The 55,938-nt window shown below is 43.5% G+C and carries 64 protein-coding genes and 2 riboswitches (2 of these 66 only partly in view); of the genes, 37 read left to right on the top strand and 27 right to left on the bottom strand.

The genetic code is table 11. The annotated features are described in order from the left end of the window. On the top strand, window positions 1–576 hold the 3' portion of the coding sequence (locus tag M3197_RS10970) for an O-methyltransferase (RefSeq protein ID WP_251661662.1). It extends 54 nt beyond the left edge of the window; 576 of the gene's 630 nt are visible here — the last part of the coding sequence; its start codon lies off the left edge, out of view; its stop codon occupies window positions 574–576. Window positions 577–665: 89 nt separating this feature from the next. On the opposite strand, the gene M3197_RS10965 is transcribed toward M3197_RS10970, so the two are convergent. Beyond that, entirely contained in the window at window positions 666–995 is a 330-nt protein-coding gene (locus M3197_RS10965; protein ID WP_251661661.1) for a DUF3889 domain-containing protein, read from the bottom strand. A 134-nt stretch (window positions 996–1,129) separates the two neighbouring features. On the opposite strand from M3197_RS10965, the gene M3197_RS10960 reads away from it, so the two are divergent. From M3197_RS10960 to M3197_RS10925, 8 genes are all read left to right on the top strand, one after another. Next, window positions 1,130–1,639, top strand: coding sequence for a methylated-DNA--[protein]-cysteine S-methyltransferase (locus M3197_RS10960; protein WP_251661522.1), 510 nt, complete (start codon window positions 1,130–1,132; stop codon window positions 1,637–1,639). Window positions 1,640–1,761: 122 nt separating this feature from the next. After that, on the top strand, window positions 1,762–2,271 hold the full coding sequence (locus M3197_RS10955) for a YoqH family protein (protein ID WP_349774123.1): 510 nt from the start codon (window positions 1,762–1,764) through the stop codon (window positions 2,269–2,271). Between the two features lie 73 nt (window positions 2,272–2,344). Continuing rightward, window positions 2,345–3,058 (top strand): ribosomal eL19 family protein, encoded by a 714-nt coding sequence (locus tag M3197_RS10950; protein ID WP_251661520.1) that lies wholly within the window; start codon window positions 2,345–2,347, stop codon window positions 3,056–3,058. After that, window positions 3,031–3,825 carry an ABC transporter ATP-binding protein gene (locus tag M3197_RS10945; protein ID WP_251661518.1) on the top strand — a complete coding sequence of 265 codons (795 nt, stop codon included), beginning with the start codon at window positions 3,031–3,033 and terminating at the stop codon, window positions 3,823–3,825. Before M3197_RS10950 ends, M3197_RS10945 begins: the two co-directional genes overlap by 28 nt. Further along, window positions 3,818–5,446, top strand: a complete 1,629-nt coding sequence (locus M3197_RS10940; protein ID WP_251661515.1) for a hypothetical protein — start codon at window positions 3,818–3,820, stop codon at window positions 5,444–5,446. Before M3197_RS10945 ends, M3197_RS10940 begins: the two co-directional genes overlap by 8 nt. Before the next feature lie 206 nt (window positions 5,447–5,652). Next, window positions 5,653–7,305 carry a methyl-accepting chemotaxis protein gene (locus tag M3197_RS10935; protein WP_251661513.1) on the top strand — a complete coding sequence of 551 codons (1,653 nt, stop codon included), beginning with the start codon at window positions 5,653–5,655 and terminating at the stop codon, window positions 7,303–7,305. Window positions 7,306–7,445: 140 nt separating this feature from the next. Continuing rightward, the gene (locus M3197_RS10930; protein ID WP_251661511.1) at window positions 7,446–7,955 is read left to right on the top strand and encodes a hypothetical protein; all 510 of its coding nucleotides are present in this window, start codon (window positions 7,446–7,448) and stop codon (window positions 7,953–7,955) included. 29 nt (window positions 7,956–7,984) lie between these two features. Continuing rightward, the gene (locus M3197_RS10925; RefSeq protein WP_251661509.1) at window positions 7,985–8,212 is read left to right on the top strand and encodes an AAA family ATPase; all 228 of its coding nucleotides are present in this window, start codon (window positions 7,985–7,987) and stop codon (window positions 8,210–8,212) included. Between the two features lie 102 nt (window positions 8,213–8,314). On the opposite strand, the gene M3197_RS10920 is transcribed toward M3197_RS10925, so the two are convergent. Both M3197_RS10920 and M3197_RS10915 read right to left on the bottom strand, forming a co-directional pair. Beyond that, complete coding sequence (locus M3197_RS10920; RefSeq protein ID WP_251661507.1) at window positions 8,315–8,683, bottom strand: hypothetical protein; 369 nt, start codon at window positions 8,681–8,683, stop codon at window positions 8,315–8,317. A 214-nt stretch (window positions 8,684–8,897) separates the two neighbouring features. Then, window positions 8,898–9,104, bottom strand: coding sequence for a P-loop NTPase family protein (locus M3197_RS10915; protein ID WP_251661506.1), 207 nt, complete (start codon window positions 9,102–9,104; stop codon window positions 8,898–8,900). 227 nt (window positions 9,105–9,331) lie between these two features. On the opposite strand from M3197_RS10915, the gene M3197_RS10910 reads away from it, so the two are divergent. The 5 genes from M3197_RS10910 (at window position 9,332) to M3197_RS10890 (ending at window position 12,632) form a co-directional block, all read left to right on the top strand. Continuing rightward, window positions 9,332–9,949, top strand: coding sequence for an NUDIX hydrolase (locus M3197_RS10910; RefSeq protein ID WP_251661504.1), 618 nt, complete (start codon window positions 9,332–9,334; stop codon window positions 9,947–9,949). A 37-nt stretch (window positions 9,950–9,986) separates the two neighbouring features. Further along, window positions 9,987–10,709 (top strand): GNAT family N-acetyltransferase, encoded by a 723-nt coding sequence (locus M3197_RS10905; RefSeq protein WP_251661503.1) that lies wholly within the window; start codon window positions 9,987–9,989, stop codon window positions 10,707–10,709. Between the two features lie 130 nt (window positions 10,710–10,839). Beyond that, window positions 10,840–10,936, top strand: a riboswitch (guanidine-I (ykkC/yxkD leader). Window positions 10,937–10,995: 59 nt separating this feature from the next. Next, complete coding sequence (locus tag M3197_RS10900) at window positions 10,996–11,337, top strand: DMT family transporter (RefSeq protein WP_251661659.1); 342 nt, start codon at window positions 10,996–10,998, stop codon at window positions 11,335–11,337. Then, the gene (locus tag M3197_RS10895) at window positions 11,337–11,651 is read left to right on the top strand and encodes a DMT family transporter (protein ID WP_251661501.1); all 315 of its coding nucleotides are present in this window, start codon (window positions 11,337–11,339) and stop codon (window positions 11,649–11,651) included. The genes M3197_RS10900 and M3197_RS10895 overlap by 1 nt, the downstream gene beginning before the upstream one ends. Window positions 11,652–11,717: 66 nt before the next feature. Then, window positions 11,718–12,632, top strand: coding sequence for an aminoglycoside phosphotransferase family protein (locus tag M3197_RS10890; protein ID WP_251661499.1), 915 nt, complete (start codon window positions 11,718–11,720; stop codon window positions 12,630–12,632). 8 nt (window positions 12,633–12,640) lie between these two features. On the opposite strand, the gene M3197_RS10885 is transcribed toward M3197_RS10890, so the two are convergent. The 3 genes from M3197_RS10885 to M3197_RS10875 form a co-directional block, all read right to left on the bottom strand. Further along, on the bottom strand, window positions 12,641–13,480 hold the full coding sequence (locus M3197_RS10885; protein ID WP_251661498.1) for an alpha/beta fold hydrolase: 840 nt from the start codon (window positions 13,478–13,480) through the stop codon (window positions 12,641–12,643). An 84-nt stretch (window positions 13,481–13,564) separates the two neighbouring features. Then, window positions 13,565–13,855 (bottom strand): DUF2087 domain-containing protein, encoded by a 291-nt coding sequence (locus M3197_RS10880; RefSeq protein ID WP_251661496.1) that lies wholly within the window; start codon window positions 13,853–13,855, stop codon window positions 13,565–13,567. A gap of 1 nt (window position 13,856) precedes the next feature. After that, window positions 13,857–14,717 carry a GNAT family N-acetyltransferase gene (locus tag M3197_RS10875; RefSeq protein ID WP_251661494.1) on the bottom strand — a complete coding sequence of 287 codons (861 nt, stop codon included), beginning with the start codon at window positions 14,715–14,717 and terminating at the stop codon, window positions 13,857–13,859. 166 nt (window positions 14,718–14,883) lie between these two features. Between M3197_RS10875 and M3197_RS10870 the strand changes: the two genes are divergently transcribed. Next, window positions 14,884–16,332, top strand: a complete 1,449-nt coding sequence (locus tag M3197_RS10870; protein WP_251661492.1) for an NAD(P)H-binding protein — start codon at window positions 14,884–14,886, stop codon at window positions 16,330–16,332. Between the two features lie 303 nt (window positions 16,333–16,635). Here M3197_RS10870 and M3197_RS10865 read toward each other — a convergent pair whose 3' ends face one another. After that, window positions 16,636–17,262: a nitroreductase family protein gene (locus M3197_RS10865; RefSeq protein ID WP_251661490.1), complete on the bottom strand. Its 627-nt coding sequence runs from the start codon at window positions 17,260–17,262 to the stop codon at window positions 16,636–16,638. Window positions 17,263–17,399: 137 nt separating this feature from the next. On the opposite strand from M3197_RS10865, the gene M3197_RS10860 reads away from it, so the two are divergent. The 4 genes from M3197_RS10860 to M3197_RS10845 all read left to right on the top strand — a co-directional run bounded on the left by M3197_RS10860 (window position 17,400) and on the right by M3197_RS10845 (window position 19,487). Beyond that, window positions 17,400–17,774, top strand: coding sequence for a winged helix-turn-helix transcriptional regulator (locus tag M3197_RS10860; protein ID WP_251661488.1), 375 nt, complete (start codon window positions 17,400–17,402; stop codon window positions 17,772–17,774). A 21-nt stretch (window positions 17,775–17,795) separates the two neighbouring features. Then, a complete protein-coding gene (locus tag M3197_RS10855; RefSeq protein WP_251661658.1) occupies window positions 17,796–18,017 on the top strand; it encodes a DUF2829 domain-containing protein in 222 nt (73 codons plus the stop codon). Window positions 18,018–18,071: 54 nt separating this feature from the next. Continuing rightward, window positions 18,072–18,827, top strand: coding sequence for a 3-oxoacyl-ACP reductase (locus M3197_RS10850; protein WP_251661485.1), 756 nt, complete (start codon window positions 18,072–18,074; stop codon window positions 18,825–18,827). A 153-nt stretch (window positions 18,828–18,980) separates the two neighbouring features. Then, the gene (locus tag M3197_RS10845) at window positions 18,981–19,487 is read left to right on the top strand and encodes a QueT transporter family protein (protein WP_251661483.1); all 507 of its coding nucleotides are present in this window, start codon (window positions 18,981–18,983) and stop codon (window positions 19,485–19,487) included. Between the two features lie 57 nt (window positions 19,488–19,544). Here the strand turns inward: M3197_RS10845 and M3197_RS10840 are convergent, their stop codons facing one another. The 8 genes from M3197_RS10840 to M3197_RS10805 all read right to left on the bottom strand — a co-directional run bounded on the left by M3197_RS10840 (window position 19,545) and on the right by M3197_RS10805 (window position 26,010). Continuing rightward, a complete protein-coding gene (locus tag M3197_RS10840) occupies window positions 19,545–19,946 on the bottom strand; it encodes a GNAT family N-acetyltransferase (RefSeq protein ID WP_251661480.1) in 402 nt (133 codons plus the stop codon). Between the two features lie 129 nt (window positions 19,947–20,075). Further along, window positions 20,076–20,543: a 6,7-dimethyl-8-ribityllumazine synthase gene (gene ribH, locus M3197_RS10835; RefSeq protein WP_251661478.1), complete on the bottom strand. Its 468-nt coding sequence runs from the start codon at window positions 20,541–20,543 to the stop codon at window positions 20,076–20,078. 12 nt (window positions 20,544–20,555) lie between these two features. Beyond that, window positions 20,556–21,749 carry a bifunctional 3,4-dihydroxy-2-butanone-4-phosphate synthase/GTP cyclohydrolase II gene (locus tag M3197_RS10830; RefSeq protein ID WP_251661476.1) on the bottom strand — a complete coding sequence of 398 codons (1,194 nt, stop codon included), beginning with the start codon at window positions 21,747–21,749 and terminating at the stop codon, window positions 20,556–20,558. Between the two features lie 17 nt (window positions 21,750–21,766). After that, window positions 21,767–22,414 carry a riboflavin synthase gene (gene ribE / locus M3197_RS10825; protein ID WP_251661474.1) on the bottom strand — a complete coding sequence of 216 codons (648 nt, stop codon included), beginning with the start codon at window positions 22,412–22,414 and terminating at the stop codon, window positions 21,767–21,769. Then, entirely contained in the window at window positions 22,395–23,510 is a 1,116-nt protein-coding gene (gene ribD / locus M3197_RS10820; protein ID WP_251661472.1) for a bifunctional diaminohydroxyphosphoribosylaminopyrimidine deaminase/5-amino-6-(5-phosphoribosylamino)uracil reductase RibD, read from the bottom strand. The genes ribE and ribD overlap by 20 nt, the downstream gene beginning before the upstream one ends. A 122-nt stretch (window positions 23,511–23,632) precedes the next feature. After that, window positions 23,633–23,780, bottom strand: a riboswitch (FMN riboswitch). Between the two features lie 61 nt (window positions 23,781–23,841). Next, window positions 23,842–24,333 (bottom strand): hypothetical protein, encoded by a 492-nt coding sequence (locus M3197_RS10815; RefSeq protein ID WP_251661470.1) that lies wholly within the window; start codon window positions 24,331–24,333, stop codon window positions 23,842–23,844. A gap of 78 nt (window positions 24,334–24,411) precedes the next feature. Beyond that, window positions 24,412–25,182, bottom strand: a complete 771-nt coding sequence (gene ytvA, locus M3197_RS10810; RefSeq protein WP_251661468.1) for a YtvA family blue-light photoreceptor — start codon at window positions 25,180–25,182, stop codon at window positions 24,412–24,414. A gap of 78 nt (window positions 25,183–25,260) precedes the next feature. After that, window positions 25,261–26,010, bottom strand: coding sequence for a GNAT family N-acetyltransferase (locus tag M3197_RS10805; RefSeq protein WP_251661465.1), 750 nt, complete (start codon window positions 26,008–26,010; stop codon window positions 25,261–25,263). Window positions 26,011–26,193: 183 nt separating this feature from the next. Between M3197_RS10805 and M3197_RS10800 the strand changes: the two genes are divergently transcribed. From M3197_RS10800 to abc-f, 5 genes are all read left to right on the top strand, one after another. Next, entirely contained in the window at window positions 26,194–26,535 is a 342-nt protein-coding gene (locus M3197_RS10800; protein WP_251661463.1) for a PadR family transcriptional regulator, read from the top strand. After that, window positions 26,522–27,205 carry a DUF1129 family protein gene (locus M3197_RS10795; RefSeq protein WP_251661461.1) on the top strand — a complete coding sequence of 228 codons (684 nt, stop codon included), beginning with the start codon at window positions 26,522–26,524 and terminating at the stop codon, window positions 27,203–27,205. The genes M3197_RS10800 and M3197_RS10795 overlap by 14 nt, the downstream gene beginning before the upstream one ends. A gap of 73 nt (window positions 27,206–27,278) precedes the next feature. Next, window positions 27,279–27,434 (top strand): hypothetical protein, encoded by a 156-nt coding sequence (locus M3197_RS10790; RefSeq protein WP_251661459.1) that lies wholly within the window; start codon window positions 27,279–27,281, stop codon window positions 27,432–27,434. A 115-nt stretch (window positions 27,435–27,549) separates the two neighbouring features. Beyond that, window positions 27,550–27,900, top strand: coding sequence for a rhodanese-like domain-containing protein (locus M3197_RS10785; RefSeq protein ID WP_185736841.1), 351 nt, complete (start codon window positions 27,550–27,552; stop codon window positions 27,898–27,900). Between the two features lie 432 nt (window positions 27,901–28,332). Then, window positions 28,333–29,994, top strand: a complete 1,662-nt coding sequence (gene abc-f, locus M3197_RS10780; RefSeq protein ID WP_251661457.1) for a ribosomal protection-like ABC-F family protein — start codon at window positions 28,333–28,335, stop codon at window positions 29,992–29,994. 65 nt (window positions 29,995–30,059) lie between these two features. Here the strand turns inward: abc-f and M3197_RS10775 are convergent, their stop codons facing one another. Together M3197_RS10775 and M3197_RS10770 are read right to left on the bottom strand one after the other, a co-directional pair. Then, window positions 30,060–31,151 carry a helix-turn-helix domain-containing protein gene (locus M3197_RS10775; protein ID WP_251661455.1) on the bottom strand — a complete coding sequence of 364 codons (1,092 nt, stop codon included), beginning with the start codon at window positions 31,149–31,151 and terminating at the stop codon, window positions 30,060–30,062. Beyond that, the gene (locus tag M3197_RS10770; protein WP_251661452.1) at window positions 31,141–31,689 is read right to left on the bottom strand and encodes a sigma-70 family RNA polymerase sigma factor; all 549 of its coding nucleotides are present in this window, start codon (window positions 31,687–31,689) and stop codon (window positions 31,141–31,143) included. Before M3197_RS10770 ends, M3197_RS10775 begins: the two co-directional genes overlap by 11 nt. A 174-nt stretch (window positions 31,690–31,863) precedes the next feature. Here M3197_RS10770 and M3197_RS10765 point away from each other — a divergent pair, with 174 nt between their 5' ends. Together M3197_RS10765 and M3197_RS10760 are read left to right on the top strand one after the other, a co-directional pair. After that, window positions 31,864–33,282, top strand: coding sequence for a protein adenylyltransferase SelO (locus M3197_RS10765; protein WP_251661450.1), 1,419 nt, complete (start codon window positions 31,864–31,866; stop codon window positions 33,280–33,282). A gap of 242 nt (window positions 33,283–33,524) precedes the next feature. Then, window positions 33,525–34,202, top strand: coding sequence for a hypothetical protein (locus M3197_RS10760; protein WP_251661448.1), 678 nt, complete (start codon window positions 33,525–33,527; stop codon window positions 34,200–34,202). Between the two features lie 75 nt (window positions 34,203–34,277). Here the strand turns inward: M3197_RS10760 and M3197_RS10755 are convergent, their stop codons facing one another. Beyond that, complete coding sequence (locus M3197_RS10755; RefSeq protein WP_251661447.1) at window positions 34,278–34,571, bottom strand: hypothetical protein; 294 nt, start codon at window positions 34,569–34,571, stop codon at window positions 34,278–34,280. Window positions 34,572–34,674: 103 nt separating this feature from the next. Here M3197_RS10755 and M3197_RS10750 point away from each other — a divergent pair, with 103 nt between their 5' ends. From M3197_RS10750 to bioB, 5 genes are all read left to right on the top strand, one after another. Beyond that, window positions 34,675–35,880: a multidrug effflux MFS transporter gene (locus tag M3197_RS10750; RefSeq protein ID WP_251661445.1), complete on the top strand. Its 1,206-nt coding sequence runs from the start codon at window positions 34,675–34,677 to the stop codon at window positions 35,878–35,880. Between the two features lie 238 nt (window positions 35,881–36,118). Further along, window positions 36,119–36,799: a dethiobiotin synthase gene (gene bioD / locus M3197_RS10745; RefSeq protein WP_251661443.1), complete on the top strand. Its 681-nt coding sequence runs from the start codon at window positions 36,119–36,121 to the stop codon at window positions 36,797–36,799. Further along, the gene (bioA, locus tag M3197_RS10740; protein WP_251661441.1) at window positions 36,789–38,156 is read left to right on the top strand and encodes an adenosylmethionine--8-amino-7-oxononanoate transaminase; all 1,368 of its coding nucleotides are present in this window, start codon (window positions 36,789–36,791) and stop codon (window positions 38,154–38,156) included. Before bioD ends, bioA begins: the two co-directional genes overlap by 11 nt. Beyond that, complete coding sequence (locus M3197_RS10735) at window positions 38,153–38,761, top strand: biotin transporter BioY (protein WP_251661439.1); 609 nt, start codon at window positions 38,153–38,155, stop codon at window positions 38,759–38,761. The genes bioA and M3197_RS10735 overlap by 4 nt, the downstream gene beginning before the upstream one ends. After that, the gene (gene bioB, locus M3197_RS10730; protein WP_251661437.1) at window positions 38,727–39,725 is read left to right on the top strand and encodes a biotin synthase BioB; all 999 of its coding nucleotides are present in this window, start codon (window positions 38,727–38,729) and stop codon (window positions 39,723–39,725) included. The genes M3197_RS10735 and bioB overlap by 35 nt, the downstream gene beginning before the upstream one ends. A gap of 129 nt (window positions 39,726–39,854) precedes the next feature. Here the strand turns inward: bioB and M3197_RS10725 are convergent, their stop codons facing one another. The 3 genes from M3197_RS10725 to M3197_RS10715 all read right to left on the bottom strand — a co-directional run bounded on the left by M3197_RS10725 (window position 39,855) and on the right by M3197_RS10715 (window position 42,292). Beyond that, window positions 39,855–40,019 carry a hypothetical protein gene (locus M3197_RS10725; protein WP_251661435.1) on the bottom strand — a complete coding sequence of 55 codons (165 nt, stop codon included), beginning with the start codon at window positions 40,017–40,019 and terminating at the stop codon, window positions 39,855–39,857. A 436-nt stretch (window positions 40,020–40,455) separates the two neighbouring features. Then, window positions 40,456–41,400, bottom strand: a complete 945-nt coding sequence (locus M3197_RS10720; protein ID WP_251661433.1) for an ABC transporter permease — start codon at window positions 41,398–41,400, stop codon at window positions 40,456–40,458. Further along, window positions 41,369–42,292: an ABC transporter ATP-binding protein gene (locus M3197_RS10715; RefSeq protein WP_251661431.1), complete on the bottom strand. Its 924-nt coding sequence runs from the start codon at window positions 42,290–42,292 to the stop codon at window positions 41,369–41,371. The genes M3197_RS10720 and M3197_RS10715 overlap by 32 nt, the downstream gene beginning before the upstream one ends. A 182-nt stretch (window positions 42,293–42,474) precedes the next feature. Between M3197_RS10715 and M3197_RS10710 the strand changes: the two genes are divergently transcribed. Beyond that, complete coding sequence (locus M3197_RS10710) at window positions 42,475–43,524, top strand: LLM class flavin-dependent oxidoreductase (protein WP_251661429.1); 1,050 nt, start codon at window positions 42,475–42,477, stop codon at window positions 43,522–43,524. Between the two features lie 59 nt (window positions 43,525–43,583). On the opposite strand, the gene M3197_RS10705 is transcribed toward M3197_RS10710, so the two are convergent. Beyond that, on the bottom strand, window positions 43,584–44,450 hold the full coding sequence (locus M3197_RS10705) for a ribosomal eL19 family protein (protein ID WP_251661427.1): 867 nt from the start codon (window positions 44,448–44,450) through the stop codon (window positions 43,584–43,586). A 169-nt stretch (window positions 44,451–44,619) separates the two neighbouring features. Between M3197_RS10705 and dacB the strand changes: the two genes are divergently transcribed. Continuing rightward, window positions 44,620–46,143: a D-alanyl-D-alanine carboxypeptidase/D-alanyl-D-alanine endopeptidase gene (gene dacB, locus M3197_RS10700; protein ID WP_251661425.1), complete on the top strand. Its 1,524-nt coding sequence runs from the start codon at window positions 44,620–44,622 to the stop codon at window positions 46,141–46,143. Between the two features lie 47 nt (window positions 46,144–46,190). Here the strand turns inward: dacB and M3197_RS10695 are convergent, their stop codons facing one another. The 3 genes from M3197_RS10695 to M3197_RS10685 all read right to left on the bottom strand — a co-directional run bounded on the left by M3197_RS10695 (window position 46,191) and on the right by M3197_RS10685 (window position 49,097). After that, window positions 46,191–46,508: a hypothetical protein gene (locus M3197_RS10695; RefSeq protein ID WP_251661423.1), complete on the bottom strand. Its 318-nt coding sequence runs from the start codon at window positions 46,506–46,508 to the stop codon at window positions 46,191–46,193. Window positions 46,509–46,610: 102 nt separating this feature from the next. Next, a complete protein-coding gene (locus M3197_RS10690) occupies window positions 46,611–47,957 on the bottom strand; it encodes a GntP family permease (RefSeq protein WP_251661421.1) in 1,347 nt (448 codons plus the stop codon). Then, complete coding sequence (locus M3197_RS10685; protein WP_251661419.1) at window positions 47,958–49,097, bottom strand: glycerate kinase; 1,140 nt, start codon at window positions 49,095–49,097, stop codon at window positions 47,958–47,960. A gap of 129 nt (window positions 49,098–49,226) precedes the next feature. Between M3197_RS10685 and M3197_RS10680 the strand changes: the two genes are divergently transcribed. Next, window positions 49,227–50,312 (top strand): CdaR family transcriptional regulator, encoded by a 1,086-nt coding sequence (locus tag M3197_RS10680; RefSeq protein ID WP_251661417.1) that lies wholly within the window; start codon window positions 49,227–49,229, stop codon window positions 50,310–50,312. A 23-nt stretch (window positions 50,313–50,335) separates the two neighbouring features. Here M3197_RS10680 and pgeF read toward each other — a convergent pair whose 3' ends face one another. After that, window positions 50,336–51,094, bottom strand: coding sequence for a peptidoglycan editing factor PgeF (gene pgeF / locus M3197_RS10675; RefSeq protein ID WP_251661415.1), 759 nt, complete (start codon window positions 51,092–51,094; stop codon window positions 50,336–50,338). 213 nt (window positions 51,095–51,307) lie between these two features. On the opposite strand from pgeF, the gene M3197_RS10670 reads away from it, so the two are divergent. From M3197_RS10670 to M3197_RS10660, 3 genes are all read left to right on the top strand, one after another. Then, window positions 51,308–52,561, top strand: a complete 1,254-nt coding sequence (locus M3197_RS10670; protein WP_251661413.1) for a dicarboxylate/amino acid:cation symporter — start codon at window positions 51,308–51,310, stop codon at window positions 52,559–52,561. 324 nt (window positions 52,562–52,885) lie between these two features. After that, window positions 52,886–53,131 carry a glutaredoxin family protein gene (locus M3197_RS10665; protein ID WP_251661411.1) on the top strand — a complete coding sequence of 82 codons (246 nt, stop codon included), beginning with the start codon at window positions 52,886–52,888 and terminating at the stop codon, window positions 53,129–53,131. Between the two features lie 292 nt (window positions 53,132–53,423). After that, window positions 53,424–54,656, top strand: a complete 1,233-nt coding sequence (locus M3197_RS10660; protein WP_251661410.1) for a Zn-dependent hydrolase — start codon at window positions 53,424–53,426, stop codon at window positions 54,654–54,656. A 346-nt stretch (window positions 54,657–55,002) separates the two neighbouring features. Here the strand turns inward: M3197_RS10660 and allD are convergent, their stop codons facing one another. After that, on the bottom strand, window positions 55,003–55,938 hold the 3' portion of the coding sequence (allD, locus tag M3197_RS10655) for an ureidoglycolate dehydrogenase (protein ID WP_251661407.1). 114 nt of this gene lie beyond the right edge of the window; 936 of the gene's 1,050 nt are visible here — the last part of the coding sequence; the start codon falls outside the window, past its right edge; its stop codon occupies window positions 55,003–55,005.

The following is a 55,938-nucleotide window of genomic DNA, read 5'->3' as shown; positions in this document are numbered from 1 at the left end:
GTAATTACTTCTATACAAGAAAACGGAATGCCATCTATTTCAGTTTCCCCTTCGTCCGGCAAGCTTTTGACAATGCTTGTGTCTATTTCCGGTGCAAAACAAGTTTTGGAAATAGGAGCATTAGGCGGCTATAGTGGCATCTGTCTTGCTAGAGGATTCAATGATGAAGGTTCTTTAATGTCACTTGAATTAGAAGAAAAGTATGCAAACCTCGCTCATGAGAATTTAACCAAAGCAGGTTTTGGTCATCAAGTTTCTTACCGGACTGGTCCAGCCCTAAACACGTTAGAAGAACTTATTAACGAACAAAAACGCTTTGACTTCTTCTTCATTGACGCGGACAAAGAAAACTACGAAAATTACTTGAACAGCTGCCTTCAATTAGCAGAACCAGGTGCATTGGTTGTAATGGATAACGTACTTGCAGGAGGTAGTATTGCGGATTCGAATGCAAAACCAAAACGTTATACGGAATTCATGAAGTACTTCAATGAAACAGTAGCAAGTCACCCTCAGATGGAATCGCTCCTAATTCCAATTGGTGATGGGATGACTGTAGCGAGAGTCATTGGGTAGACCTGCTTCATAAACAAGAAAACTGCAAAAGTGTCAAAATCAATAGAGCAAATGAATTCAATTGCCAAAGAAATTCATTCCGTCTGACTTCATCCGGGCGGTATAATCTCGTGAAACTTCACAGTCTCCAGTTTTTCAGTTTCCGTTACATACGTCACTCGAACGACGACGCCGTATTCCCGTTCCCCTTCACGCAACCAGAGGCGGAATGTGGCAACAGTGGAACCATTATTCGCGGCGCTTCCCATATACAAGTAGTCAACAATACTGGCTTTCGGATACTTCGATTGGGTTTGCTTAATGGCTAGTCTCGACCACTTCGCATAGGCGGGAGCGTCTTCCTGTACCACCTTAGCAATTGGTGCATGAGGTGAATAAGAGACGATGAAAAGTCCGATAGCCATCGCAATTTTAATCATCAAAACGTATCACTCCTTTTGGGTAGGGTACGTTTTTTTGTTTGTTTTATACAAAACGTAAATGTGTGAAGTAGCACCATGTTTCCTTTTTCGTTACACTATAGAAAATGAAGTACGAGGAGGATTTCGTCAGAATGCAAGCTTCAATCAATCAAGAAGATGTTAAGACAGACACGTCGAAAGTGGAGTATCAATCACCAATTGGTGTAATTGAAATAGTGGGAACTGAGGAAGCGATTGTCTCGATTTTATTTACGGATTCCGACGTAGTCAGGACAACGCTAACTGATTTAACCTTTCAAGTAGTCAAAGACTGCTACAACGAGCTGGATGAATACTTTAATGGAACACGTAAAGAATTTACGGTTCCTTATACGAATGAGGGAACCGAATTCAGACGAAATGTATGGCAAGCACTAACGGATATTCCTTACTCACAAACCGCGTCTTATCGAGATATCGCGTGTTCAATCGGCAACGAAAAAGCAGTGCGCGCTGTCGGTACGGCTAATGGGAAAAACAAACTGAGCATCATCATTCCTTGCCACCGGATTATCGGATCGAATGGAACGTTGACTGGATACGCAGGTGGCTTGTGGCGGAAAGAATGGCTGCTTGCCCATGAGCAAAAATATAAGCAGTGAATTTAGCATGCCGTGAGATGTGCGTGTTTAATGGGATTCGTGCGATTGTCAGTTTTGTGGTCAAGCGCATATCATTAAGTTAAAAGGAAATACTACCTCTAAAAATGAGGTGGTGTAATTTGATGAAAGCTAGCCACTTGGTGTTTTTGAAGCTGATGTTCAGTTTAATGGCTATTTCCGTTGTAACTTTTGAAAAACCATCAGAGGTACAAGCAGTAATTGGAGAAAAAGACAAGTCATTGAATGGAATTAAAGAGCCATGCAGTCTGGTTTTGGAGCCAGTTGATAAAAAACTTAAGAACGCGAAAGGTGTAGCATTAGTATACAAAGTGCAATTAAATCCACCGAGTTTTGCACGAACGAATATTAGTGTCCTTGCTGTACATCCTCCTGAACCTTCTTCTTATGGCGATTACGATAGCTATGAAGGATTTGCGTATATACCGGAAGAAATCAGCTGGCGGTTCAAGCTTTATCCCACCCCGGAGGAGTATGGTCCAAGTTGGGCTGGCCGATTTGACTTGATCACAGCGGACATGAAAAACGCGGTAGTACAAGTACGTCTCTCAAATACCAAAACAGATAAGCTTGGTCCTAGTGTTCTAACTAACACTATTAGTAACTGTAACTAATTTATTTAATTGGATACCTGACCGGCTCATTTTAGAGGCGAACCCGCCCGTTTCGGGGGGCAACTCGCTCGTTTTGGAGGACAACCCGCCCGTTCCCGTGAGCAACCCGCTCGTTTCGGAGGACAACCCGCCACTTTCGGGGGGGCAACTGGCTCGTTTCGGAGGACAACCCGCCCATTTCCGCGAGCAACCCGCTCGTTTCGGAGGACGACCCGCCCGTTTCCGTGAGCAACCCGCTCGTTTCGAGGGGCAACCCGCCCGTTCCCGTGAGCAACCCGCTCGTTTCGGAGGGCAACCCGCCCGTTCCCGTGAGCAACCCGCTCGTTTCGGAGGACAACCCGCCCATTTCCGTGAGCAACCCGCTCGTTTCGGGAGGCAACCCGCCCATTTCCGCGAGCAACCCGCTCGTTTCGGAGGACGACCCGCCCGTTCCCGTGAGCAACCCGCTCGTTTCGGAGGGCAACTCGCCCGTTTCCGTGAGCAACCCGCTCGTTTCGGGAGGCAACCCGCCCGTTTCGGAGGACAACCCGCTCGTTTCGAGGAGCAACCCGCTCGTTTCGGAGGACAACCCGCCCGTTTCCGTGAGCAACCCGCTCGTTTCGGGGTAGGCAACCCGCCCATTTCCGCGAGCAACCCGCCCATTCCTACCAAACTCCCCTTGAAACTATCTATATATTCCCTATTATTCAAAAAACAATTGGAATTTCCCTGGAATCTTGTTACGCTTAAACAAACAAAGAGAGCTGGGGGAAATGCCAGATGCAAACAGAACCAATTATTTCACTGAGAGACCTTACAATGGAATACCCTGGGAAACGTGTTTTGGACGGAATTTCACTGGATGTCTTTAGAGGGCAGATCATCGGTTACATCGGACCAAATGGTGCTGGGAAAAGTACGACACTGAAAATTTTGCTTGGACTGATTCAAGACTACAAAGGAACGGTCGAGATTTTCGGAAACGATTTACGAAACGAAGACCAGGACGTTAAACGCAGGATAGGCTACGTGCCGGAGAATGCGGAGATCTACGATACTCTGACACCAATGGAATATTTGACGTTCGTGGGAGAACTATATGGGATGAAAAGAGCAGCCGTGGAACACAAAGCCATGCAGCTGATGACAGAACTTGGACTCGAAGAAGTCCTACATACTCGGATATCATCCTTCTCTAAAGGTATGAAGCAGAAGGTGCTGATCATTTCAAGTTTACTTCATGACCCTGATATTTTATTTTTAGATGAACCCTTGAGTGGGCTCGACGCCAATAGCGTCATGGTCGTTAAAGATATTTTAGCGATGCTTGCAGCGAGTGGAAAAACAATTTTTTACTCCTCGCACATAATGGATGTAGTTGAGAAAATCAGTAATCGAATTGTGCTCTTATACAACGGGAAAATTGCAGCTGATGGGTCATTTGATGAGTTAAAATGTCAAGGTGAAGCAGGATCTCTGGAAATGCTATTTAATCAGCTAACAGGTTTTAATGAACATCAGCAAACGGCGAAGCGTTTTGTAGAACTCGTAACGGGTGGTGATGTGGATGGATAACTTCCGTTCGTTGCGTGTAATGGACGTGTTTAAAGGTCTATTCCAAACGGTTGGGATTGACTATCCTTCAATGCGAACTATTGTCGGGCTGAAACTGACAATGGATGAACGGCGCATCCCTGTGGTATTTTCACAAACGAAACTGAAAGAAGGCAACCAGTTTCTAAAATCACTTGGATTGTATGTGCTATACGGGCTAGCAACAATACCTTTCCTGTACTTTGGTGACAGTGTGATGCTCCAGATGGGAATTGTATTCGGAATTGCGATGTTCATGATTATGACGTCACTTATTGCGGACTTTTCTAGTGTGCTACTGGATGTAAGGGACCGTATTCTGCTCGCTGCTGTTCCGGTAGATGATCGAACGCTGAATGCCGCCAAGCTTGTTCACGTCAGTATTTACATGACACTGATTGCGTTATCATTACTCGGTATTCCTTCAATCGTAATCCTTGTATCTAAAGGCATTTCTTTCTTCTTATTGTTCCTTGTGATGATGATTTTTCTAATGCTTCTCATCATTGCACTTACTGCGATCACATACATGGTGATGCTACGCGTTTTCGATGGTGAACGACTGAAAGATATGATCAATTACGTACAAATCCTATTGTCAGTCGGTGTTTTTGTAGGGTATCAAGTTTTGGTTCGCTCGTTTGAGTTCGTAGGTTTAACCATTTCGTATGAGTTTAGCTGGTGGCATTTCCTGATTCCGCCACTATGGTTTGCAGCACCTTTTGAATGGTTGCTAGGGGGCAATACAAGCAAACCGCTTATTGTGCTCTCAATAGTTGCCTTAATCATTCCCATTATTGCGATTTGGATGTACATCCGTAAAATGCCACTGTTTGAACGTGACCTTCAGAAGCTAATGTCAGAAGCAAGAGTCGGCAAGCAACAACACCCTGTGATGATGAAATTCTGGGAGTGGGTGCTCTGCAAAAATAGTGAAGAGCGTGCTAGCTTCAGGTTTTCGTGGCAACTGATGAAGCGTGAACGCGATTTTAAACTGAAAGTGTATCCCTCGTTAGGTATTGGCTTTGTCGCACCGTTCCTATTTTTATATATCTTTTTATCAGATGGAACGTGGGAGGACATGATAACCTCCAATACGTATTTCATGATTTACTTCGGATTTCTCATCATCGGACCTCTTGCAATGATGCTGAGTTATTCAAGTAAATTTAAAGGGGCGTGGATCTATGCAGTTGCTCCGTTAACAAGCGTGTCATATGTGAAGCGAGCGGCTTTAAAAGCCAGTCTAGCTCAGTTGTTTTTACCAGTGTATCTCCTACAGGCGGTTATATTTACGGTTTTCTTCGGCTGGCGCATTGTTCCCGATCTCGTTGTCGTACTGTTTTCCGCTGTCCTGTACGCAGTCATCTGTTATGCAATCGGGGCTAAGGGTACATTCCCGTTTTCACTTCCAATGGGTGAGTCCGTTCAATCGGGAACAGCCAAGCAGATTATCCTTATGCTGCTCATAGGAGTTTTTGTAGGGGTCCATATCCTGATGTCAAAGATTCCATATGGAACTCCTATTTATTTAGTCGTGATTGTAGTTGGATGTCTAGTCGGCTGGAATGTGTTGCTTCCGGTTAAGCGCAAATACGTATGAAATTAGTAAGGACTTACTTGGCAAATTATGCTGAGTAGGTCCTTTTAAAATTTTTTAACTTCAGTATGACTAAGGACAACCGATATAATTTATAGGTAACTTGTTGGGTAATGAATAGTATATTATTACTATTTTATAAATTAACTTAGAAGAGGTGCATGGACGTGACATCTTTAAGATTTAGAAGAATTAAATGGAAAATAATGATGGGATTTTTGAGTATCATCCTACTAGTGACTGCATTAGGAATCTATAATTATCAATCCGTGAAGGAGGTTAACAAAGAAACTGAAAATATCATTGAAGAACAAGTTCAGTTGTTAATTTCTAATACACAAATTGCGAATTCAATGGCGAATGGACTTCGAGTTGCGAATAGCTATTTGTTGACAGGAAATCCGAAATATAAAGAGCAGTTTGATGAATTCGGAGAACACGGAGTGCATTATGCGGATCATATGAAAGGCGTATTAGGGGAAGCAGAGTTTGATTCAACGGGTGTGGATTTAGCCGCTGAGTGGCGTGCTAGTATCATTCAGGATGTATTCGGTGAATACGATAAAGGAAATGTGGAAAAAGCATTAGCCAATTTGGCGGAATTGGATCCCGTAGGGGAAGAATCGATTGAAACGTTCAGCCATTGGGCACTGGTCGGTGAAGATCTGATCAATGAGTTGGGACAAAAAGTCTTAAAAAGAGGACAGTCAACGTTAATGATCATCGTGATTGTTACTGTAATTGTAATCATTCTTAGTGTGGTTGCTTCGTTAATTACATCGAGAACTATAACAAATCCTTTAAATGCTGTGAAAGGCAGAATGCAATCGATAGCGGAAGGTGATTTAAGTATGGATCCTCTTGTGACGCGTTCAAAGGATGAAATCGGTACACTCATTGCTGCGACGAACGACATGCAAGAAACGACGCGGGGATTGCTTCATAATATTAATCGTCTTTCTAAAATAGTTTCCACACAAAGTGAAGAGCTGATGAACACCGCAAATGAAGTAAGGGAAGGTTCCGGTCAGATGGCATCTACCATGCAAGAACTATCTTCAGGGTCTGAAAACCAAGCAAACAGTGCTAGCAACTTGTCTGAGATGATGAATATGTTCACAACAAAAATCCAGGATGCTAATGATAGTGGGCAACATATTCAAGAAACGTCTACTGGTGTCCTTGAAATGACGGATGAAGGAAGTCTGTTAATGGCTTCATCAACTTCTCAAATGACGAGAATTGACGAGATAGTGTTGGATGCAGTGCAAAAAGTGGAGGGATTGGATGTGCATTCGCAGAAGATTTCTGAATTAGTATCTGTCATTCAGGGTCTTGCTAATCAGACCAATCTACTTGCGTTAAATGCAGCAATAGAAGCAGCTCGTGCTGGTGAACACGGAAAAGGGTTCGCTGTTGTTGCTGACGAGGTTCGTAAACTTGCCGAACAATCCTCTCAATCAGTCACGAACATAACAGAAATTGTTCAACAAATTCAGAGTGAATCCTCAAAGGTCGTGGAATCTCTGCAGAGTGGCTACCAGGAAGTGGAACAGGGTACTGAACAAATCATTACGACAGGGAATACTTTCAACCAAATTAGTCAGGCATTGACGGAAATGGTCAATAACATTGGAAACGTCTCTGAAAATCTTTCTGAAATTGTTACGCACAGCCAAGGTATGACAGATTCAATTCAAGAAATTGCTGCTATTTCTGAGGAATCAGCTGCAGGAATCGAACAGACATCTACGGCCTCACAACAAATCGGTGAAACGATGGATGAAGTTGCAGACAAATCGAAAGACCTTTCCCAATTAGCGGTAGAGTTGAATGAGTTGGTAGGACAATTTAGGCTTTAATGATGCTAATCATGAACATAAAAAACAAGCATGCATGGTGTAAAGTCATGGCATGCTTGTTTTTTATGTTAAGAAAGGTTTTACGTCTACCGAAACTTTTCCGATTTTCTTTCGTAATAAGGGGGAAAGAGGTGCATCATATGTCAAAGTGGTCAGGCTATCAATTAGGAGTAATGTGTGCGGTGATTGCATGCTTGGTAAGCAAGCATTTTTACATAATTTCAATTCATGAGTGGCTTGAAAGTCTACCCAGCTGGATGAACCCTTCCATTGCGATTACATTTGTCTGCATCATTGTTACGGTTTGGAGTACGGCAGCTGTATTGTACTGGCAAGACCGTAAGAATACGCAGTTTTTCACGCATAAGATCTGGAGGGTTCTTCCTGCTATCTTAGGAGTAGTATTTGTACTTTCGTTAATTGGATTTGTTGTTTTAGGAGTCACGGTATTTTCATCGATCACTCAAAATCAGCAATGGCAGATTGACGTAGTCCTATTATACTTTTTAACTCTAATATATCTATTTGTCTTATCGGTAGTTCAGCGCTACGGTAAGGTGAGAACGTCGGAAGACTTAATCGTCTATTCTGCGAACTGCACCGTGCTTGTCCTGCTCATTATCTTGTTTTTTGTTCCAGGTATTTTATAAGGCTATCACCAAATGAAGGGAGTGCTTGTGTGTTCTTAAACAAGATTACGCTTCTACATGAAAAACGGATATCCTTTCTCCATACCGATTGTGCAGACCTTGAATTAACGAATCCAATCACATATTTTGTTGGAGAAAATAGATCCGGAAAGTCAACGTTGCTTGAAGGGATTGCGGATTATCCAGGAGCATCCGTTCTAAGTTTCGAAGAAGGGGCAATCCACTCCATTGACTATAAACGGACTCATCATCATTAAGTGACGAAATACTTCTTAGATCATAGAAAAAGGTTTAAAAGAGCTAGTTAATGAATGATGTATGGTGAGGTGTGACTCAGCTTAGAATTCATTTTTATGCAATTAGCGTTTATCTACTACTTGAAATTCAAATTCCTTTTCACTGAACTCTTTTAATTTGATGACTTTCGTATTCTCTACGAGGGGATCATCAACGGCGTGGGTGACGGTGGCTGTAATAATCGGTTGACTGAACCTTTTATGTGCTTTGAGTTGGAGGGTGCTGTATGCGTTTGGCTCATTCAAGTGATACACGATGTATGTATGGTCCCCATGTTGATATGTGCTGAATGCCTCATGATTTGGAGACTCCTTTAGACCGCGTTGCACGTGATTAGGCAAGTCAGAAGGATCTACGAGTTCAAAGTCCATAGGGTGATGCATTGCGCTAACAATACCGAGTCCAGTTAATAAAATGAGTACAACATACATGAGGTCCCACCTATACATTTTCTTCAAATAGAAAACCTTCCTTCACAAATTGTTTCTACTTATACGTTAGTGAGGACAGAAGGTTCCCCCTGGGATTGAGGCGAGTTGAACGGCCCAGCTTTTGAAGAGAATACGTTCGCCAATATACTAAACTATAAGCATTACAAGCCCCGAAACGGTCATAGCGATTACGTTCAACGTTGTACTGCCTCTCTTACGTCCATTCGACCACGCAATCTTTTTCTACAACGTATCCTTGCAAACCAATAGCAATCAGGCTGATTGGCGTCCATAGAGTCCATCCTGAGACTAAGTCGAACAGAGACCCATTCCGAACGCTCGCAAGTGCAATTCCCATAGCAAATAAAATCATATCAAACGTATTAGACTTCGTTTTAGTAATTGGAGCAACAGATCTCATTGTTCATGACCCCCTCATCATTTCTGTGTATGTTGCAGTATTGCTAAAATTTAGAAAACGGCTGATCTAATGAAAAGGTTCGGATTATAGAAGGGGGAACATTTGGATGAACGAACTGCTTTAGTCTACTCTCTTTACATTCGATTAGTGGTAAGAAATGTCGGAGTATTCTATCATTGATTCCAAGATAAGTATTAAGACAGACAGCTCTAATAGGAGGTAATGAGATGAGCTACAAATGGTTGGAATGGGCACAACGAATACAATCGATTTCACAGGCAGGACTGACTTTTTCGAGCGATGCATTCGATCGGGAACGCTATGAGGAATTAAGGACAATTAGTGCAGAAATTATGGCGTCTCATTCAAAATTGGAAATGCAAAAAATTCAAGAACTTTTTGTGGAGGAGAAGGGATATCCGACTCCGAAGATAGATGTTAGAGGAGTTGTGTTTCAGGACGATCAAATCTTACTAGTGAAAGAAACACACGACAACAAATGGGCATTGCCAGGTGGTTTTTGTGAGATAGGATTATCTGCAGCAGAAAATGTTGTGAAAGAAATACAAGAAGAGTCAGGGTATGTAGTTCAACCCAAAAAATTAGTGGCGTTGATGGATATGAACCGCTACTCATCGATCCCCCAGGCGTTTCATTATTATAAAGTTTTCATCCAATGCGAGATTGTTGGAGGACAACCAATCACAGGAATTGAGACAGCAGAAATCGGGTTCTTCGCTGAAAATGATCTTCCGGAACTCTCTGTGAAACGTAATACAGAAGAACAGATTCAAATTCTTTTCGAATTCCAGCGTAATCCTTATAAAGAAGCATGGATTGACTAGTACATGAAAACAGGTTTAGTAGAAAGAAGGGGCAGAGATGAAACTGTTCAGCACTATTAAGAAAGAAAAAGAGTATTGGTTGGTAGACCAGGTGAAACAAGCCAATGTAAGTGAACATGACTATGAAGTAGCGTTTAATGATCTTTTGGAAGACTGGAATCACCAAGAAGTGGACTATCTATCATTGTTGATGGATGAGACGTATGAGACATGGTTGCTGAAACAAGGCTTTCATAAGGTATCAGTAATTGTCGAATATACCACTGATTTAAATACAATTGATATTCAAGGGTCAGATATTTCTTCAATTGTCTTAGCAACTAGTGAAATAAGTGATGAGACGTTTGCAAACTTATATGAGCAATGTCGTAGTGGCTCTGCCAATAAAAACAAGCTGTTTACAATCGAACAAATCATGGAGTCTTTTGAATTGGAACTGGGTCCGGATTGGAGATCGCATTGCCTAATCTTTCAAAAAGAAGGCGGGCCAGTTGGCATCAGCATCCCGCATATTGAATCGGGTACGATGGAGGAAGGTAGGCTGTTTTACTTTGGTATTTTACCTGAATGGCGAGGCAAAGGGATGGGAACAGTCTGTCACCAACATACACTGGATGCTTTAAAAGGGTTTGGGGCAACGTACTATGTAGGGAGTACCGATGCTGCGAATGATGCAATGATACGTGTATTTGAGAAAAACGGCTGTGTGTTGAGAGATCGCAAAGGAATTTATCGGATCAATCGACTGAAGACTGTTTGAAAAATTGGTTGAGCAAGAAGAAAATTTTATAACACAAGATATGTCTGTCGGTGAACTTGTTTTCCTCAACGGGTAAGAGTGCAATACTTGAAAAAGCTTAATGAGTAGGTATAATGAGACTTAATTGTATATCAATGTTTTCTAGGGTTCCGTAACGAACTGTTAGTCTGGACCGAGAGAAAACTCACAGCACTGCTGTGTCACGGAAGGATAAAAGCCTGGGAGATTACTGTTTTCAGTATCTCTCGGGCTTTTGTCTGTTAAAAAATATGGAGGTGTGAGTGGCTTGAATGCAAATTGGATTAAAGTTGTCATTGCAGCGGTATTTGAAGTGTTTTGGGTAATTGGGTTAAAACATGCGGATGGTGTTTTAGAGTGGACTGGGACAGTTTTTGCCATCGTCATCAGCTTTTATATGATGATCATGGCAGGAAAAAAACTACCTGTTGGAACGGTCTATGCCGTTTTTGTTGGACTTGGTACTGCAGGAACAGTCTTTTCAGATATCGTATTTTTTGGAGAACCTTTTAAAATTGTGAAGATGCTTTTAATTATGGTGTTATTAGCAGGAGTGATCGGTTTGAAAGTAGTAACTCCCGACACTGAACCAGAAGGAGTGGAATCGTAATGGCATGGGTTTCATTGGTAGTGGCAGGGTTGTTTGAAATGTTTGGTGTGTTAATGATCAGTAAGCTACACAAGGATCGGAATTGGCAGGCAGTCGTTCTGTTAGTAGCAGGATTTGGTGCAAGTTTTCTATTTTTAGCACATGCCATGGAAACGTTGCCGATGGGTACTGCCTACGCCGTTTGGACAGGAATCGGAGCATCTGGTGGGGCGTTATTAGGAATGCTCGTCTACGGGGAGTCGAAAGAGTGGAAGCGTCTATTGTTCATCGGAATGGTTTTAGGGGCGGCAGTGGGATTAAAGCTGGTGTGTTGATAGAGTAGGGTTATACAGGCGAAGTCTATCATCTGCTAGCTGAATTAACGGAAAGGAGAGACCTGCATGAAGCTACCAATGGAGTTCGAACAGAGAGTACGGAATAGTTTTGGAACAGAGGGAGATGTGTGGCTTGCATCTCTAGAAGAGCAAGTGAACTACTTTGCGAAACACTGGGGATTGACGATTGAGCAACCGGTTCACAATCTCTCTTATAATTATGTGACGAATGTGGTAGACTCCCGACAAACTCCTTACATGTTAAAACTAGGGGTGCCAGATATGGACTACTGTAACGAGATGGAAACACTCAGGATCTACAATGGCCATGGATGTGCACGATTGGTGAATGAGAATCGGGAAAGTGGAGCTATGTTATTGGAAAAGCTTATTCCTGGGCAGATGCTATGTGATCTTTCTGACGAAGAGGTAGTTATCCAGGAATTCATAAGTGTCTGGCAGAAACTTCGCTGTGATTTGCCAGAGGACTGTGATGTGCCGCTCATTACGGATTGGGTAGTCTCCCTAGAAGAATACCAAAAGCTCCATTGGGAGAAAGATGGAGACCTGCCGAACGAGAAGGTCCAGCAGGCACTTCGTTACTTCCACGAATTGAATGAGACCACTGAAACTCTCGGTTTACTGCATGGTGATTTACATCACGAGAATATTTTATACAGTCAAGAGAGAGGTTGGCTCGCGATTGACCCAAAGGGGGTTGGCGGTGATCCTTGCTTTGACCTCGTGCAATTCATGTTAAATCATTTGATGGAAAAGCCTAATCCAAAAGCGCTCCTACGTTACCGGGTTGAACGAATCTGCAAATTACTTGAACTCGATAAGAAACATGTATTAAAGGCGGCCATCGCAATGTCTATGCTCTATGCTTGCTGGTTCGTAGAAGATAAGCATCCTGCTTGGATCGAAAGGGTGCAGTGTGCTCAGTGGTTTAATGAGTTTTTGGAAGAAACCGTTCGATGACGCGTGTTTTATGAAAATACTTCTTCTTGAACAAATCTCTCAAATTCCTTTTCTTCTTCTATGAAGGGAAAGTGATTACTATATTCGAACGTGGTCATCGTGGCATTGGGCATTAGTTCTGCCGCTTCTTTAGAAAAATGGTGAGGACATTGCGCATCATGAAGGCCGGAATAGATGTGTGCCTCCACGTAAACATCCGTAAGTGACCCTCTGATATCATACGTTGGCAGTTCTTCATAGGAGAAGTAATCTAAGCGTGCAGGTACCGTCTTTCCGCTATTTGGTCTTCTAAGCATTTCATCATAGGTGTCCTCGTTATAAAGGGACATCAGGGACCACTCTTTCCCAGCAGCACGTCGCTGTTCTACTGTGGAGGTAGGGTTTTTTAGGAGGGCTAATATTTCTAGTAAACGGGTGTTGTTCGGATTTTGCGAACAATATATGCTCCCCTTGTCTTTCATATAGTCTGACGAAGCGCATAAGCCACCTGCAATGATTTTCACTAAACTATCGGGAAATCGTGTGGCATACTTTAATGCGAGCATACCGCCAGTAGAGTGACCTGCGAAAATCCATTTTTGAATGGAAAGAGACTTACGAATTGCTTCCAAGTCTTTTACGGCATCCTCCATCCCTAACGTATAGTCTTCACTTTGTGGGGAAGAGTTTCTACACCCCCGCAAATTCACAAGATAGACTGTCGCATTCTTTGTGAAGATATTTGCAAAAAGGTTGCCATTATTATTGAACTCGCTATATAAGTGAGTGACGCAAAGGGGCTGACCGCTTCCTTTTGTAAATAGCTCGAAATCTCCACGTTCTGTCGTAATAATTTGTTGCTTCCACATAGTTCTCAATCCTTTCTCCTGAGTACTTACATCACTTTACACGACGACTGCATATCTTCTCTTTGTTGCCTATATCGAAATTCTTTATTTAACCCAATACAGTGTGCAGTCAGAAGTTCTGTCCATAAATCCATACTCAATGAGATATCTTCGAATGGATACATAGTCACCGTAAATTGGTTTTAGGAGTTCGTTTACCTGTTTTTCGGTATAGTTTATACCCTTTTCGAAACGAGTCATAATCTGTTGTAGTAGAATGATTTTACGCTTTTCTTTGCTTGGAAAGGTCTGAATGGGTTGGTCGAATCCATCTTTAAAATAGCTCGCCAATACTTTTTCTTTCTCCTCTGACGTGATGCCATATCGTTTATCCACTTCAACAATTCTCCTTTACTTCAAACCCTAACTGCACAGAGTCTGCAATCTTCCGGTATCCTATTTCTTGATAAATCTTGTTAGATGTTGGGTTCAACATATCTGTGTAGAGCATGCAAAATTGGTATTTGTTTAACAAATCTGCAGAAAAGTCGGCAACGAGTGTTCGAGCATAGCCGTTTCTACGGTGTTCAGGTGGAGTGTAAACGAATGATACGGAGACGCTGTTCTGAGAAGGCCTTGCTTGTTTTGCACAAGCCACAGGAATTCCATGGTCTTCCCACAGGACAATTTCCTGTCGTTGAACAGTACGCTCTACCCATTCCGCTGCTTGTTCAGAGGTCACTTCGGGCATCCTGGTATCTGCTATAAATCCTTGATGCCATTTTTCAAGCAATGGTTTGTCGGACTCTTGGGCAAGCCTGCGTATACCAGGACTTTTCTCGAGTGTTTCATCCACCTTATCCAATCGATATAGACCTTGGTCCATAATGATTTTGGAGGAGTGATGGGTCTTGGCAGTCCATCTATCGGCGAATCGCTCCGCCCATGGTTTCAAACTGATGATGGAAGGAATGGGAATATTATGAGACAGTAAGTAATCAGCTAGTCCATCGATTGCCGAATCCATATGCTGTTCATCCGTAAAAATCATGTTGAGCGGAAAAGGTGGCGTCATTTGGAACAACGCAATCACGTTGCCTTCCAGTTCTGCGGTTGCCATGAATGGTTCTTCCATCATGCCTGCTTTGATGGACTGTAAGACACCATTGAATAGGCTAAAAACATCTTCATTTTCTGATAAAATCGGTTCCACTTTGGCGGAAAAAGCGAATGGATCGTCAAAGTTCACTATTTTCATAGAGACACCCCTTCTCGTAATGAATTGAGTATACGCATAGAAGGGAGAATTTTCAATCACTTAATATGAAAATTCTTGCAAATTAGATAGAAGTGCGATGAGGGCTTAGGGAAGCGAGTGCAAGGGTACAGAAAGCATAAAAGGAACGACCAAGGAGGCGGATTGTATGGCGGAAAGAAAGCCAGTGGTTGCGATAGCGGGAGCAAGCGGGTATATCGGGCATAACTTGCTAGAGTGTTTAAAAGGGAAAGCGACGGTTATTGGATTATCCCGAAATGGTGGACGACTCAAGGATACTGAGGATGTGAAGTGGCGCTCGTGTGATTTGTTTTCAATGAAGGATGCAGAAAAAGGATTAGAGGGCGCAGACATTGCAGTATATCTAGTTCACTCGATGATGAAATCTGCAAAACTGACGCAAGGAAACTTTGAAGATATGGATGTGATTTTGGCGGATAATTTTGCGCAAGCTGCAAAGCGTCAAGGCATTCAGCAAATCGTCTATTTGAGCGGAATGATTCCAGAGGAGCACGAGTCGAAACTGTCCCAGCACTTGAGGAGTCGATTAGAAGTAGAACGTATATTACGTGCATATGATGTTCCAGTGACTGCACTCCGAGCGGGTTTAATTGTCGGGCCAAAAGGTTCTTCGTTTCCAATCCTATCCAAGCTGGTGAAACGATTGCCAATCATGATCCTACCGAAGTGGACGAACACAAAAACACAGCCTGTCGCTTTGAAAGACGTATTGACAGCATTGACCTCTATAATTATGGACTTTGACTTGAAAGATCGTTCAATTGATGTGGGTGGACCAGATGTGATGACGTATCGAACGATGATGAAAGCGACTGCAGGTGTGATGGGGAAGAATCCTAAGATGCTTAATGTTCCATTTTTCTCATTAACCCTTTCGAGATTATGGCTTAGACTTATAACAAATACTCCAAAAGAGATGGTTTATCCACTTGTGGAAAGCTTGAAGCATCCGATGGTTATCCACAAGAATCATACTGTAGAAGGGATTAGTGCGGGACAAACTGCGTTTAGAGAAGCTGCTCAAATCGCGATGGATGCAGAGGCTAAGAAAGACAAACGATCCACAGCTCTTTTACCTTCATTAGGTACACTGAAGCGAGACGTCCGTTCTGTCCAGCGGATTGAATTGCCAAATGGATGGACGGCGGATGAAGTTGCGCGTTATTACGTAAAATGGTTAGAGACGTTCTTGAATCCATGGGTCCAAACGACGGTAGATAGCGATTTGAATTGTAGAATTGGCCTTGTTGGAAATCGCACACTCCTAGAATTATCGTATTCGGGAGAACGTAGTACCGAAGATCGCGCGCTGTACTACATAACAGGTGGATTCTTGCTGGATGATCAAGCGAATGAGCGAGGGCGGATGGAGTTCCGTAAAATACCTGGGGCGAGTGAAGCGATAATTGCAATTCACGATTACTTGCCATCGCTTCCTTGGTTTGTGTACTACTTCACGCAAGCGAATATGCACGCGTTTGTCATGAGTGCATTCAGAAAACATATGCACTGGTTGAGCGTCAGTGAACGTGATCGTCAGTACGTTAGAAACTTAACAGTTGAAGATACTCAATAAATTCCTACTGCCCACATCGTCTATTGATGGAGTGGGTCGTTTTAGTGTGGATGGAAATGATGAATCGGTAATATGGGTGCTAGAATCGGCAAAGACCCGTGAGTAATCGGAAATATGGAAAGAACAATTGGCAGGATCAAGACACTAATCAGTAATATGGAGGAATTAATCGGAAACGGGACACAATTCAACTGGTTTAAAACTATAAAGGGAAGTACTTTAGCTGCTATCTAAGTCAAATAGCCGCAAATTCACAGTAAAACAAAAAACGCACCCAGAGTGAGGATGCGTTTTGTCTAACACTTATACAAATGTTGTGATTTTCTCAAGTGGCAGACGCGTCGAGCCATATGCAGGCGCAGCTGCTTTTCCAAGTGCAATTAGCACGAGTGGAACGTAACGATCTTCCAAGTTAAATTCTTTAGCAAATTGAGCTTTATCGAAACCACCCATTGGGACCGTGTCATAGCCTTTCGCTTTTGCAATTAACATCAATTGCATCGAAACGAGTCCAGCGTCAAACGCGGCAATCGTCAAACGAGCGTCTGTTGGAGCGCTCGGGTAAAGGGCTTTGGCATTATCGATTAGTCGTTGGACATTCACTTCATCGATATTGCCCGCTTTCAAATTTGATAAATAGATCTCATCGATATTGTGATACATTTCTGTATCACCGATCACAGCGATGATGGCAGAAGACGTTTCCATTTGCTCTTGGTTGAATGAGAACTCTTTAATTTTCTTTTTAGCTTGGTCGTCTTGGATGACGATGAAACGCCAAGGCTGTAAGTTGCTTGAAGAAGGGGCAAGTGTTGCTTCTTGTAGCATTTCCTTAATTACTTCAGGTGCGATCTGATATTCCGAGTCGAATTTCCGGACGGATTTACGTGCGTGAATGACTTCTGATAGTGGTGCGAATAGTTCTGTCAAATGAAAAACTCCTTTGTGGAAAAATGTGAATTAAGCTTACCAATAGTAAGTAAGAAACTCAGCTTACTATTGGTAATCTTGTTTGTCAACTATGACTGTGGTAAAGTGGAATTAACTTAAGAATAGGGGTTTTGATGATGAAAAAAACCGACGAACTTATTCAATCTACACAACAAAACGGCCAAGTAGCTTGTGATAGTTTTCACGCGACTATAGAATTTATCGGAAAACGATGGATGGGAATCATCATTTATCATCTATTGGACGGACCGAAACGTTACCATGAATTAGCAACGGAAATTGAAGGCATTTCAGACCGTCTGCTGACAGAGCGATTGAAAGAATTGGAAGCCCACGGTTTTGCAGTGAAGAGAACGCTACCGTCGTCCCGTAAAGTTGAATATGAGCTAACGGAACAAGGAATTGCATTCGATCCAATCATCCGCACGATTTTGACGTGGGTGAAAGCGAATGGCAAGTGTACGCAGTTGAAAGCAGAAAACGAATCTTAAAGTTGGAAGGATGTATGAATGATGACATTTGAAGATATTTTACCGCGACTAAAAGCAGGCGACAAAGTTATTCGGAATGGATGGGGCGGCGTAGAGCTTTATGTGAAACTGGTTGAAGCTGAATCGTTGGATGGGGAAAAGATGAATCCCTATTTCGTTATTAATGTAACAGGTGAGGGCTACACGATGTTTACACCGACAGTATGCGATTTGTTAGCGGAAGACTGGGCAATCGTAGAATAAGTACATACAAAAGCTCATGAGCAATCATGGGCTTTTTGAATGGAGGAATTCAAAATGGTACAAAGAGAATTTGCGGGGAAAACGGTGTTCATCACAGGTGCGGCTTCAGGGATCGGCTATGCTCAAGCACTTGCATTTCTAGAGCGAGGGGCATCAGTCTACGCATTAGATATGGATGAAAAAGGGCTGAAAAAGTTAGCAAGCGCACATACAGAACACTTCCGATATAGCAAAGGAAGTGTGAGTAATCAAACTGATGTTACAGAGGCGGTAAGTCAGGCAATCGATTCTTTCAATCACGTCGATATTCTGTGCAATACAGCAGGTGTGCTCGATGGATTTGCTAAAACGTTAGATACGGATGAAGCATTGTGGGATCGAATCATGAGCACGAATGTAAAAGGGATGTTCTTCGTAACGAATGCAGTTTTGCCACATATGCTCGAGAAAAAATCAGGAGTGCTGGTGAATATGGCTTCCATCGCAGGACTCGTTGGCGGTGGTGGCGGTGCAGCGTATACCGCTTCCAAACATGCGGTGGTGGGGTATACAAAACAAGTTGATCTCGACTATTGTCGGGAAGGAATTCGGGCGAATGCAATTGCACCAGGTGCGATTCAAACGGCCATGACCGCGGCTGATTTTGATGGGGATGGAAAAATAGCTGAATGGGTTGCAGAGGAAACACCTGCAGGTCGCTGGGCGCAACCAGAAGAAGTTGCCAAGTTGACGCTCTACTTAGCAGGAGATGCTTCCGATTATATTCATGGAACGGTCATTCCGATTGATGGTGGCTGGACGGCGAAGTAACCATTTTCAGGATGAATGAATTCTGCTATACTAGGCAAGCAGGTTTTCAGCTTGCACTGCGACACTTTTTGACGAAGCATTCGGCTTCTTCTTCCTTTGGTCGCAGTTATTACTAAAACAGCACTTTTGCTGTTTTACAAAGGAGGACTATACATGACCTTACTCGCAAAAGAGCGTCCGCGGATTGCGGTCGGAGAGCTTGCGAAAATGGCGGTAGTGGCGGGACTATATGTCGCTGTCACGCTTACGCTTGCAGTCATCAGTTTCGGTGCAGTCCAGTTAAGGCTTTCGGAGATGTTCAACTACTTGGCGTTGTTTCACAAGCGATATATTATCGCTGTGACAGCAGGAGTGGTACTCGCGAACTTCTTCTCGCCAACTTGGTTTCTAGACGTACCGATTGGCGGAGTGGCCACGTTTCTCGTGCTGCTCGTTAGCCGGGCTGCTACAAAAAAGCTGAAGTCAGACAAAATGAAGTTTGTCTGGACTGCCGTAATTTTCGCTGTTTCCATGTTCACCGTTGCAGGACAGTTGACCATATTGTACGGTGCGCCGTTTTGGATCACATGGTTCACGGTAGGCGCTGGCGAACTGTTGTCAATGACCGTCGGCGGCAGTATCATGCTCGCTTTAGCGAAAAAAATAGATTTCACAAAATGAAAGAACGCATCCCGATTCTACAGGGATGCGTTCTTTATTAATTAATTTTGAATAGAACTAGTTTGTAAATACATACATGGGTGTACTGGTTTCTTCTGGTTCAAAGCCAAGAGACTCATAAAATCCAACCGCTTTTGGATAAGAAACGAGTACTTTCGTGTGCATATCGTGATACTTCTCCAACATCATTTTCATAATCTCTTTACCTACACCTTGCCCTTGATAGTCTGGGTCTGTAAGAACGTAATGGAAATAGACTGCCATCGATCCATCAGACATTGCATTCGCAAGTCCAATCAGACGGCCGCTATCCCATGCAGTTGCAACAGAGTGAGAGTTAATAATGGCGTTGTATAAGTCATTTGGATGGGAAGCAGACTCCCATTCAACAGACAGAAATAATTGTTGGATATTTTCTTTCGTTAGCAAATCTGTTTTATATGTATATGTGATCGACATCAGTGAATTCCTCCTTCAGCAAGTATCGAATAAGTACCTCGTATTCCAGAAGCACCTATCCCGCTAGTTATTCCTATATCCTACTTCAGAACAACTTAACCCACCTTTAAAAGAAACTAGCAGATGTTCTTAAGAAAATTGCTTGTTCAAGTTAGCCATTTCAATTGCAGAGACCGCTGCATCCCAGCCTTTGTTGCCAGCTTTCGTACCTGCGCGTTCGATCGATTGCTCAATAGAGTCCGTTGTCAGCACGCCAAAGATAACGGGAATCCCAGATTGCATTCCAGCTGCTGCGACACCTTTAGCAGTTTCGTTGCAAACATAGTCAAAGTGAGGGGTTGCTCCACGAATAACAGTTCCAAGTGTGATGACCGCATCGTATTTACCGGAGTCAGCCATCTTTTTAGCGATCATCGGTATTTCAAAAGCACCTGGTACCCATGCTAGATCGATGTCTTCTTCAGAAACACCATGGCGTCTGCATGCATCTTGTGCTGCGGAAAGTAGCTTGCTTGTGATGAATTCATTAAACCGACCGACTACAATTCCAATTTTTAATCCTGTACCAACTAAATGACCTTCATATACAGTTCCCATTTTAACTGCCTCCTATAGGGTCAATAAATGACCGAGTTTTTCTACTTTCGTTTCCATATATCGTTTGTTTTCAGGAAGCGCAGGGAGCTCGATTGGAACACGTTCCGTGATCGTGAGCCCATACTCCACTAATCCATCCAACTTTCTAGGGTTATTCGTCAGCAATCTCACTTCTGTAATCCCTAAGTCTTGCAAGATCTGTGCGCTGAGTCCGTAGTCGCGCAAGTCGTCAGGGAAACCGAGTGCTGCATTTGCTTCGACGGTGTCCAACCCTTGCTCCTGCAATTCGTAAGCTTTCAACTTGTTAATGAGTCCGATTCCGCGCCCTTCTTGCCGCATGTAAAGCAGGACGCCGCGCCCCGCGTCTTCAATCTGTTGCAAAGCTGCGTGAAGTTGTGGGCCACAGTCACATCTAGTAGAACCGAAAATATCCCCAGTCAAGCATTCAGAATGGACTCTGACTAGTACAGGTTCATCACCCGTTAGATCTCCTTTAATAAGAGCGACGTGCTCATTACCTGTCATTTTTTCGGTATAGCCAATCATCTTAAATAAACCGCTTGACGTCGGTAATCTGACTTGAGCTTCACGAGTGATCAGTGTTTCATTCGCAAGGCGGTAATGCACAAGATCTTCGATACTGATCAATTTCAACCCTTCTGAATCTGCTAGCTCACGCAATTCAGGAACCCTAGCCATTGAACCATCTTCACTCATAATTTCGCAAATGACCGCAGCAGGTGCACTTTCTGCAAGTCTAGCTAAATCGACGGCAGCCTCGGTGTGGCCGACTCGGCTGAGCACTCCATTATTTTGTGCGATTAGCGGAAAGACGTGACCTGGTTGCTTAAAGTCACTTGGTATTGCTTGTAGCTCAAGCATTTTTAAAATCGTTTCCGAACGTTCGACGGCACTAATACCAGTATGGGATTCTGCGTGATCGATACTCACTGTGAATGCCGTTCCGTGTGCATCCGTATTGTGTACAGTCATCATCGGTAGGCCGAGTTGGGCCGCTTTCGATTCAGTAATCGGCGTACAGATGAGTCCGCGTCCTTTTGTTGCCATGAAGTTGATCATCTCAGGGCTTGCGTGTTCTGCTAGGCAGATGAAGTCGCCTTCGTTTTCGCGGTTTTCATCATCCACAACAATAATCGGTTTCCCGACTTTTAAGTCTTGAATCGCTTCTTCGATCGTATCAAACATTAGGAAACACCCTTTCTTTACAAAAATCCGTTTTGCTGTAAAAAGTCCTTGTTCAAAGGTTGTTTAGCAGAAGGAGTTTGTTTCTGTAGCATGTTAAACATGTATTTTGCGAGCATGTCAAACTCCACATTGACGCGGTCTCCCGGTTTACGCTGCGCAAGAACCGTTGTTTTTTGAGTGTGTGGGATGAGCGAAATCGAGATGCTTTCATCACCCACGTCAAAAATTGTTAAAGACGTCCCGTCAAGAGCAATCGAGCCTTTCGGAAGCACGTAGTTTAATCCGCCAGGCGGGAGTGATAACTGCATGACAAGCGAATTCTCGATGTGCTGACATTTTTGGACAATCGCAGTTTCGTCGACATGACCGGAAACAAAATGACCGCCCAAACGACTATCAGCGCGAAGAGCACGTTCCAAATTTACTAAAGTACCAGCTTTCGCGTTATGTAACGACGTCGTTCGAAACGTTTCGGGCATCACGTCTGCGGTAAACTGGCCATTCGTAAATGATGTAACGGTCAGACATGTGCCGTTAACGGCGATACTGTCTCCTAAACAGACATCCTTCAGTATTTCTGCAGCTGCCACAGTAAGTTCTAACGATTGACCTGACGAACGGACTGTTCTTACAGTCCCGATTTCCTCAATGATCCCTGTAAACATTAGAATCACTTCCTTTTGGTACAGCCGTTACCTTTAAATCTGGACCGAGCTGTTCCGTTTTTACAAAAACAAAATCTTTTGCATCACTCATCAAGGCAGGACTTTCCCCGCCTATTGGAGTGAGGGAATCTGCACCGCCTAGTAATCTTGGAGCAATGTACGAAATGATCCGATCGACAGTATCCGCTTGTAAAAAAGAAGCATTTATCGAGGATCCTCCTTCTACAAGAAGGGTCATGATGCCACGCGCGCCCAGTTTATCTAATACAGCAGATACTGCAATGGCAGGCTCATTCATACGAAAGACTTCGACGTGATCATACGGCAAGAAATTCACTTCGCGTTTTTTTGAAGCCGCGCAGCCGCAAAAAATCCAGGTAGGGGCGTCGGTGTTTTGAATGACCTGACTAGAAACAGGTATAGATAAATGTGTATCTAAAATAACTCGAATAGGGTGAAGTCCACCTTGGGGCAATCTGGTGGTGAGAAGGGGATTGTCGTGAAGAATCGTTTTGCTTCCGGTTAAAATGGCATCATGGACATGGCGAAGACGATGGACGTCAAGTCGAGATTGCTCGCTTGTCACCCATTTGCTATGTCCTGAAAATGCTGCGATTTTACCGTCTAATGTCATAGCTGTTTTTAACGTTACATGAGGTTGTTTGGTTTGTATAAAGTGAAAAAAAGGTTGATATAATTCTTGTGCGAAATCCCGACAAATACCGGTTTGCACATCGATCCCTGCTTTTTGAAGCCGCTTGATTCCAGAACCTGCAACTAGTGGGTTTGGATCTAAAGCCGAAACGTAGACACGAGAGATGCTTGCTTGCAAAATTGCATCTGTGCATGGCGTCGTTTTTCCGGTATGCGAACAAGGTTCAAGCGTGACGTACAAATCGGCGCCAACAGATTCTTTGCCTGCCATATCTATTGCAACCCGCTCTGCATGGCGTTCACCTGCACGCAAATGAGCACCCATTCCGACAATCCTTCCATGGTTCACAACAACGGAACCGACTGGTGGATTCGGCGAGGTTTGACCTACCGCACCTTGCGCAAGTGAAAAAGCGATTTGCATATAGTGTTCAATTTCCAACGATAACAACACTCCTGAATTATAGATTCCTCATGTAACAAAAAAAGCTCCGCAACAGATGTGCGGGGCTGGGTAAGCATGACAAAATAAGCGTCTGTCAAACGAAAAATTTGAAAAACGCACCATTCCTTCTCCCATCCAGACTTTAACTGTCGGCCTTGGAGTTTCACCAAATCCACCGTCTACAAAAAATGCAGCCGGGTCACGGACTAAGAGCAATAGTAGCTCATCACCGCCGGTAGGGAATTTCACCCTGCCCCGAAGGAATATTATTCGATTGTCTCAAAGTCTAGCACAGCTATTAGTAAGCGTGCAACTCACAAGTTAGAGATTATACGAGCAAGTCTTTCCATCCACCAGAGAAGAAATCTACTGCTACAAGGGATCCAAGACACAGTACATACACTCCGATTGGAAGAACTAGTGCCGTTACGATTTGCTTACCCGTAACATGCATTTTTCTATTCGCGATCACACGGTCTACAGAAAAAAATAGTAGCGATGCGACAAGTCCATATGCTGAAAACACTAATCCAAAACTTGCATGGAGTAATCCAGAAAGAACAAATTCTGCATGATCGAATTTTACTTTTTTACAAACGAAAACGGAAATATTCTCGCTGATAATTGAACAGATAATACCGTAAAGAAGTACGACGGGGATGCCGTATAGGAGATAGCCTGAAATACTAACAAACACGGATTCGAAGTAATTAGAGACGGACGTGATGGGTTCTCCGAAAGGATTGGGCATGAAGAAGCCAATCAATATGAAAAACAGCACTCCTGATATAGAAGCGGATAGGATTTTTCTTGTTAACATGATGAGTCCTCCCTGATTGGACACTGAGACAGGCACGAAGTTCAAAATGATCTTAACAAAACGCTTTAGCTGTGGAGATTATTGAATACTATCCATCGCTTGTCGAATGCTTGAGAATGTTAAAAGTTGCTGATCCGAAAGGCGCTCACTTACTAATGACTGAGCCACTTTGGGAGATATACCAGTGACATATAATTGAGTTCCCATTAGTTTCAAGACATCCTGAATGGCTAATAAACTTGTTAGTGGGGACTCGTGATTCCAGACTAATCCTGTAATGTCGATGATGATATGATCTACTTCATGGTGTTGAACAAATTCACTAAGTTTTTGTGTTAATAAGTTGAATCGTTGAGGACTCATTTCCCCAATAAGGGAAACAGCAGCAAGATTGTCTTGAATCATCATGATGGGAAGCATCAATTGTTCGATTTCACTGTCTTTATTAGATAGTTCATCTCGTTGTTTATATTCAACTGATACGTTCGTTTGGGTACCGATGAAGAACAAATGATCTTCAATTTGAAGGGGAGTCACAGAAAGCCGGTTCCAGAAATCAGTACCATCTTTTTTATAGTTTTTTAGGGTGATGGTAATTGGCTTTTGGTCCTGGATGGCATCACGGAGTTGTTTGACTGCTAGTGGATTGGTATCTTCGCCTTGAAGAAATCGACAATTCCGACCTAGTGTCTCAGTTAATGGATAACCTGTCATCGATTCGAAAGTGCGATTAGCATAGATAATCGGATTGTCTGGTTGAGAAGGGTCTGTGACTAAAGTAGCCACTCGACTGCCATCTAACATAGCTTCTAATAGTTGGTTCTGTACAGATTGATCCAATTTTTTCATTTGCTACACGTCCTGTCCTATTTAGAATTCTGTCTATCATTAATTTAGCATAAGATAGGAAGTAATCTATCAAAAAAATCATGTTTTTACCGCTTCATATTGGTAACCTAACAACTTATAGTTTTGCCTTTGGTACATTTCTCTTGGAGTATCTTCACCGTCAGCGACCAAAACGACTAGTTTATTTGGGAACCGATCCATCAACCATCGCTGTAATTGACTTCCGACACCTTTATGTCTCATTTTTTCTAACACGTGTAGCCCATCTATCTCCACGGTCTGTGCTTGAATGATTAAATCAACTGAACCAGCTACTTCCTCATCGAAGTATGCAATAAGCTGCAGAAAATCAGGATTCGAGAAGTTCTTTTTATGTTGCAATTGTTTTTGTGCTGCAAACTCTTTCCCGAATTGCTCATCAATTGTTCGCTGTAAGTGAAGGAATTCTTCGAGATTGGATGCAGTCACTGGTAGAACTTTAATTGCTGAAGATAGAGACGTTACAGGAAAATCCTTTGGAGAGAGTGCATATAATTCTAGAAAACCGATTTCATAGTCCTCGCGGTTTAAATAGGCCGTCAATTCTTTTGAAATGGGTTCATCCTGAGGAAATGTGAATTTCAGATGGTGCTGACCGCGTGCTGAGTGATAGTTTTTCAATTCATGTTCTGCCTTTTTAAACTCACTAACAATGGGCATCTTTTTAAATTCTATAAAATTACTATCATAATAGAGTGGCATATCGGGTAGATGAAAATGGTTATATGTATCTGTAATTATCGCTATAACACCAGCGTTATAAATATCTTCGAATGTAACACGATTCATAGGTAATCCCTCCTTCTGTTATCCTATCATACATTTAAGAGATGGGATTTACTTTTCTGAACATTGAGATTGACGTATTTATTAGACAAGAATATACTAACATTATTACTACTTTGTAACGCAAGGTAGTTATTTTTTACGTAGCTACCTTGCAAGGCAACATACTGGATGGAGAGTGGTCGTATGTCAGTTAGAAGTGAGTTATTAAAAGGAATTCTAGATGGTTGTGTGCTTGCGGTTATTGAAAAAGAGACAGTTTATGGCTACGAGCTCTCCGCCAAGTTGCAACAACTCGGACTCGATGATGTGAGTGAAGGCACCATTTACCCCGTGTTGTTGAGGTTACAGAAAAATAATTGGATCACAGGGGAAATGCGTGCATCTGAGTCTGGCCCGCGCAGAAAATACTACACATTGACGGAAGAGGGCAAGGAGGCATTGGCGTTCATTCGAAGTGAGTGGGGGAAACTTGCGATGCCAGTAAACGCATTATTGAAAGGAGAGACTGACGGTGGTGACGACTAAGGAATTGATCCAAGAAAACAATGAAAAGCGGGAACAGTTGACCGAGGAAAACGAACAGTACTATACCAATATGCTCGTATACATCCGATCTAAATTCTTACTGTCAGAACGGGCAACGGAAGAGTTACTGATGGAAATGCTTGAGCATCTTTTGGAGGGTCAAAAGGATGGTAAGAGTGCAGAAAATATATTTGGTGGAGATCCAAGAGCTTATGCAGACGAAGTGATTGCACAAATGCCAAAAGAGAAGAAGAAAAACCAACTGTTGTTTGGAATCCAGCTGATATTCAGCGTATTAGGCTGGATGGTCATCGCTCGTGGTGCTATTTTAGGCGTACTGTCGTTTATCAAACCAGTGGATGAGCATCTATATCTTGCTTCAACAGCAGCTATGGTAGCAGCAGTACTCATGATGACTGCAGTCGGGGTGCTACTTCTTATAAACGTGGTGAACAAAACGGCATTTGAAGAGAAGAAAAGCACTTGGAAAGTGGCTATTGTTGGAGGAGTATCTGGAGTACTGGTTTTCGGACTCTTCATGGGGATTGCATTCTTCTTTAAAGAGAGAGGTCCTGCAATTGAATTTCCATGGGTAGCTTCTTTACTAGTAGGTTTTGTGATGTTATTACTGAGTCAATGGATTGCTCGGAAAAATGAAGCAACTGCTTGATGGAAACGAAACCGTATAGACTTGCAATCCGTAGTATAGATAGAATTCCAGAACGGATTAGGGGGTTTTTAATATGGATGAAAGCTATTTTGTTGGGTGGGGCACGCTCGCGCTGATCAATGCAGTATTGGCACAAGGAAAAAACCGATCGGGGTTCAATTGGTTCTTGCTTTCACTAGTACTTGGTCCAGTGGCCACATTCTTTTTAGCTCTATCGGAGAAGAGATAACCTATACCAAACGCAGGCCATTGGGTGCTGAGTTTTTTATATGGGTAAATTCATTGCTTTAAAATACCCTTGTAGGTATATTAAAAGAAATAGAAAACAACAGGAGGCGTTTCAGATGAGTTGGATTATAATCTTACTAATTGTGGCATTCTTTGTATGGCGTATGAAACCAGCAAAAGGAATTCGTACGCTATCCACAACTGAAGTTAAGGCTTTAACGAAAGATAAGTCGAAGCAATTTGTAGATGTTCGAACACCTGGAGAATACAAAGGTCGCCACGTCAAAGAATTTAAAAATATTCCCCTTAACGATTTAGGAAAGCGTATGAGTGAGTTGGACAAAAGCAAAGAAACGTATGTGATTTGCCAAAGTGGAATGCGTAGCGCCCGCGCAGCAGGAATGCTGAAAAAAGCAGGATTTACTGATGTCATCAATGTCAAAGGCGGAATGTCCGCTTGGCAGTAACAGAAGAAATATGATACCCAATCACAAACCGACATATTTTGTAGTGGAGTTTTCTTTTTAGGTAAAGAAGCGCTACAAAATGTCGGATTAAAGATTATTTCCCCGGAAATAATAGAATGTTGGAAATAAATACGATCAACTTTAAACTTGCGAACAATTCTAAATTTGATATACTAGATAGACTAACTGACAGAAAGGGTTGAGGGTGGCTGATGGATAACTAATTCCTATTTTCTCAAAACGAATGATTCGTTGTGTGGAAAAACGGGATTGGTCTGTCCATTTATACGAGCCACTTTCATCCTTTGCTGAGTCGATATTACGTTGCTCACCAATAGAGTTGAGGCTTTTTGAGATGCTGACAGAACCGGTCCTTCCGATTATTTTACGGAGGGATCTTTTTTGTGTTCCCTTCCAACTGGAGGAATGTAGATGCTACGAGGAATAGTGAACAAAGTATCAGCGGGATATGGGGATGTGTATATTTTTACCGAACTCAGCGCGGAAATCCCGCAAGGAGCGAGAATAGCAATAGTCGGACCGAACGGAGCAGGAAAAACAACACTTTTGTCCATTCTATCAGGTGAACGAGAACCTTCTTCTGGAGGAATAGATTGGATTGGTCGAACCCCTTCCATTTCGTATTACAAACAAGAGGCTGAAACAGAAAAGCCAGTAGATTGGACACGAGCAGAGCTCTTTCAAAAACGCAGTCATTGGCACGTGCCGAAAGAGGCAGAATATGCTCATGCGAGCGGGGGAGAGCGAGTCAAACTACGGCTTATAACTACGCTAGCTGAAAACCGTGAAATATTACTACTGGATGAACCGACTAATCACTTGGATGCATCAAGCGTGGAACGGCTCATTGAGTCGCTTCAAGAACGTGAGGGTACATTACTGTTCGTCTCCCACGATAGGTATTTCATCGACCACTTGGCGGATCATGTTTTTGAAATTGAGAACGGGAAATTGACGGTCTATGAAGGCAATTACACGGATTATCGCAAGCAGAAAGAGCATGAACGATTCGTCCAACAGAAACATTATGATGAGCAGCAACAGTACATCGCTGAAATAGAAGGGCAAATCGAGCAGCTGGATAAATGGTCTGCGAAAGGGCACGCAGAGTCAACGAAAAAAGGTGGCGCTAAAGAATACTACCGAAAAAAGGTAAAGAAACGGAACGTGCAAATTCGTTCGAAGAAAAATCGATTAGAAGCAGAGCTAAAGAAAAACCGAATTGAGGCGCCAATTGCAGAAACATCGGTTTCGTTTGAACTAGAAGGACTACGGAAGAAAGGCAAGCGTGTTCTGGAACTGAAAAATGCAGGCAAAGCATTCCGAGACAGACAACTCTTTCAGCATGCTGCATTTACTGTGCAAGCAGGTGAGCGACTTGCGCTGCTCGGGCCAAATGGTTCTGGGAAAACGACGCTGTTTCGCATGCTTTTAGGCGAACTCGATTACGATGGGGACGTCTGGCTATCTGAAGGCATGACGCTCGGATACTTGCGTCAGACCGCATTCGATTTACCGGATGAACAGACGATGGCAGAGTATTTTTATTCTCCGTCTTACGAAGAACAAGGTCTCCTGCGTATCCAATTGACGAATTTAGGGTTTACAGCTGAACAATGGCAGCTGCCGCTCGGTGTCCTGAGTCAGGGGGAGCGTTTGAAGGTGAAACTGCTCGATTTCATCCGCAGGAAAACGGATGTGTTATTACTGGATGAACCAACGAATCACCTGGATCTTCCATCGCGTGAAGAGCTGGAGCGCACGTTGGATACGTATCCAGGCACATTGTTGTTTGCGTCGCACGATCGATATTTTACGGAGCGTATGGCAGATGGATTGCTGTTATTTGAAAAAGGGACTGTTCGTAAAGTACCGTATAGTTTGGTGGACTGGGAAAGTCGGAAATCTTCTGCTCCAGTCCCATCTTCCGAACAAGAAAAACTTCGACTTGAAACGGAGTTGCAGGCGGTATTAGGAAAGCTGAGTCTGCTGACCCCTGGAAATCCAGCATACAGCAAACTAGATCAGCAATTTTTTGAGTTGTCCCGACAGTTACGGGAATTGAATAAATGACTAAAAACCGGTGGATTGAACGGAGAGCAAAGACATTTCCGTATCGATCCACTGGTTTTCTTTATTTACTGAATCGGCATGAATGCAACTTGCCAAATGCCGTCTTCGTTTTTAATCAGTTGAAATCCAGAAGGAGATTCCTGTTTACCATTTGGATAATATTCAATGTATCCTTCAATTTTACTAGTCTGAAGAAAACGCCCCTCTTCAAAGTTTCTATACTGCTGAGTTAATTGTTCCGGTGTACCGCGGTCGGATTCAGGAATCGCTTGATCTTCCTCGCGACTCCATTGGATGAATTCTTCTTGATCGGTATAGAGTGCATATTCGACTTCTCGATCACCTAGGTACGATGCGTGAATATAAAGCTTTGCGACGCTCATAGGGGATAAACCTGCTAAATGTTGTGTATCCAAACCTTGCTCAAATGCAGTATATACATTTTGTTCTGCTGTATTCAATTCAATGGGACCACTTTCGTTCGTTGTGTTTTCAGGTAAGGTCGCTAAGCCTTGTAGCACACCTACCACAAGTAGTTGCTCCATTTCTTCTTCATTTACAGAATATCCGATTTTAATCGAACGAGATTTGTCGGGCACAGCGTTTTTCAATGAGACTTCTATTACTAAACTGCTTTCATCCTCAATTTGAAATCCATGAACATCAGAAATCTCTCCAACCTGATCCCGTCCATAAACACCGGGCTTTTTCTTCGCATCAGCAAGATAGAATGAATAAGAAATTCCATCGGTTGTGTGAAGGGGTTGCTGGTTCTCTTTGACTATTTCAATGGAATGAATGGTCGCTGTGCTTTTCCCGTTCCATGTAATTGGCAGGGCAATGTAGTAGGTTTCATTAGCGAGGAAGGGTCCATCTGAAATGTCCTCAATAGTAAATGACCCTGAGATACTCGTTCCTTTACCTGATAGATCATCTGGTTTTGTAGAATTCAACAGATCTCCTTTTATAAAAAAAATCCCTATGAATAACAAGGATACCGCAACAATTGATCCAACAATCGCAGGAACGAATTGGGCAGGGCGTTGGGTACGTTGTATTTTTCGTCTGACAGCTTGTTTGTTTTTTTGTGTAAATGACTCTTTATGAAAAACAGTCTTGTCAAAAGCGGAACGAATTTTTTTCTTCTCATCCTTCATCTTGATCCCCTCCTTCCAGCAGTTGTGCTAATTTTTCGCGTCCTCTTTTGAGTCGAGTCCGAAGTGTATTTTGGTTTACGTTTAGCAGTTCGCTGATTTCAGGTACTGTCAGGTCTTCGTAATAATAGAGCAAAATGACTTCTCGATAAGTGATCGGTAGTTCTAGCACGCATTGTACCAACTGTTCGTCCTCACTGTTCTGAAGCATGTGCTCATGTGGAATCGGCTCTTTAGATCGAAGAAACTGAAAAAGTGGACTCCCAACAATCACACGCTTGAACCATGAACTTTTTAAGACATCTTTACATCTGTTTATCGTAATCCGATACAGCCATGCTTCAACAGAACGAATTTCCTCTAGCTGATGAGCTCGATGAAAACATGTTACAAAAACATCCTGAACAACTTCTTGCGCCCGTCCCCAGTCTTTGAGGTAGCTGAACGCAAGATTCGTTAACTGGTTTCCGTACTGATCCATCAATTGTTCAAGCCATTCATCCTGTTTCCAATCTGGAACGAACTTGTTCTCGCGAGGCATGCCAACCCATCCTTTCTCATTGCGCTCCACCCTGGTGTACCTTAAAGACGAGTGAAAAAGCACGGCCGTTTCATTTATCATGGAAAGAATTCTTTTTTCTATCGTTTTTCGTGAATCTAAGGGTAGTATACAGGTAAAGGGAGTGATCACGTGTGTTCAGATGCAGGGTGGAAAATGGACAATAGCTACAGTCAATTGCCGGAAGTGTTTTTTGCAGAAGCGACTCCGGAAGAGGCAACTTCTCCAAAAGTGGTTTTGCTGAATAAAGGCCTCGCAGAATTGCTTGGTCTGGAAGTTGAGAAGTTGAATTCTGAAGTGCTTTCTGGTAATGAACTACCAGAAGGCGCTACGCCAATAGCACAAGCGTATGCCGGTCATCAGTTTCGGAATTTTACGATGCTTGGGGATGGACGGGCCCTACTTTTGGGAGAGCAATTGACCCCGTTAGGAAATCGAGTGGATATCGGCTTAAAAGGCTCGGGTCCTACGGCATTTTCACGTGGGGGTGATGGTCTCGCAGCACTTGGTCCCATGTTACGTGAGTATATCATTAGCGAAGCGATGCACGCATTAGGCATTCCTACGTCGCGAAGTCTTTCTGTTACGTTGACAGGCAACGAAGTGTTCCGTGAAACCGTTTTGCCTGGTGCTATTCTTGTCCGGACAGCGAGCAGTTATTTACGGGTAGGAACGTTCCAATACGCAGCTGCCCGTCAAGTACCTGAAGATCTGAAGACGCTGGCGGATTACGCCATAGAGCGGCATTATCCAGATGTTGCTTCAAGGGACAATCGGTATGAACTGCTTCTCGAAAATGTCATTGAGAGACAGGCAGCATTGATTGCCAAGTGGCAGCTTGTCGGCTTCATCCACGGAGTCATGAACACCGATAATATGACGATTAGCGGGGAAACGATCGATTATGGGCCATGTGCGTTTATGGACGTATACGATCCAGCGACGGTATTCAGTTCTATTGATGTAAATGGACGGTATAAATATGGCAACCAGCCGGGAATTGCATCGTGGAACTTGGCACGTTTTGCGGAAACCTTACTACCGCTACTAGATGAGAATCAGGATGAGTCCATTCAGATTGCGGAGAAGCAACTTGCGCGATTTGGTAAGGTCTTTGAGAGAGAATGGCTAAACGGGATGCGAGCGAAGCTAGGTTTGTTGGATGAACAACCGGTAGACGAGGCTCTTTCGAAAGAATTATTACTTATCATGAAAGACGCTCAAGCAGACTTTACGAATACGTTCAGGGCATTAACAGATGAATGCATAGAGCAACCAGATTGGTTTAGTAATGATGCTTTTTGCGAATGGAAGAAGAAGTGGGAGACGCGACGAAAGCAACAGAATATTACTGTTGAAGAATCTTATGAAGTCATGCGACGTAACAACCCTTCAGTGATTCCGAGAAACCATAAAGTAGAAGAGGCTATCGAGGCAGCCGGCAATGGCGATTTCAGTGTGTTGCACAAGCTGAATCAAGTTCTTGCTTCTCCTTATTCTTATTCCACAGAGCAGGATGCCTATACGACTCCATCTGATTCATCAGTGCCGTATCAAACGTATTGTGGAACATAATGATGCAATGGAAAATGCGGACGCTTATGAGGCATTCGTCTTTTTTGCGGTTACTCGTAAGGGTGAGGAATTATTTGCCCTATTCTTGTGATATGCAACATAGTAACTAAGATCTAAAGAAATCCTAGTAATCTGGTAGAAAATAATTATTTTATAGAAATCACAGTACATTAAATTGATTATAATCTGAGTAGTCGCTATAGTGAGGGAGTTGAAAAATTATAGACAGGGGTTGAAAACATATGTTAAAGAAATGGACTGGCGTATTCCTAGGTGCACTATTAGTGCTTGCACTCGCTGCGTGTGGTGAGGATAAACCAAATGAGACAAGCAAATCGGATGTGGAAAAGCCGAAAGTCTCTGCTGAAGAAGGAACAGGGTCAGAGGATTCATCAGAGGAAGCTGATGCTGTAGACGAAAATGGGGAAGCATCAGATATGCAAATCGGTGTGACCGCTAAAGACTTTCAAACCAACTTCAATAAGTCCGCTGAAGAAGTGGGAGTTCCTGAGCGCGTCGACAATTTAGATTGGAGAGCGTCAGGTTCCGAAGGGGATCACGAAATTATAGACATGACATACGATGAGAACCGACGTATGCAACTGCTTGCCAAAAAAGGCGAAGAAGAAGTCCGTGCGGTTATGTTCAGTATGTTTGGTGACCGAAAAGAAGCGTTTGGAGTCGTGCGTTCCATTATTCGTGGCGCTGACCCAACTGCTTCTGATGAGGAAGTAGACGGTTGGATGAAGGAACTCCATTTTTCTAATCCTGACGAAGAAAGTAGCGATGAGTATCATTTTGTAAAAACTGATAAGTTTAACTTGCTAGCAGAAGACTCTGATACTTACATCGAATTTGTCATTAGTAATGTAAACGATCCAGAAATCAATGCCGAGAACTTTGAAGCTGGTGAATTGTAAGCGATTCTTCATACCTGCCCCATCCTAAGATTGGATGGGGCAGGTGTTTTGATGTCCAGCTAAATTCGCTAGATACTACACCCCGCTCGTTCCAGCAGAGAACCCGCTCGTTCCAGCAAAGAACCCGCTCGTTCCAGCAGAGAACCCGCTCGTTCCAGCAGAGAACCCGCTCATTCCGTCAGAGAACCCGCTCGTTCCAGCAAAGAACCCGCTCGTTCCGTCAGAGAACCCGCTCGTTCCAGCAGAGAACCCGCTCGTTCCGTCAGAGAACCCGCCCATTTCACCAGAGAACCCGCTCGTTCCAGCAGAGAACCCGCTCGTTCCAGCAAAGAACCCGCTCGTTCCGTCAGAGAACCCGCTCGTTCCCACAAAACTTCCCCCTTAATCTCAATACAATTCCTATCCGACAACACATACCACATGCAGTGTGGTATACTCCACCGTAGAATTTCATAGAAAAGGATTTGGGGAAATGACAAAAGCAATAACCATAAAGAAACCGTTGCCGACACTTTGGCTCGTCGTACTGCTCGGCTCATTGACGGCATTTGGCCCGTTATCAATGGATATGTACTTACCTGGACTGCCGGCTGTAGCAGAGGACATGAACGCCTCTACCTCGCTTGTTCAGCTAAGTTTGACGGCTTGTCTAATTGGACTTGGAGCGGGACAGCTCATATTTGGTCCGCTAAGTGATATCTACGGGAGACGTAAACCACTCGTACTGACTCTCTTGGTCTATGCAATTGCCTCAGTACTTTGTGCGTTCACGACGTCCATTTGGCCGTTCATTATTCTGCGTTTTGTTCAGGGGTTAACAGGTGCTGCGGGAATCGTGATTGCGAGAGCCTGTGCGAGGGATCTGTACGCAGGACACGAACTTACCAAATTCATGGCATTGCTCTCAATAGTCAATGGGGCTGCACCCATACTTGCACCCATCGCGGGTGGCGCCATTTTAAGTTTTGCCTCGTGGCCCGTTGTTTTTTTCGTACTGGGTGGAATTGGATTACTGATGTTTGTAGGAACTGCAAGTTTTTTACCGGATACACTTTTGCTTGAAAATCGTGCAGAAAGGGGAATTCTTTCGGTATTCAAGACATTTGGTCGGTTGCTGAAGGACCGTCAATTCATGGGGATTGCGCTTACGCAAGCGTTTGTCATGGCTTCCATGTTTGCCTATATCGCAGGTTCTCCTTTTGTGCTACAAAACATGTATGGCGTCTCACCACAACAGTTTTCTCTTTTCTTCGCGTTGAACGGTATTGGGATCATTGCAGCTGCGCAAATTACTGGCCGTTTATCACATAAAATATCTGAACTGAATTTCATGATGACGGGCGTACTCATTTCGTTAACAGGTAGTGTACTGTTATTGCTTGTCATATGGCTACAAGGTCCACTATTTGTCGTCGCAACTGCTTTCTTATTAGTAGTAGCCAGTGTTGGAATGGTCTCGACCTCTTCATTTTCACTCGCGATGCATCGACAAAGTCAGGCGGCTGGGAGTGCTTCTGCATTCCTCGGTTTATTGCCATTTATCGGGGGAGCAATCGTCTCACCTCTTGTCGGAATTGCAGGTGACCATACCGCATGGCCATTAGGGATTGTTATTATAAGCTGTAGTTTAATGGCGTTCATCCTATACATGGGACTTGTTCGAAAGTCATTACGTTAACGAAATTACAGGGAACTTACAAAATTTTAATTCCAATCTTGAACAGATTCATCATGAAATCAGTCTTTCGAAATAAGACCACTAGCAGACAGTAAGGAGCAATTAGCTCTTTGCGGTCTGCTTTTTTAATACTATTTTACGAATGGATAAAATTGTGATAATCTATTTGTGTTAACCTATTTATTAATTAGGTTAACACAAATGAAGTCCATTCTAATAAATGAAGAAGGTATTTACGATGAAACACTTTTGGGTAGTTGGGACAGACACGGACGTAGGGAAAACATTTGTGACAACGTTATTCTTGAGAGAACTTCAGAAAACTGGGCTGGCCGTCACGCCTTACAAACCAGTTCAAACAGGTCTTGTTGCTGACACAGAACAAGGGCATTATCAGGACACGTCGAGTTATAAAGATTATAGTTTGTATTCCTTGGACAACGATTCACTCAATACATATTCATTTCCAATAGCGGCGTCTCCGCATTATGCTGCTGAGTTAGCTGGCAAGCAAATTGACGAAAACCTGTTGCTACAAACAATTGAGCGTTTAAAAACAAAATTCGAAACGGTTATTTGTGAAGGTGCAGGCGGCTTATACGTACCGCTCCATTCAAATACGACAAAGACATTATTGGACGTGGTGGAACAATCGAAATTGCCGGTTGTCCTTGTCGCTTCTACGAAACTAGGCACCATCAATCACACACTGTTGTCGATTGAAGCGTTGCATACGCGTGGAATCAGTGTGCAAGGAATTGTATTCAATCAATTCAACCAAACCCCGATAGAGCAAAATAACATAGACACAATCCGTCGATTTACAGGGCTACCATTCGCGGTTATTGAGGCAAATCGTACAATTGAAAGTTTTACGGACGTGCCGGTCTTGGAAAGGTTGATGTCCAATGAAGTATGAAGAACTACAAGCAAGGGATGTTGAACATATTTGGCATCCATGCGCGCAGATGAAAGACTATGAGACCTTCCCACCAATTGTTATTGAGAGAGGGGAAGGGGTCTGGTTGACAGACAAACAAGGCAATCGATACTTGGATGCCGTATCTTCTTGGTGGGTCAACTTGTTCGGTCATACAAATCCGCGTATTAGCAAGGCAATTGCGGATCAGGCACAAAGACTTGAGCATGTGATTTTTGCAAACTTCACCCATGAGCCTGCTATTCATGTTGCAGAAAAACTTGTGGAGTTAACTCCACAAGGGCTAGAAAAAGTGTTTTTCGCAGATAACGGGTCCGCTGCCATTGAAGTCGCACTCAAAATGAGTTTTCAATACCGCGCCCAAACTAGTCAACCTGAGAAAAAACAATTTTTAGCATTTTCGAATGCCTATCATGGCGAGACACTTGGAGCACTGTCTATGGGAGGCGTTGGATTATATAACGATGTATATGCGCCACTATTACTTAATGTAGTTCACGCACAAGGCCCCGATTGCTTCCGGTGTCCATTTGGGGAATCTCCTGAAACGTGCCAGGCACAATGTATTCAAGATACTGAAAAGCAATTCAAGAAACATGCGGATACCATTTCCGCTGCCATTATCGAACCACTAATTCAAGCAGCAGCTGGAATGAAAATGTATCCCCCGATATTCCTGAAAAAGTTACGGGATTTGTGTGACGCATATGACGTACATCTGATTGCAGATGAGGTGGCGGTTGGTTTTGGACGAACGGGTACACTTTTTGCGTGTGAGCAAGCACAAATCACACCGGACTTTCTATGTTTGTCCAAAGGGATTACGGGAGGGTATTTACCGTTGTCTGCTGTATTGACGACGGAGAATGTATATCGAGCATTTTACGATGATTACGGCACGATGAAGGCATTTTTGCATTCGCATAGTTACACCGGCAACCCGCTAGCACTTCGCGCAGCACAAGAAGTCCTCGCCATTTTTGAAGAAGAACAGGTAATGGAAACGTTGGTTCCGAAACAACAGCTATTACAAGAACTCGCCCATGCCGTATTTGACGAGTTACCGTATGTCGGAGAATACCGTCAAACTGGTTTTGTTGGTGCAATAGAACTGGTGGCGGATCGTAAAACGAAGGAACCTTTTCCAAGTGATGAAAGAATCGGCTATGAAATTTATCAACGTGCTCTTAAAAAAGGGCTTTTGATACGTCCGCTTGGTAACATCATTTATTTCATGCCGCCTTATGTAATCTCTGGAGAAGAAATCGAGTGGATGGTGAATACGACGAAAGAAGTGATGGAGCAATTTTTCATTGAGCGAGAACAACTTGTATGAAGAGAACAAATAGCATAAATTCAATGGCCCTTATTGCAGTTTTTGCATCATTAACAGCAATAGGTGCATTCGTTAAAATTACGCTACCGGTTGTCCCGTTTACATTACAAATTGTTATTGTTTTTTTAGCAGGAACGTTATTAGGAAGTAGTCGAGGTCTACAAAGTCAGCTTGTGTATTTGTTCGTCGGGTTAGCAGGACTTCCGGTTTTCACAAAAGGTGGAGGAATTACGTATCTCCTTCAACCTACATTTGGCTACTTAGTAGGATTTGCTGCGGCTGCGTATGTCATAGGTTTCATAATTGAGCGAGTTCCTGTACCTAATAGAAAGCATTTCATTGTGGCAAATTTGGCGGGAACCGCGGTTACTTATGCAATTGGAGTACCTTATTTGTATGTCGCACTGAATAGTTGGATGGATACACCTACCAACGTTATGCACGTCTTGGTGGCAGGCTTCTTGAGCACGATTGTTATAGATATTGCTCTTGCTGTAGGTACGGGATTACTCGCTGCAAGATTATATCCGATTTTGAAAAAATTCATTCACACAAAAAGGGGCATACGTCATGAACTGGAAAACACTCGCACAGGAAGTCATTGATGGAAAAGAGCTATCAAATGAAGAAGCGTTATCGATTTTAAACACAAATGACGAAGAGGTTTTAGCATTGTTAGATGGGGCCTATATGATTCGACGTCATTATTTCGGGAAAAAGGTAAAGCTGAATATGATTATGAACGCAAAGAGTGGCTTTTGTCCGGAGGATTGTGGATATTGCTCTCAATCTTCTAAATCCACAGCGCCCATTGATAAGTATCCATTCATATCGAAAGAGGAAATTTTAGAAGGAGCGAAACGGGCGTTTGAAAATAATATCGGAACGTATTGTATCGTGGCAAGTGGGCGAGGTCCGACACGAAAAGACGTCCGAGTTGTCAGTGAGGCTGTTGAGGAAATAAAAGAAAAGTATGGGTTAACCGTGTGTGCGTGTCTGGGTATTTTAAAAGAAGAACAAGCAGAGCAGCTAAAAACAGCAGGCGTCGATCGGTATAACCATAACTTGAACACTTCCGAACGTCATCATGATTTTATCACGACATCGCATACGTACAAGGATCGTGTGGACACCGTTGAAATTGCGAAAAAGTACGGAATCTCTCCATGCTCAGGAGCCATAATCGGGATGAAAGAGACAAAAGAAGATGTTGTCGATATTACCCGTGCCCTTCGTAGGTTAAATGCAGACTCTATTCCAGTGAACTTCTTGCACGCGATTGACGGTACGAAACTAGAAGGGACAAACGAACTGAATCCACGCTATTGCTTAAAGGTATTAGCATTATTCCGGTACATGAATCCATCTAAGGAAATCAGAATTTCTGGCGGTCGTGAAGTCAACTTACGATCCCTTCAACCAATGGGGTTGTATGCTGCCAACAGTATATTTGTTGGGGATTACTTAACGACGGATGGGCAAGAGGACAATTCAGACTTTCGTATGTTGGAAGACCTTGGATTCGAAGTAGAGCTCACTGAAAAACAAGCATTACTTGCTCACTCATAAAACACAAAAACCAGCTTCTAATCGGCATTTCTAACTGTCGGAGAGCTGGTTTTCTATGGCAATCCCAAAGTTGTGAGTCGGGTATTTGAATGACTTTGTTGGCTTCCGGGATAAATGGTCAAGAAAAACTTACATCGGTGGGGAAGTATTAGCTTTCAAAAGGTCGAGGGCATCTTCAATCAGGCGGATATCAGTGAGGATTATCGATTTCAATTGAGTGGGCGCAAGTTGATATTCTTCGTTTAGGTGATGTAACTCACGAACCATCACATAACTTTCACACTCTGTCTGCATATTTTGTCCCTCCTCTTACTAAGAAATTTTACCCGGTAGATGCTCTGTATAAACTAATTTTCAAGATTTCAGGAAAATTTATGTAACACTTATTACTAGTCAATGATGTGAATTCAGACAGAATATAATGAATTGCTGCAGCTTCAAATAAAAAAATTCTATTCCATACAAAAATACCGACTCACTTTACTAGAAGTGTAGCCGGTTTTTTCCACGTTTAATCACTTTGAAACTTTCACCTCGTATGGATCTTGACGAGAGTCGATAAAATGCTTAAGTTACAGCTTTCCATACCGCGCTTTGTGGCCTTTAATTTAATAAAACATGTCACTCCACATCCTAGATAATTACAATTCTCAAATATATAGATACGTACTTGAAAAGACAAAACACCAGTTATTTTGGAGGATGGCCCGTAATAACTGGTGAATATAAATTATGCCGTAATATCCCGCTTGGTAAATACCGTGTAGCTCACTATTAAGAATGCTATGAGGTAGACAGTTAAAACGACGAGAGAGAAGGACAGTGTAATTTCATCATTCAAAATGTAATTGGACTCGTACATCGTCAAGTCCATATGTGTGAATATCAAGTACTTCACGATTTCGAATCTGCTCAAAAGACCAACGATAACACTTCCCGTGAAGTAGATAAACAAGGATAGCCCAATTGCCATTCCGCTTGAGCGGAAGACGCTTCCAATCATAAACGCAAACGTTGCGGTAATGATTACGTTAACAAATGAGAGCAGTAACATGTATAGTCCATGGCCCCATATGGAAACTTCCACGACGTTGCCGCCTGAGATGGAGAGAGCTTGCCCGCCCTCTGATGGGAAGAATATAAAGGCGCTTAAAATAGTCGTTATAAAACCGATTAGCATTAGTAAAACGCCAAATAGTAAGATCGCTAGGTACTTGGACGTCATGATTTTCCAACGTTTCACAGGACGCGTTAGTAGCATTTTAATCGTCCCTTGTGAGAACTCAGATGCGACAATGCCCGCAGCTACAATGACAGTGAGCAACAGTGCAATACTGCCGACTGATGGATTGTAAATCATACCTTCCCGGCTAAAATCTTTCAGTGGTGCGACATCATTTGCAAGTCGATATTCGGAGATTTGAACGTTCTCTTCTGCAAGCCGTTTACTTTCTCCTTTTAGGATTCCCACTTCTAATGAGTTTTTATTATTTTCCAGTTCACTTTGGGTGCTAAGTTTCCAGTCGGATTCAACATCCATTAAACTGCCAGACCATTTCATTATCCCCGCCATGGCGATAATGAGTACGACCATCAGGCCAGCCATTATCCAAGTGCCTTTTTTAGACCATAGTTTCATCCATTCATTTTGCAGCAGTTTCAGCAAGTTGGCCACCTCCTGTCAATTCTAGGAATTGGTCTTCTAGTGTTTTTCGATGAGGTTGGATTGCGTATAGTTCTAGTCCAGCTGATGACATCGCTTTGACGAGTTCTGGAATTTGCGTTTTTTCCGCTTGAATTACGAACCCTTCGTTGACACTTTCCGATCTGAATCCAAGAGATCCAAGGAGTTCAAAGGTTTGATCAGCAGGAAAAGCTTCTAGATAATAATGGGCTTCCTGTGTTTCACGCATATCACGAAGGTCGACGAGTTTCCCGTTTTGAATGACGGCAATCCGGTCACACATGAGTTCAATTTCTGAAAGCATGTGACTGGATACGAAAACAGAAACGTTTTCAGTTTGAGCAATGAGTCGTAGGTATTCCCGGAACTCGCGAATTCCTGCAGGATCCAGTCCGTTTGTCGGTTCGTCTAGAATTAAGAATTTTGGTCTGTGTAGCAGGGCTTGAGCAAGACCAAGGCGCTGACGCATTCCGAGTGAATAGGTCGAAACTTTTTCATGGATACGATTTTGCATCCCAACCTGTTTGACGACTTCGTTAATGCGTTCTTTTGTTACCCCTTTCTGCATGCGGGCAAAGTGTAACAAATTTTTGTAACCGGACATGAATTTGTACATTTCCGGATTTTCTACGATGACGCCTACTTTAGATAGAGCTTCTTCAAAGTCTGCAGAAAGCGTTTGTCCGTCAATCACGACTTCTCCTCCACTTTTTTTCATGAGCCCGACCATCATTCGAATGGTGGTCGTTTTACCTGCACCGTTCGGACCGAGAAAGCCTGTAATTTCTCCAGGATATAGCTGCAAACTTAAATCATCGATAATTTTCTTTCCACGAATCGTTTTGGATAAATTCTTCAATTCAACGATAGGAGTGGGTTCCATGGTGTTTCCTCCTTTGTTTTGTACTAGATTGTTAAGATGAAGTCCATAGTAACGTATACGTAAAGAAGAGCATATAGTTTCGTATTTTTGGAAAATGCTAATAATCAGTTGTTTGTTTCCCCATTTTTAGTCATGGACGAGTACAATAAAGAAATTAACAATGCACTTAGGAGGAAGAAACGATGGAGATAGGAATTAGTACGTTCGTGGAGACAACACCAGATCCAGAAACTGGAGAATTGAAAAGTCACGCAGAACGACTGCGGGAAGTGGTCGAGGAGATTGTTCTGGCGGATAGGGTTGGCCTTGATGTATTTGGTGTCGGTGAACACCATCGGGCGGATTATGCAGCATCTTCACCAGCGATATTGCTTGCTGCAGCGGCTTCGCAAACTTTTAATATTCGTCTGACAAGTGCGGTTACAGTATTATCTTCTGCGGATCCAGTTCGCGTTTTTCAAGACTTTGCGACACTGGATGGAATCTCTAACGGACGAGCTGAAATTATGGCGGGGCGGGGATCGTTCATCGAATCGTTCCCGTTATTTGGACAGGATTTATCGGACTATAATGAGTTGTTCAATGAAAAACTGGATTTGTTATTGAAGTTACGTGACTCGGAAGTGGTTTCCTGGGATGGAAAACATCGGCCGTCAATCGATCGTAGAGGCGTATATCCACGCCCTGTGCAAGAGCCATTGCCAGTCTGGATTGGCAGTGGGGGCAACCCGGAGTCCGTCGTACGAGCAGGAAAGTTAGGACTACCACTTGTACTTGCGATAATTGGGGGGCGTCCTACGCAATTTGCGCCCCTTGTTCAATTGTATAAGCGAGCTGCAGCTGCAGCAGGTCATGATCTGTCAAAATTGAAGATTGCATCTCATTCACATGGATTTGTCGGAGAAACGACTCGAGGCGCAGCAGATGCATTTTTCCCATCTACTCAATACGCCATGAACGTAATTGGAAAAGAGCGTGGTTGGGCGCCTTATGATCGAGGAGCATATGACGATGCACGAAGTCTGGAAGGGGCGCTGTATGTAGGTGATCCGGATTATGTGGCGAAAAAGATTATTAAGTTGCGGAAAGAGGTTGGAATCACAAGGTTCCTACTTCACGTTCCGGTAGGTTCTATGCCACACGACGAAGTGATGAGTGCAATCCGGTTGTTGGGTGCAGAAGTAGCACCGAGGGTACGTGAAGCGATTGCTGAGTGGGAAACAGAATCGTGAGATGAATTGAGAGAGGGAAGCCGTGTTTTGTAGATATGGCTTCCCTCTCTTTTTGCGAATTACAAAGGGATTAAGGCAAATAGCCACCTTTGAATAATCCAGAGAATGAGTAAGATACCTGCGAATTTCACTAATTTGCCCACACTTTTTTTATCAACAAATAGGAAGATGATTGCAAAATAGGCTGTCTCGATTCCAGTGATGACCCAATCGGATATATGCAGCCAGCCACCGATGGTAGCGATGACAAGTATTACGACAAGGTGAATCCCATCGTTCGGTTCGTTGACGGTTTCGTCTTGAGTGGTTTCTCTCATAATAAATGCCCCTTTCATAGAACCCGCCCGATTAGAGCCAGCACCCGCTCGTTTTGGAGGAGAACTCGCCCGATTAGAGCCGGAACCCGCTCGTTCTGTAGGAGAACCCGCCCGATTAGAGCCGGAACCTGCTCGTTTTGGAGGAGAACTCGCCCGATTAGAGCCGGAACCCGCTCGTTCTGTAGGAGAACCCGCCCGATTAGAGCCAGCACCCGCTCGTTCTGTAGGAGAACCCGCTCGATTAGAGCCGGAACCCGCTCGTTCTGTAGGAGAACCCGCCCGATTAAAGCCAGCACCCGCTCGGTTCTGTAGGAGAACTCGCCCGATTAGAGCCAGCACCCGCTCGTTCCAGAGGAGAACCCGCCCGATTAAAGCCAGCACCCGCTCGTTCTGTAGGAGAACTCGCCCGATTAGAGCCGAAACCCGCTCGTTCCAGAGGAGAACCCGCCCGATTAGAGCCAGCACCCGCTCGTTCCAGAGGAGAACCCACCCGATTAGAGCTGAAACCCGCTCATTCCAGAGGGGAACCCGCCCGATTAGAGCCGAAACCCGCACGTTCCAGAGGAGAACCCGCCCGATTAGAGTTGTGACTTGCTCCCTCCGATACATACACCACCACTAACACACATAAACTATACCAGTAGACGATGAATGGGACAGGCGAACTAGGCCAGTGTTCTGCAACTAACTCATTAAAATCTGATTATTCTTTATTATAGCAGTTTATTCTACCATATAATTGATATACTAAAGAAAAATTGAAGGGAATTGGTGTTGAATGTTAAAAAAACAAAAGGGAAAACAACTTCTTTTATTTGCACTATTAGTTGCGGTCGCATATCTTCCAATCGCTTATGAGCAAACGATTCCTGCACTTGCTGCCTCTGCTGCTTTAATTACACCACCTGCGAATGCATCAATTACGTTATCCAAGAAGTTAGATGTGATACTAACTGATCCGAAATTACAGGGCGGGATAACGGGGGTGAGTGTCCGAAACGCAACTACTGGCCATTCGATCTATTCGCATATGAGCGATATTCGATTGCGACCTGCTTCCAATATGAAATTACTGACAGGTGCTGCGGCATTAGATGTGCTTGGACCGGACTATCGATTCGTAACGGAAGTGGCTACGACGGGTAAACAGAAAGGATCTACTCTTCAAGGGGACGTGTATTTAGTAGGAAAAGGAGATCCGACACTACTTCAAAGCGATCTCGTGAAGTTCGCAGATCAGTTGAAACAACAAGGTATCAAAACCATAAAAGGAAATTTGTTTGCAGATGATAGTTGGTATGACGATGATCGCTATTCCCAAGACTTGAATTGGTCAGATGAATTCAACTATGTGGGCGCACAGGTATCGGCTCTCACGCTCTCACCAAACGAAGATTACGATACAGGGACAGTCATTGTAGAAGTGAAGCCTGGGGCAAAAGCAGGAGAGCTACCTTCCGTTTCGTTAACACCAAAAACGGAAACGTCAGTCATTGTGAATGAGGCGACTACTGTTGGTAAAGGTGGAAAAAAGACGATTTCCATCCATCGTGAACATGGCACAAATCGAATAATTGTGGAAGGTTCCATTCCAGTCGAAGCCACCAGTTCACGTTCGTGGACGGCGGTTTGGGAACCATCAGAGCTTGTGCTCGATGTCTTCCGAAGTGCGTTGCAAAAAGAAGGAATTCAAGTAAGTGGAAAAAAAGGACTTCAGCGCGCTGTAGCACCTGAGAACGCGAAAATCCTTGCAACTAAGAAGTCTATGCCGCTGAACGAAATCTACATTCCCTTCATGAAGCTGAGTAATAACGGGCATGCAGAAATGCTCGTGAAGGAAATGGGAAGAGTCGAGAAGGGAGAAGGTAGTTGGAAAGCTGGTCTTGAGGTAATGTCTGAAACACTTGCAGGACTCGGTATCGCAAAAGATACGGTTCTACTACGTGATGGTTCCGGTATGTCACACAAAAATCTAGTCTCCTCTGAAACGTTGACGACACTTCTAGTTCGAGCTCAGGAAGAATCTTGGTATCCGGCTTTCAGAGAGTCGCTACCACTAGCAGGTGAAGCGGATCGCATGGTTGGTGGAACACTTCGCAATCGTATGAAAGAGGAGTCGACAAAAGGGAATGTAGCTGCGAAAACCGGTTCGATCACAGGCGTATCCACATTGTCAGGGTATGTGACGACAAAAAAAGGAACGTCCCTTGCTTTTTCTATTATGATAAATAATTACATTATGGGTCCTGTAACACCAATTGAAGATGCCATTGCTACAATACTTGCGGAAGCGGATATATAATCAAAAAGCAGATCCCCCAGGAGTAACTCCCGTGGGGAACTGCTTTTTCAGTGCGCGCGATTCACTTTGTTTTCAAGATCGAAAATACGTGATTTGATAACGAGGAATTCGTCAGCAACTCTCTCATCATGTTCCAACCGCTGTTCGGTTTGGTGTTCAAATTGACCACCAATTCCTTGTAGTAAGTTATCCACTCGATCAAACCGTGTGTTCATCTCCGTATGCAAATTTTCCAGTCCGGACTTCAAAGTGCCGACATCCGACTTCAGAGTACCAACATCCGATTTCAAATCACCTATATCCGTCTTCATATCCCGTACATCTGCCGTAAGCCCTACTAACAACTGTAAGATTTTTTCTTCCAAGCTGCGTAGCTCCCTTCGACTGCTTGTTTTTATAAGTATACAACGGTATCTTATAAAAGTCCAGTTAAAACAGAACCTACGTTCGCTTTTAAGCGAACGACTTTATACGAGTATTAACCACAGTATCATCGTAAATACAATTGTTGTGAGACCCATCAATAAAGTCGCCATTGTTTGTGCTTTATAAGCATCTGTCACGTTCATGCCACTGAATTCTGTCACGACCCAGAAGAAACTGTCGTTCACATGACTCACTGTCATTGCGCCAGCTCCAACTGCCATAACGACAAGAGCAAGTGGAATTGCCCCTTCAATACCCATGGCAGGAAGTAAAGGTGCCACTAATGTCGATGCAATGACCAAAGCTGCAGTAGAAGACCCTTGTGCGGTTTTCAAAGCTGCAGATATGAGGAACGGAACTAGTAGAAATAGTGCACCACCTGCAAGTGCAGTGAAATTCATTTCCCCGATTAATTCAGCGACACCAGAAGTAGAAATCACTTTACCAAATGCACCCCCAGCTCCAGTAATCAGTAAAATTGGAGCCGCTTCTTTAAGGCCCTCACCAATCCAGCCTGACAGTGTCTCTTCGTTCCATTTTGGAAGTAATAAGAATGCTGCAAGGACTCCGAAAAGTAGAGCAACGGTAGGCGAACCGATGAACTGTAACAACGAGCTTAATCCACTTTCTCCCATTGTTAGCTTAGCAACTGAACCAGCCCCGATTAAAATAATAGGTAAGACAATAGGTAGGAATGCTTTAAACGCAGAAGGCATCTTTCCAAAAGATTTGACGATTTCATCATAATCGAATGTAATGGATTCCTCATCTTCTGGAACAGTAATTTTGGTGCCGACTTTTACAGCCCATAAATATCCGACCACAGTTGCTGGAATTGCAATGATTAGTCCGATTAGGATAATCACACCTAAATAGCCTTCAGCTCCGATATTTCCTGCAGCTGCAATCGGTCCAGGAGTAGGTGGCACCAGTGTGTGTGTCGCAAACAATCCAGTTGCCAATGCGACAGACATGGATGCGATTGTAACACCAGCCCGCTTTGCGAGCGCTTTCTTTAAACTAGATAAAATAACAAATCCTGAGTCACAAAATACGGGGATGGAAACAATGTAACCGATGAGTGACATTGCGAGTTGAGGTCGTTTTTCACCAATTACGCGTAAGACAACTTCCGCCATACGATAAGCAGCCCCGGATTTTTCAAGGATGACGCCGATGATGGTACCGGAGACAATGACAATCCCGATGCCTTTCATGAGTCCGCCGAACCCTTCGTTAACTGTGTCTACGACGGTTAGTAGAGGCATTCCGGATGTGATTCCGATGAAAAATGCCCCTGCAAGTAGTGATAAAAACGGATGGACCTTCAAGACGGCTGTTAAAAAGATAATGAGAACAACACTTAAAATGATCATGGCAAACAACATTTAACAGTCCTCCTTATTTTTATAGTGCATAATAGCTAGTTTCGTAGTTTCTTTAAGCATTTTAAATGGATTCAACATAGCATCCGCTACCGTGATGCTATCAGAAGTGATTGCGTGTACACCTGCGAATAAGTCAGCAAGTGCTAACCGACACTCTGGTGTAATCGTTCCTGATACAAGTATGACAGGGACGTTTTTTTGACGTGCTGCTTGTGCAATTCCGTAAGGGGTTTTTCCTGAAAAGGTTTGACTGTCAGAACGACCTTCCCCTGTGATGACAAGATCTGCAGTTTCCAAATGTTCATCAAAATGGAGTGTTTCCAGCACGATATTTATACCGGATTGGAAGTTACCGGGGAAAAACACTTGAAACACACCACCAGCACCGCCAGCGGCACCTGCTCCTGGTGTATGGTGTAGAGAAACTCCTGTATGTTTCTCTATAATGTCTGCGAAATTTGAAAGACTTCTATCGAGTAGTTCAACATCCCCGTTCGATGCCCCTTTTTGAGGCCCGAAAACTGCTGAAGCCCCATTTGGCCCGATAAATGGATTAGTAACATCTGCTGCAATTAGAAACGTACTATCAGCGATTCGGGGGTCAAAAAAGAAGGGGTTAATGGTGTGCAACTGCTGCAGTGCAGCTCCGCCTCGAGGAAGTTCATCTCCAGCTGAGTTGAGCAAGCTCATCCCAAGCGCCTGTAAGATGCCAGCTCCTCCATCATTTGTAGCACTTCCTCCGAGTCCTATTATGAAATCTCGGTAACCTTCATTGAGCGCGTGGAGGATTAACTGCCCAGTTCCGAATGATGACGTAATGAGTGGGTTTCGCTCCTGGCATGTAAGATGCATAAGACCGGAAGCTTCTGCTAATTCGATTACACAAGTCGAACGATCGCCAAGTATTCCGTATCTTGCTGGGATGAGATGGCCAAGTGGTCCTTCCACGTGAACAGATATGAATTTCCCATTTGTTGCGTCGACTAAGCTTTGCATCGTCCCTTCACCACCATCAGCTGCAGGCAGTAAGACGGGCATACTAGTAGGGTCAGCTTCTCGGATCCCTTCTGCCATCGCTTCAGCCGCGTGTAGTGCAGATAAACTTCCTTTGAAGGAGTCTGGTGCAACGAGTATTTTCATACAAGCATCATTCCTATCGAATAGTAGTTGGTGTCTATCATTATATGTACAGAATAATCTAATTACATTAGACTGTGTGTATATGTATTACTAAAATTAAAAGACTATTTTTATACGTAGAGGTGAAAGATGCTGACTAAGCGACTTGCTGAGGAAATTGTGGAACAAACGATGCTTAGATTAACCCGTAATTTGAATGTGATGGATACGAATGGAATGATTTTAGCTTCAGGGGAAAGGGAACGGGTGGATAGAATTCATGAGGGGGCAGCTCATGTTGCGGAAACGGGAAAGTCATTGTGGATAGACAATGAGAATCTAGCGGAATGGCCAGGTTCAAAACCTGGGGTGAATTTACCGATTCACTATAAATCTCGACTAGTTGGCATTATTGGGATAACGGGATCTGTAGAAGAGTTACGAGATGTTGCACCCCTTGTCCAGTTAACGACGGAAATGATGGTTCATCAGTCATTATTGACATCTGAATCAGAGTGGAAGAGAACTGCAGGGGAATTGGTGTTTAAAGAACTAATAAGCGGCAATCCTATTTCAGGAGTTACATTGGATCGGATGAAGATGTTATCCATTTCTTTGGAAGGCCCGTTTACGGTGCTGATCGTTCACCAAAACGAGGCGACCCGTACACCGAATCATCTTACGGATTGGCTAGCGGAGGCTATGGGGATTCGTACTGTGTTGTCAGGAGCTGATTGTGGACATGCCATGCCGTTTCTAATATGGGGCGTGGACCGGGAACTGGTGAAAAAAAGAGTGGAGCATGTTTGTAAACAGAAAGGTGTTTCACTCTTAAAGATGGGGATTGGTAAAACGGTGTTTGTAGAAGAGGATATCGTATTGGGCTACGAATCCGCCTGTCACGCAATTCAATTTGGGATGATAAATGAAATCATCAATGATTTTGAAACAATTGAAATGCGCGCCTTGATGGGGGCGTATCAACAACCTTTGCATACACAATACGTTGAAAGGATATTAGGCCATCTTGATGAGAATTTGATAGCAACACTTCAAGCGTATTTGGAACATGAACTTCATGCCCAAAATACGTCCAATGAGCTTAGGATTCACCGACATACACTCTCGTACCGCCTTAAACGTATTGCAGATATAACAGGATTGGATCCTACACGATTTAGCTCGGCTGTTCAATTGTTTTATGCGTTGTTGTTAAAGGAAGGAGCACAAACTTAAAAAACCGAGCGTTTTCCGCCCGGTTACTTTAATCCGATGAATGCGAGATGTCTTCCCGCCTGTTTGTCTTGACGATATGAAAATCCATCTTCACTTTGAAACGTACATATGGGTTCGATTGTAATATTAGCACTTGGGATGCCTGCCAGTTCACATTGAGTTTTTACAGTCTTTTGGTTATCAATCTGGTATTTGCCGGACCTTTCGTTGAACGAAATCCATGGTTCCGCATAGCCGAGTGCATGAAATTTCTCGAAGACATCACTGTCCACTTCGAACTTATCTTGGCTAAGTGCAGGTCCAATCACTATCTCGAAGTCTTCTGGACGACATCCTTCATGTTCAATAAGATGCTGGAGCAATTTCGGTGTGATTTCTTTGACGGTGCCTTGCCAGCCCGAGTGAATAACGCCAACAATACCAGCACGTTCGTTTGAAAGAAGCACGGGCACGCAATCCGCCATGAACCCCGCGAGAACGATACCTTGCTCATTTGTAAAAAGAGCATCCGTATTAGGAATTGCAGTGGTTTGGTCAGTCGCACCACGCCCACAATCCGCACGAGTGACTTTGTGGAAATTGGCGCTATGAGTTTGGTCTGCAAAGACAAAATCATCTGTTGAACATCCGAGAGTAAATGCGAGCGCTTGTCGATTTTTTAGCACAGCTGTTGAATCCAGACAAGCGTGTAACGCCAAGTTATTCTCTTCAAGAGCAGTGGGGTCTTTCATAGTAATTCCTGAAATCGAGCTCCCTTTCATGTCGTATCGCTTTGTTTTCATTTCATTCACCTCTAGTTATCAAAATGTTTGCTGATTATTGTACCATGTCGTGGGGTTACATGTGCATCAGATAGGGAAGTAATGAATACACCCTGCCGTATTGAGCAGAGACATTGACAACCTTTTTTCTGTGCATTATTGTAGACTATTATATTCCCTAGTAAGCAGATAGGAATTAATCAGAAATATAGAGAAAAGGAGATGCCGTCATACATGAAAGCACTCTGGAACCGATATGCGAATGCATCTTTAATTCTTAAAATAACGATAGCTTTAATCCTCGGAATTGTGGTTGGATTGCTGATGGGTGATCAAGCGAATGTATTTGCGCCACTTGGTGATTTACTGATCCGTCTTTTGACCTTCTTAATAATTCCTCTTATCCTTTTTACGCTAATCGTCGGCGTGAATCAGACAACGATTACGAATCTCGGCCGAATGGGTGGAAAAGTGTTCATCTATTATACGCTCAGTTCTGCGGTTGCAATTGTGGTAGGACTCGCAGTTGCAACATTGTTCCAGCCTGGATCTGGCATGAAGTTAGACGGAAGTGAGTCGTTTGACGTACCGGATAATCCCGGCATCGTCAACGTGTTACTCAATATTGTTCCGTCAAATATTGTTACTGCGTTCACGGAGATGAATTTGCTAGGAATCATTTTTACAGCACTCGTTTTCGGAATTGCAATCTCTGCTATGCGCAGTTCAGAAGGTATGAGTGAACTTGGCAATCATTTGTTGAAAACCATTAGTGCGCTGAACGAAGCCTCATTATTCATCCTCAAAGGGATTTTGCAATACGTTCCGATTGGTGTATTTGCAATCATGGCGAAGACGGTGGGGAGCCAAGGAGCCGACACGCTTCTTTCGCTAGGAGGGATGATTGGCGTGCTATATGCAGCATTGCTTGCGCAAATCGTATTGTATATTGTCGTAATGCTGCTATTTAAAGTGAACCCGCTAACATTTTTCAAGCACGCACGAACTCCGATTGCGACAGCTTTTGTTACGCAAAGTAGTGCCGGCACGTTGCCATTAGCTTTAACTGCTGCACGTGATTTAGGGTTGCCGCGCAGTTTGTATGGATTTAGTTTGCCGTTAGGCGCAACGATCAATATGGATGGAGCGGCAATACGGATCGCAGTGTCTGCAGTTTTTGCTGCAAACATTTCAGGTAACCCGCTGTCTTTGACGGATATGTTAATGGTAGTCTTAATCGGAACGCTTGCCTCAATTGGAACAGCAGGTGTCCCTGGTGCAGGAATAGTAATGATTGCAACGGTTTTTGTGCAGTTGGGTTTACCGATTGAAGCGGTGGCTTTACTTACATCGATTGATGCATTGATTGGAATGGGAGCAACGGCCCTGAATGTTACAGGTGACCTTGTAGGTACGACGCTCATTAGTCGTACGGAAAAACGAAAAGAGGATATAAAAGAAGGAGAAGAAACCCCGGCACATTCGTAAAAAGTGATTTTCTAAAAGCTAGCTCTTAGAGATGTAATGTAAATCTCTTGGAGATGGCTTTTTTAGAGGGAGGATTGCTGAAGAACGGGTTTGAATAAATGGGGAGTTCCTGGTGATCTTCACTTCTTGCGATATATGGAAGAATATTGTTAGAACCCTCAGTTGGAGACATTTTACACTGCAAAGCACCCTATTACAGTGAATCATCATTTTTAAGAAGGAGGACGATTGTTTTAGAAGAGCGTTCTGAAGAGAGCTGATAGGTTGAAATAATACCTTTAGGGGTATATGATAAAAGAAATCAAATCAGAAGGAGTGTGTGATATGACACCACAAGCAACTGTTTACGTATCTTCTACGTGCCCTTATTGCACGATGATGACGAATTATCTGGACGAACAGAAAATCACTTATGAAACTGTAAACGTATCATTAGATCAAGAAGCAGGAAAACGTCTCGTAAAAACAACTGGACAGATGGGTGTTCCTCAGACCAAATTGAATGACGTTTGGATTTTAGGTTTTGATCCTGAAGGTGTTCAAAATGCTCTTCATGGAGAAGCTCAGTGAAGCGTATTGTTGACAAGTTCCGCTGTATGACGTGTTCTATTGAAACCGATGTGGAAAAGGAAGTGACGAGGAAGTTATTTCCTAAGTTTTGCATCGGACACGTTGCGCTATTTGGCACCGGTATTTTTCTCTTAATTATGGAATGGATGAACTGAAAACCGGCTATCCCTAAATTCAAATGGGAGAGCCGGTTTGATTTTTTTCTATGAACTTGCGATACTTTACAGTAGGAGTGAAGGAATTACTGTGAATTCATTTGCATCAGGGTGCCTATATGAAAAGGGGAATTGCTATGAAGCTGGAGCGATTGCGTCAGTCATTTGAAGAGCTAGCGAAGTTTACAGACGAAGGAGAAGGCATTAATCGTCTTGCTTATACCGAAACAGAGCGCAATGCGAGGGAGTATATGATTCGACAGTTTGAAGAGGCTGGACTCACGGTCCGCACAGATTACGCGGGAAACGTCATCGCACGACGTGAAGGCGGAACAGCTGAATTGCCTGTAGTAGCAACGGGTTCACACATCGACTCGGTCTATGCAGCTGGAGAATTTGATGGAACCGCGGGTGTGCTCGTTGCACTTGAAGTGATGCGTTCGCTTGCGGATGACAACATTGAAACAGAGCATCCGCTGGAAGTCATTATCTTCGCGTGCGAGGAATCGTCGCGTTTCGGAGCCTCCACACTCGGTAGTAAAGCGATGTCAGGACGATTGGATCCGGCATATACCCGATCGTTGACAGACAGAAATGGCATTACTCTTATGCAAGCGTTTGAAGAGAATGGACTCGATCTGGAAGAAGTCCATTTAGCGATGCGTTTTCAAGATGAGTTCAAAGCATTTGTGGAGCTACATATAGAGCAAGGTCCTGTGCTAGAGAAGCAACAAGTATCTATTGGAGTCGTCTCTGCCATTGCTGCGCCTGTTCGATTCCATGTTCACGTCGGAGGAACGGCAGATCACTCAGGGACAACCCCTATGGATTACCGTCATGATGCGCTGCTTGGTGGTGCTGAAATTGCATTGGCTGTGGAACGGGCAGCTATTGCGGAACTTGCGTATGGTACTGTTGGTACAGTAGGCGTTTTTTCAATAAAACCCGGAGCGATGAATGTCGTACCAAGTACAACGGAAATGGACGTCGATATCCGAGGAACGAACACAGAGTCGCGACAACGTGTCGTGGATGCACTTGAAACGGCGGTCAAAGATGTTGCCGAAGCGCGTGGATTAGACGTTTGGATGGAGGCAATCTCCAGTGAAGAGCCAGTTCAAATGGATGCAGACGTTGTGAATGGGTTCAAAGCGGTTTGTGAAGAACGAGGAGTGAAGTGGCTGGAAATGCCAAGTGGGGCGGGGCATGATGCTATGAATATGGCGGCGTTCTGTCCGACTGGAATGATCTTCGTTCCGTCCAAAGATGGGCTTAGCCATAACCCAGCTGAATACACTTCCATGGAAGAATTGTTGGAAGGTGCAGAAGTGCTAAGAGCATTCATGTTAAGACAGGCCAACATTGTGTAATGATCCAAACGGTATGGCGGGACAGTAGTTGTCTCGCTATGCTGTTTTTTTTTGTGGGTTAAACTTAGAAATGGTGATTTTGCCAATTCTCTCTAAACTGCATGCACCTATGAGTTAGGATATTCAAAAACAGGGCGAGTGCTAGCAATTAAATCCTTAAACACACTTGAATTGTGTCCCGTTATCGAGAAACTTTCGCAAGTGTCGGAGAAATCACTCCAAGTGTCGGAGAAACGCACACATGTGATCGAGAATTCCCTGCAAGTGAACGGCAACCACTCCAAACTGATCGATAACGAGAAAAATCATAATAAAAAGATGGCCCACACAATGCGGGCCATCTAAGTTATTTTGCAAAAGGATCCTTATGATCATATTGGTTATTGTGTACAACGTCACTACGCAAATACTCAAGAATTTCATCTACAATCTCCACACCATTCTTCAAGGACTCTTGTTCTTGAAGTGTTGTGTTCTGACCAGGATACAGCACTTGGTCAAACCCTGGAGCTGGCTTCACCTCATTCAATTCTTTCATCATTCCGGAAATATTGGCACGGAACAGATCAGAACTTGTGAACGCACCTGGGTCAATCACGATATGGAGTTGTCCGAGTTCACGCCCCGCCGTCAAATCATGATACATCGACGACACGTGCTTACCGAATGGAAGACCTAGCAAAACCCCTGACAAGATATCTACCATCATCATAAGACCATAGCCTTTTGGTCCAGCAATCGGAAGCAATCCTGTCACCTTAAATGGATTCGTCGTCGGTACGCCGTCTTTATCTACTGCCCACGTATCGGGAATCGATTCGCCTTTTGACCGAGCATGCAAAATTTTCCCCCATGCTTGAATGCTTGTTGCCATATCGAAGATGATCTTATCATCACCTTCACCAGGAGCCGCGAACGCGATTGGGTTTGTCCCAAAATACGGTTCAGCTCCGCCAAAAGGAACGACCATTGGATCGGACTGGCACATGGAGATTCCAATCATTCCAGCTTCAGCTGCTTGTTGGACAAAGTACGACATGGCACCACTATGACTCATACGGCGAATGCCGACAATGGCCGTTCCGTTTTCCCGAGCCATTTCAATTGCTCGAGTCATAGCATCTTTTGCAGCTACGTGTCCGACCCCGTTATCAGCATCCAGCACAGCAGTACCAGGTCCTGTTTGCTTAAATTGTTTGTCTGGATTTACGGTAATGCCGCCTTTAGCAATTCGTTCGGCATAGTATTCAGTACGCATCGCCCCGTGAGAAAAAATACCGCG

The sequence above is a fragment of the Sporosarcina aquimarina genome (genome assembly GCF_023715615.1).
GTDB lineage: Bacteria > Bacillota > Bacilli > Bacillales_A > Planococcaceae > Sporosarcina > Sporosarcina aquimarina_A.
This window is presented reverse-complemented; position numbering and strand designations above follow the sequence as displayed.

Excerpts from the sequence above, each read along its gene's own strand:
- M3197_RS10965 (WP_251661661.1), bottom strand. The coding sequence starts at position 995 with ATGATTAAAATTGCGATGGCTATCGGACTTTTCATCGTCTCTTATTCA.
- M3197_RS10960 (WP_251661522.1), top strand. The coding sequence starts at position 1,130 with ATGCAAGCTTCAATCAATCAAGAAGATGTTAAGACAGACACGTCGAAA.
- M3197_RS10955 (WP_349774123.1), top strand. The coding sequence starts at position 1,762 with ATGAAAGCTAGCCACTTGGTGTTTTTGAAGCTGATGTTCAGTTTAATG.
- M3197_RS10945 (WP_251661518.1), top strand. The coding sequence starts at position 3,031 with ATGCAAACAGAACCAATTATTTCACTGAGAGACCTTACAATGGAATAC.
- M3197_RS10940 (WP_251661515.1), top strand. The coding sequence starts at position 3,818 with ATGGATAACTTCCGTTCGTTGCGTGTAATGGACGTGTTTAAAGGTCTA.
- M3197_RS10935 (WP_251661513.1), top strand. The coding sequence starts at position 5,653 with ATGGGATTTTTGAGTATCATCCTACTAGTGACTGCATTAGGAATCTAT.
- M3197_RS10930 (WP_251661511.1), top strand. The coding sequence starts at position 7,446 with ATGTCAAAGTGGTCAGGCTATCAATTAGGAGTAATGTGTGCGGTGATT.
- M3197_RS10920 (WP_251661507.1), bottom strand. The coding sequence starts at position 8,683 with ATGTATGTTGTACTCATTTTATTAACTGGACTCGGTATTGTTAGCGCA.
- M3197_RS10915 (WP_251661506.1), bottom strand. The coding sequence starts at position 9,104 with ATGAGATCTGTTGCTCCAATTACTAAAACGAAGTCTAATACGTTTGAT.
- M3197_RS10910 (WP_251661504.1), top strand. The coding sequence starts at position 9,332 with ATGAGCTACAAATGGTTGGAATGGGCACAACGAATACAATCGATTTCA.
- M3197_RS10905 (WP_251661503.1), top strand. The coding sequence starts at position 9,987 with ATGAAACTGTTCAGCACTATTAAGAAAGAAAAAGAGTATTGGTTGGTA.
- M3197_RS10895 (WP_251661501.1), top strand. The coding sequence starts at position 11,337 with ATGGCATGGGTTTCATTGGTAGTGGCAGGGTTGTTTGAAATGTTTGGT.
- M3197_RS10890 (WP_251661499.1), top strand. The coding sequence starts at position 11,718 with ATGAAGCTACCAATGGAGTTCGAACAGAGAGTACGGAATAGTTTTGGA.
- M3197_RS10885 (WP_251661498.1), bottom strand. The coding sequence starts at position 13,480 with ATGTGGAAGCAACAAATTATTACGACAGAACGTGGAGATTTCGAGCTA.
- M3197_RS10875 (WP_251661494.1), bottom strand. The coding sequence starts at position 14,717 with ATGAAAATAGTGAACTTTGACGATCCATTCGCTTTTTCCGCCAAAGTG.
- M3197_RS10870 (WP_251661492.1), top strand. The coding sequence starts at position 14,884 with ATGGCGGAAAGAAAGCCAGTGGTTGCGATAGCGGGAGCAAGCGGGTAT.
- M3197_RS10860 (WP_251661488.1), top strand. The coding sequence starts at position 17,400 with ATGAAAAAAACCGACGAACTTATTCAATCTACACAACAAAACGGCCAA.
- M3197_RS10855 (WP_251661658.1), top strand. The coding sequence starts at position 17,796 with ATGACATTTGAAGATATTTTACCGCGACTAAAAGCAGGCGACAAAGTT.
- M3197_RS10850 (WP_251661485.1), top strand. The coding sequence starts at position 18,072 with ATGGTACAAAGAGAATTTGCGGGGAAAACGGTGTTCATCACAGGTGCG.
- M3197_RS10845 (WP_251661483.1), top strand. The coding sequence starts at position 18,981 with ATGACCTTACTCGCAAAAGAGCGTCCGCGGATTGCGGTCGGAGAGCTT.
- M3197_RS10840 (WP_251661480.1), bottom strand. The coding sequence starts at position 19,946 with ATGTCGATCACATATACATATAAAACAGATTTGCTAACGAAAGAAAAT.
- ribH (WP_251661478.1), bottom strand. The coding sequence starts at position 20,543 with ATGGGAACTGTATATGAAGGTCATTTAGTTGGTACAGGATTAAAAATT.
- M3197_RS10830 (WP_251661476.1), bottom strand. The coding sequence starts at position 21,749 with ATGTTTGATACGATCGAAGAAGCGATTCAAGACTTAAAAGTCGGGAAA.
- ribE (WP_251661474.1), bottom strand. The coding sequence starts at position 22,414 with ATGTTTACAGGGATCATTGAGGAAATCGGGACTGTAAGAACAGTCCGT.
- M3197_RS10815 (WP_251661470.1), bottom strand. The coding sequence starts at position 24,333 with ATGTTAACAAGAAAAATCCTATCCGCTTCTATATCAGGAGTGCTGTTT.
- ytvA (WP_251661468.1), bottom strand. The coding sequence starts at position 25,182 with ATGAAAAAATTGGATCAATCTGTACAGAACCAACTATTAGAAGCTATG.
- M3197_RS10805 (WP_251661465.1), bottom strand. The coding sequence starts at position 26,010 with ATGAATCGTGTTACATTCGAAGATATTTATAACGCTGGTGTTATAGCG.
- M3197_RS10800 (WP_251661463.1), top strand. The coding sequence starts at position 26,194 with ATGTCAGTTAGAAGTGAGTTATTAAAAGGAATTCTAGATGGTTGTGTG.
- M3197_RS10790 (WP_251661459.1), top strand. The coding sequence starts at position 27,279 with ATGGATGAAAGCTATTTTGTTGGGTGGGGCACGCTCGCGCTGATCAAT.
- M3197_RS10785 (WP_185736841.1), top strand. The coding sequence starts at position 27,550 with ATGAGTTGGATTATAATCTTACTAATTGTGGCATTCTTTGTATGGCGT.
- abc-f (WP_251661457.1), top strand. The coding sequence starts at position 28,333 with ATGCTACGAGGAATAGTGAACAAAGTATCAGCGGGATATGGGGATGTG.
- M3197_RS10775 (WP_251661455.1), bottom strand. The coding sequence starts at position 31,151 with ATGAAGGATGAGAAGAAAAAAATTCGTTCCGCTTTTGACAAGACTGTT.
- M3197_RS10770 (WP_251661452.1), bottom strand. The coding sequence starts at position 31,689 with ATGCCTCGCGAGAACAAGTTCGTTCCAGATTGGAAACAGGATGAATGG.
- M3197_RS10765 (WP_251661450.1), top strand. The coding sequence starts at position 31,864 with ATGGACAATAGCTACAGTCAATTGCCGGAAGTGTTTTTTGCAGAAGCG.
- M3197_RS10760 (WP_251661448.1), top strand. The coding sequence starts at position 33,525 with ATGTTAAAGAAATGGACTGGCGTATTCCTAGGTGCACTATTAGTGCTT.
- M3197_RS10750 (WP_251661445.1), top strand. The coding sequence starts at position 34,675 with ATGACAAAAGCAATAACCATAAAGAAACCGTTGCCGACACTTTGGCTC.
- bioD (WP_251661443.1), top strand. The coding sequence starts at position 36,119 with ATGAAACACTTTTGGGTAGTTGGGACAGACACGGACGTAGGGAAAACA.
- bioA (WP_251661441.1), top strand. The coding sequence starts at position 36,789 with ATGAAGTATGAAGAACTACAAGCAAGGGATGTTGAACATATTTGGCAT.
- M3197_RS10735 (WP_251661439.1), top strand. The coding sequence starts at position 38,153 with ATGAAGAGAACAAATAGCATAAATTCAATGGCCCTTATTGCAGTTTTT.
- bioB (WP_251661437.1), top strand. The coding sequence starts at position 38,727 with ATGAACTGGAAAACACTCGCACAGGAAGTCATTGATGGAAAAGAGCTA.
- M3197_RS10725 (WP_251661435.1), bottom strand. The coding sequence starts at position 40,019 with ATGCAGACAGAGTGTGAAAGTTATGTGATGGTTCGTGAGTTACATCAC.
- M3197_RS10715 (WP_251661431.1), bottom strand. The coding sequence starts at position 42,292 with ATGGAACCCACTCCTATCGTTGAATTGAAGAATTTATCCAAAACGATT.
- M3197_RS10710 (WP_251661429.1), top strand. The coding sequence starts at position 42,475 with ATGGAGATAGGAATTAGTACGTTCGTGGAGACAACACCAGATCCAGAA.
- M3197_RS10705 (WP_251661427.1), bottom strand. The coding sequence starts at position 44,450 with ATGTATCGGAGGGAGCAAGTCACAACTCTAATCGGGCGGGTTCTCCTC.
- dacB (WP_251661425.1), top strand. The coding sequence starts at position 44,620 with ATGTTAAAAAAACAAAAGGGAAAACAACTTCTTTTATTTGCACTATTA.
- M3197_RS10690 (WP_251661421.1), bottom strand. The coding sequence starts at position 47,957 with ATGTTGTTTGCCATGATCATTTTAAGTGTTGTTCTCATTATCTTTTTA.
- M3197_RS10685 (WP_251661419.1), bottom strand. The coding sequence starts at position 49,097 with ATGAAAATACTCGTTGCACCAGACTCCTTCAAAGGAAGTTTATCTGCA.
- M3197_RS10680 (WP_251661417.1), top strand. The coding sequence starts at position 49,227 with ATGCTGACTAAGCGACTTGCTGAGGAAATTGTGGAACAAACGATGCTT.
- pgeF (WP_251661415.1), bottom strand. The coding sequence starts at position 51,094 with ATGAAAACAAAGCGATACGACATGAAAGGGAGCTCGATTTCAGGAATT.
- M3197_RS10670 (WP_251661413.1), top strand. The coding sequence starts at position 51,308 with ATGAAAGCACTCTGGAACCGATATGCGAATGCATCTTTAATTCTTAAA.
- M3197_RS10665 (WP_251661411.1), top strand. The coding sequence starts at position 52,886 with ATGACACCACAAGCAACTGTTTACGTATCTTCTACGTGCCCTTATTGC.
- M3197_RS10660 (WP_251661410.1), top strand. The coding sequence starts at position 53,424 with ATGAAGCTGGAGCGATTGCGTCAGTCATTTGAAGAGCTAGCGAAGTTT.